At 36.4% G+C, this 57,671-nt stretch carries 54 protein-coding genes and 1 tRNA gene (2 of these 55 cut by a window edge); 17 read left to right on the plus strand and 38 right to left on the minus strand.

Annotation, left to right across the window (positions count from 1 at the left end; genetic code table 11):
* A tRNA-Ser gene (locus FB551_RS20125) sits at positions 1 to 45 on the minus strand (it extends 42 nt beyond the left edge of the window).
* A gap of 55 nt (positions 46 to 100) precedes the next feature.
* Positions 101 to 1,117 (minus strand): asparaginase, encoded by a 1,017-nt coding sequence (locus FB551_RS20130; RefSeq protein WP_142018714.1) that lies wholly within the window; start codon positions 1,115 to 1,117, stop codon positions 101 to 103.
* A 160-nt stretch (positions 1,118 to 1,277) separates the two neighbouring features.
* On the opposite strand from FB551_RS20130, the gene FB551_RS20135 reads away from it, so the two are divergent.
* A complete protein-coding gene (locus tag FB551_RS20135) occupies positions 1,278 to 1,958 on the plus strand; it encodes a TrmH family RNA methyltransferase (RefSeq protein ID WP_142018715.1) in 681 nt (226 codons plus the stop codon).
* A 47-nt stretch (positions 1,959 to 2,005) separates the two neighbouring features.
* Here the strand turns inward: FB551_RS20135 and FB551_RS20140 are convergent, their stop codons facing one another.
* The 3 genes from FB551_RS20140 to tsaD are packed head-to-tail and all read right to left on the minus strand — an operon-like array spanning position 2,006 to position 4,106.
* The gene (locus FB551_RS20140; protein ID WP_142018716.1) at positions 2,006 to 2,701 is read right to left on the minus strand and encodes an RsmE family RNA methyltransferase; all 696 of its coding nucleotides are present in this window, start codon (positions 2,699 to 2,701) and stop codon (positions 2,006 to 2,008) included.
* Entirely contained in the window at positions 2,698 to 3,093 is a 396-nt protein-coding gene (locus FB551_RS20145) for a hypothetical protein (RefSeq protein WP_047428021.1), read from the minus strand. Before FB551_RS20145 ends, FB551_RS20140 begins: the two co-directional genes overlap by 4 nt.
* On the minus strand, positions 3,090 to 4,106 hold the full coding sequence (gene tsaD, locus FB551_RS20150; RefSeq protein WP_142018717.1) for a tRNA (adenosine(37)-N6)-threonylcarbamoyltransferase complex transferase subunit TsaD: 1,017 nt from the start codon (positions 4,104 to 4,106) through the stop codon (positions 3,090 to 3,092). Before tsaD ends, FB551_RS20145 begins: the two co-directional genes overlap by 4 nt.
* A 4-nt stretch (positions 4,107 to 4,110) precedes the next feature.
* Between tsaD and FB551_RS20155 the strand changes: the two genes are divergently transcribed.
* The 3 genes from FB551_RS20155 (at position 4,111) to FB551_RS20165 (ending at position 9,953) form a co-directional block, all read left to right on the plus strand.
* Complete coding sequence (locus FB551_RS20155; protein ID WP_142018718.1) at positions 4,111 to 8,901, plus strand: translocation/assembly module TamB domain-containing protein; 4,791 nt, start codon at positions 4,111 to 4,113, stop codon at positions 8,899 to 8,901.
* A 134-nt stretch (positions 8,902 to 9,035) separates the two neighbouring features.
* Entirely contained in the window at positions 9,036 to 9,506 is a 471-nt protein-coding gene (locus tag FB551_RS20160; RefSeq protein ID WP_002984446.1) for an Lrp/AsnC family transcriptional regulator, read from the plus strand.
* Positions 9,507 to 9,575: 69 nt separating this feature from the next.
* The gene (locus FB551_RS20165) at positions 9,576 to 9,953 is read left to right on the plus strand and encodes a hypothetical protein (RefSeq protein WP_047428015.1); all 378 of its coding nucleotides are present in this window, start codon (positions 9,576 to 9,578) and stop codon (positions 9,951 to 9,953) included.
* Positions 9,954 to 10,040: 87 nt separating this feature from the next.
* On the opposite strand, the gene gwsS is transcribed toward FB551_RS20165, so the two are convergent.
* The 6 genes from gwsS to FB551_RS20195 all read right to left on the minus strand — a co-directional run bounded on the left by gwsS (position 10,041) and on the right by FB551_RS20195 (position 16,750).
* Entirely contained in the window at positions 10,041 to 11,111 is a 1,071-nt protein-coding gene (gwsS, locus tag FB551_RS20170) for a grasp-with-spasm system SPASM domain peptide maturase (protein ID WP_142018719.1), read from the minus strand.
* 40 nt (positions 11,112 to 11,151) lie between these two features.
* Positions 11,152 to 11,922 (minus strand): hypothetical protein, encoded by a 771-nt coding sequence (locus FB551_RS20175; RefSeq protein ID WP_142018720.1) that lies wholly within the window; start codon positions 11,920 to 11,922, stop codon positions 11,152 to 11,154.
* A gap of 325 nt (positions 11,923 to 12,247) precedes the next feature.
* A complete protein-coding gene (gwsG, locus tag FB551_RS20180) occupies positions 12,248 to 13,150 on the minus strand; it encodes a grasp-with-spasm system ATP-grasp peptide maturase (RefSeq protein WP_142018721.1) in 903 nt (300 codons plus the stop codon).
* Positions 13,147 to 14,007, minus strand: coding sequence for a hypothetical protein (locus tag FB551_RS20185; protein WP_142018722.1), 861 nt, complete (start codon positions 14,005 to 14,007; stop codon positions 13,147 to 13,149). Before FB551_RS20185 ends, gwsG begins: the two co-directional genes overlap by 4 nt.
* Before the next feature lie 65 nt (positions 14,008 to 14,072).
* On the minus strand, positions 14,073 to 14,282 hold the full coding sequence (locus FB551_RS20190; RefSeq protein WP_142018723.1) for a TIGR04139 family peptide modification target: 210 nt from the start codon (positions 14,280 to 14,282) through the stop codon (positions 14,073 to 14,075).
* Between the two features lie 617 nt (positions 14,283 to 14,899).
* A complete protein-coding gene (locus tag FB551_RS20195) occupies positions 14,900 to 16,750 on the minus strand; it encodes a helix-turn-helix transcriptional regulator (RefSeq protein WP_142018724.1) in 1,851 nt (616 codons plus the stop codon).
* A gap of 238 nt (positions 16,751 to 16,988) precedes the next feature.
* Between FB551_RS20195 and FB551_RS20200 the strand changes: the two genes are divergently transcribed.
* From FB551_RS20200 to FB551_RS20215, 4 genes are all read left to right on the plus strand, one after another.
* Complete coding sequence (locus FB551_RS20200; RefSeq protein ID WP_047427991.1) at positions 16,989 to 17,309, plus strand: import component protein; 321 nt, start codon at positions 16,989 to 16,991, stop codon at positions 17,307 to 17,309.
* 178 nt (positions 17,310 to 17,487) lie between these two features.
* Positions 17,488 to 18,021: a DUF4303 domain-containing protein gene (locus tag FB551_RS20205; protein WP_142018725.1), complete on the plus strand. Its 534-nt coding sequence runs from the start codon at positions 17,488 to 17,490 to the stop codon at positions 18,019 to 18,021.
* 151 nt (positions 18,022 to 18,172) lie between these two features.
* Positions 18,173 to 18,652, plus strand: coding sequence for a hypothetical protein (locus FB551_RS20210; RefSeq protein ID WP_052186829.1), 480 nt, complete (start codon positions 18,173 to 18,175; stop codon positions 18,650 to 18,652).
* Positions 18,630 to 19,148, plus strand: coding sequence for a hypothetical protein (locus tag FB551_RS20215; RefSeq protein ID WP_226798748.1), 519 nt, complete (start codon positions 18,630 to 18,632; stop codon positions 19,146 to 19,148). Before FB551_RS20210 ends, FB551_RS20215 begins: the two co-directional genes overlap by 23 nt.
* Before the next feature lie 163 nt (positions 19,149 to 19,311).
* Here the strand turns inward: FB551_RS20215 and FB551_RS20220 are convergent, their stop codons facing one another.
* The 3 genes from FB551_RS20220 to FB551_RS20230 form a co-directional block, all read right to left on the minus strand.
* The gene (locus FB551_RS20220) at positions 19,312 to 20,256 is read right to left on the minus strand and encodes a transketolase family protein (RefSeq protein WP_142018726.1); all 945 of its coding nucleotides are present in this window, start codon (positions 20,254 to 20,256) and stop codon (positions 19,312 to 19,314) included.
* Between the two features lie 86 nt (positions 20,257 to 20,342).
* Positions 20,343 to 21,227, minus strand: a complete 885-nt coding sequence (locus FB551_RS20225; RefSeq protein WP_226798753.1) for a transketolase — start codon at positions 21,225 to 21,227, stop codon at positions 20,343 to 20,345.
* Between the two features lie 76 nt (positions 21,228 to 21,303).
* Entirely contained in the window at positions 21,304 to 21,822 is a 519-nt protein-coding gene (locus tag FB551_RS20230; RefSeq protein WP_142018727.1) for a hypothetical protein, read from the minus strand.
* 325 nt (positions 21,823 to 22,147) lie between these two features.
* On the opposite strand from FB551_RS20230, the gene FB551_RS20235 reads away from it, so the two are divergent.
* Positions 22,148 to 24,385, plus strand: a complete 2,238-nt coding sequence (locus FB551_RS20235) for a reprolysin-like metallopeptidase (protein WP_167497904.1) — start codon at positions 22,148 to 22,150, stop codon at positions 24,383 to 24,385.
* A 69-nt stretch (positions 24,386 to 24,454) separates the two neighbouring features.
* Here FB551_RS20235 and FB551_RS20240 read toward each other — a convergent pair whose 3' ends face one another.
* The 14 genes from FB551_RS20240 to FB551_RS20305 all read right to left on the minus strand — a co-directional run bounded on the left by FB551_RS20240 (position 24,455) and on the right by FB551_RS20305 (position 38,549).
* Positions 24,455 to 26,014: a sodium:solute symporter gene (locus FB551_RS20240; RefSeq protein ID WP_047427976.1), complete on the minus strand. Its 1,560-nt coding sequence runs from the start codon at positions 26,012 to 26,014 to the stop codon at positions 24,455 to 24,457.
* Positions 26,015 to 26,199: 185 nt separating this feature from the next.
* Entirely contained in the window at positions 26,200 to 26,487 is a 288-nt protein-coding gene (locus tag FB551_RS20245; protein ID WP_171006298.1) for a GNAT family N-acetyltransferase, read from the minus strand.
* A gap of 1 nt (position 26,488) precedes the next feature.
* Positions 26,489 to 26,884, minus strand: coding sequence for an OsmC family protein (locus tag FB551_RS20250; RefSeq protein WP_142018729.1), 396 nt, complete (start codon positions 26,882 to 26,884; stop codon positions 26,489 to 26,491).
* Entirely contained in the window at positions 26,884 to 27,102 is a 219-nt protein-coding gene (locus tag FB551_RS20255; RefSeq protein WP_047427970.1) for a (4Fe-4S)-binding protein, read from the minus strand. The genes FB551_RS20250 and FB551_RS20255 overlap by 1 nt, the downstream gene beginning before the upstream one ends.
* Before the next feature lies 1 nt (position 27,103).
* Entirely contained in the window at positions 27,104 to 27,682 is a 579-nt protein-coding gene (locus FB551_RS20260) for a TMEM175 family protein (RefSeq protein ID WP_142018730.1), read from the minus strand.
* Complete coding sequence (locus tag FB551_RS20265) at positions 27,683 to 28,213, minus strand: NADPH-dependent FMN reductase (RefSeq protein ID WP_047427966.1); 531 nt, start codon at positions 28,211 to 28,213, stop codon at positions 27,683 to 27,685.
* 22 nt (positions 28,214 to 28,235) lie between these two features.
* Positions 28,236 to 29,135, minus strand: a complete 900-nt coding sequence (locus FB551_RS20270; RefSeq protein WP_047427962.1) for a pirin family protein — start codon at positions 29,133 to 29,135, stop codon at positions 28,236 to 28,238.
* 58 nt (positions 29,136 to 29,193) lie between these two features.
* Positions 29,194 to 29,505 (minus strand): GNAT family N-acetyltransferase, encoded by a 312-nt coding sequence (locus FB551_RS20275; RefSeq protein WP_047427959.1) that lies wholly within the window; start codon positions 29,503 to 29,505, stop codon positions 29,194 to 29,196.
* Positions 29,506 to 29,655: 150 nt separating this feature from the next.
* The gene (locus tag FB551_RS20280) at positions 29,656 to 30,531 is read right to left on the minus strand and encodes a pirin family protein (RefSeq protein ID WP_142018731.1); all 876 of its coding nucleotides are present in this window, start codon (positions 30,529 to 30,531) and stop codon (positions 29,656 to 29,658) included.
* Between the two features lie 157 nt (positions 30,532 to 30,688).
* Positions 30,689 to 32,092, minus strand: coding sequence for an MFS transporter (locus tag FB551_RS20285; protein ID WP_047427956.1), 1,404 nt, complete (start codon positions 32,090 to 32,092; stop codon positions 30,689 to 30,691).
* Between the two features lie 138 nt (positions 32,093 to 32,230).
* A complete protein-coding gene (locus FB551_RS20290; protein ID WP_047427954.1) occupies positions 32,231 to 33,073 on the minus strand; it encodes a hypothetical protein in 843 nt (280 codons plus the stop codon).
* Between the two features lie 428 nt (positions 33,074 to 33,501).
* A complete protein-coding gene (gene asnB / locus FB551_RS20295) occupies positions 33,502 to 35,169 on the minus strand; it encodes an asparagine synthase B (protein WP_142018732.1) in 1,668 nt (555 codons plus the stop codon).
* A gap of 321 nt (positions 35,170 to 35,490) precedes the next feature.
* Entirely contained in the window at positions 35,491 to 37,158 is a 1,668-nt protein-coding gene (locus FB551_RS20300; protein ID WP_142018733.1) for a GLPGLI family protein, read from the minus strand.
* A gap of 185 nt (positions 37,159 to 37,343) precedes the next feature.
* A complete protein-coding gene (locus FB551_RS20305; protein ID WP_047429294.1) occupies positions 37,344 to 38,549 on the minus strand; it encodes an RsmB/NOP family class I SAM-dependent RNA methyltransferase in 1,206 nt (401 codons plus the stop codon).
* A gap of 457 nt (positions 38,550 to 39,006) precedes the next feature.
* Between FB551_RS20305 and FB551_RS20310 the strand changes: the two genes are divergently transcribed.
* On the plus strand, positions 39,007 to 39,351 hold the full coding sequence (locus FB551_RS20310; RefSeq protein ID WP_047429295.1) for a zinc ribbon domain-containing protein YjdM: 345 nt from the start codon (positions 39,007 to 39,009) through the stop codon (positions 39,349 to 39,351).
* 333 nt (positions 39,352 to 39,684) lie between these two features.
* On the opposite strand, the gene FB551_RS20315 is transcribed toward FB551_RS20310, so the two are convergent.
* On the minus strand, positions 39,685 to 40,620 hold the full coding sequence (locus FB551_RS20315) for a sulfate/molybdate ABC transporter ATP-binding protein (RefSeq protein ID WP_047429296.1): 936 nt from the start codon (positions 40,618 to 40,620) through the stop codon (positions 39,685 to 39,687).
* Positions 40,621 to 40,695: 75 nt separating this feature from the next.
* Here FB551_RS20315 and FB551_RS20320 point away from each other — a divergent pair, with 75 nt between their 5' ends.
* Positions 40,696 to 41,355, plus strand: coding sequence for a YceI family protein (locus FB551_RS20320; RefSeq protein WP_047429299.1), 660 nt, complete (start codon positions 40,696 to 40,698; stop codon positions 41,353 to 41,355).
* Between the two features lie 126 nt (positions 41,356 to 41,481).
* Complete coding sequence (gene pheS, locus FB551_RS20325) at positions 41,482 to 42,492, plus strand: phenylalanine--tRNA ligase subunit alpha (RefSeq protein WP_142018734.1); 1,011 nt, start codon at positions 41,482 to 41,484, stop codon at positions 42,490 to 42,492.
* Positions 42,493 to 42,770: 278 nt separating this feature from the next.
* On the opposite strand, the gene FB551_RS20330 is transcribed toward pheS, so the two are convergent.
* On the minus strand, positions 42,771 to 43,541 hold the full coding sequence (locus FB551_RS20330) for a DUF3108 domain-containing protein (RefSeq protein WP_047429305.1): 771 nt from the start codon (positions 43,539 to 43,541) through the stop codon (positions 42,771 to 42,773).
* A 153-nt stretch (positions 43,542 to 43,694) separates the two neighbouring features.
* Here FB551_RS20330 and FB551_RS20335 point away from each other — a divergent pair, with 153 nt between their 5' ends.
* Both FB551_RS20335 and FB551_RS20340 read left to right on the plus strand, forming a co-directional pair.
* A complete protein-coding gene (locus tag FB551_RS20335) occupies positions 43,695 to 44,750 on the plus strand; it encodes an NAD(P)/FAD-dependent oxidoreductase (protein WP_047429307.1) in 1,056 nt (351 codons plus the stop codon).
* Positions 44,751 to 44,762: 12 nt separating this feature from the next.
* The gene (locus tag FB551_RS20340) at positions 44,763 to 45,092 is read left to right on the plus strand and encodes a 2Fe-2S iron-sulfur cluster-binding family protein (RefSeq protein WP_034697026.1); all 330 of its coding nucleotides are present in this window, start codon (positions 44,763 to 44,765) and stop codon (positions 45,090 to 45,092) included.
* A gap of 76 nt (positions 45,093 to 45,168) precedes the next feature.
* On the opposite strand, the gene FB551_RS20345 is transcribed toward FB551_RS20340, so the two are convergent.
* From FB551_RS20345 to FB551_RS20365, 5 genes are all read right to left on the minus strand, one after another.
* The gene (locus FB551_RS20345) at positions 45,169 to 45,750 is read right to left on the minus strand and encodes an LOG family protein (RefSeq protein WP_142018735.1); all 582 of its coding nucleotides are present in this window, start codon (positions 45,748 to 45,750) and stop codon (positions 45,169 to 45,171) included.
* A 1-nt stretch (position 45,751) separates the two neighbouring features.
* Entirely contained in the window at positions 45,752 to 46,720 is a 969-nt protein-coding gene (locus FB551_RS20350) for a tetratricopeptide repeat protein (RefSeq protein ID WP_142018736.1), read from the minus strand.
* Positions 46,721 to 46,786: 66 nt separating this feature from the next.
* Entirely contained in the window at positions 46,787 to 48,229 is a 1,443-nt protein-coding gene (locus FB551_RS20355; protein ID WP_142018737.1) for an aminoacyl-histidine dipeptidase, read from the minus strand.
* Between the two features lie 81 nt (positions 48,230 to 48,310).
* Positions 48,311 to 48,802 carry a hypothetical protein gene (locus FB551_RS20360; protein WP_142018738.1) on the minus strand — a complete coding sequence of 164 codons (492 nt, stop codon included), beginning with the start codon at positions 48,800 to 48,802 and terminating at the stop codon, positions 48,311 to 48,313.
* Between the two features lie 22 nt (positions 48,803 to 48,824).
* On the minus strand, positions 48,825 to 49,430 hold the full coding sequence (locus FB551_RS20365; RefSeq protein WP_142018739.1) for an LURP-one-related/scramblase family protein: 606 nt from the start codon (positions 49,428 to 49,430) through the stop codon (positions 48,825 to 48,827).
* 541 nt (positions 49,431 to 49,971) lie between these two features.
* Between FB551_RS20365 and recR the strand changes: the two genes are divergently transcribed.
* A complete protein-coding gene (recR, locus tag FB551_RS20370; RefSeq protein WP_047429316.1) occupies positions 49,972 to 50,583 on the plus strand; it encodes a recombination mediator RecR in 612 nt (203 codons plus the stop codon).
* Positions 50,579 to 51,418 carry a glycosyltransferase family 2 protein gene (locus FB551_RS20375; RefSeq protein ID WP_142018801.1) on the plus strand — a complete coding sequence of 280 codons (840 nt, stop codon included), beginning with the start codon at positions 50,579 to 50,581 and terminating at the stop codon, positions 51,416 to 51,418. Before recR ends, FB551_RS20375 begins: the two co-directional genes overlap by 5 nt.
* Before the next feature lie 51 nt (positions 51,419 to 51,469).
* Here FB551_RS20375 and secG read toward each other — a convergent pair whose 3' ends face one another.
* The 3 genes from secG to FB551_RS20390 all read right to left on the minus strand — a co-directional run bounded on the left by secG (position 51,470) and on the right by FB551_RS20390 (position 55,359).
* Positions 51,470 to 51,814 (minus strand): preprotein translocase subunit SecG, encoded by a 345-nt coding sequence (gene secG / locus FB551_RS20380; RefSeq protein ID WP_047429320.1) that lies wholly within the window; start codon positions 51,812 to 51,814, stop codon positions 51,470 to 51,472.
* 133 nt (positions 51,815 to 51,947) lie between these two features.
* Complete coding sequence (locus tag FB551_RS20385; protein WP_142018740.1) at positions 51,948 to 53,993, minus strand: M16 family metallopeptidase; 2,046 nt, start codon at positions 53,991 to 53,993, stop codon at positions 51,948 to 51,950.
* 52 nt (positions 53,994 to 54,045) lie between these two features.
* Positions 54,046 to 55,359, minus strand: coding sequence for a M16 family metallopeptidase (locus FB551_RS20390; RefSeq protein ID WP_142018741.1), 1,314 nt, complete (start codon positions 55,357 to 55,359; stop codon positions 54,046 to 54,048).
* Positions 55,360 to 55,799: 440 nt separating this feature from the next.
* Here FB551_RS20390 and FB551_RS20395 point away from each other — a divergent pair, with 440 nt between their 5' ends.
* Positions 55,800 to 57,671 carry the 5' portion of an ATP-dependent helicase gene (locus tag FB551_RS20395; protein ID WP_114820785.1) on the plus strand. It continues 459 nt past the right edge of the window, so the window shows 1,872 of its 2,331 coding nt (coding positions 1-1,872); the start codon lies at positions 55,800 to 55,802; its stop codon lies off the right edge, out of view.

Consider the following 57,671-nt stretch of genomic DNA (forward strand, 5'->3'; position numbering starts at 1 on the left):
ACTACCTTTCCAGGGTAGCTCCTTCAACCACTCGGACACCTCTCTTTTTGAGATTGCAAAAATAGTGTATTTTCTGGAATATCCAAATTATTCTTACAAATTAATCTGTAATTTCTCCACAAAGACTTCTGGTGAAGTTATCGGCAAAGCTTCCGGAGTAACTTGGATTATCAATTAAGTGCATGGCTTTGGTAATCGCAGTTTCTGCAGTCATGTCTCTTCCGCTGATCGCTCCGATTCTGGAGAAAATATTACTGTTTTCATACTTTCCAAATGAGATACCTCCTGAAATACACTGGCTTACCACCACAATTTCGGTCCCGTTATCTCTGATTTCCTGAAGCGTTTCCTGAGTTTTTGCACTGCTGAAAATGGTCCCGGAACCAAAAACCTGAAGAATAAGAACCTTCATTTTAGGGATTTCCCTGAAGTGGCTCAGATGCATTCCCGGAAAAATTCTCCAGAATAAAATATCTTCGGAAATATGTTCATCCACGTGAAACTCTACTGTCGGATCACAACGGAACAGGTTATCTTTAATAATATTCAAATGAACTCCGGACTGTCCGAGAATAGGGTAATTCGGACTTGAATAGGCATCAAAATACTCAGCAGAATATTTCAACGTTCTGTTTCCTCTTAATAATTTATATTCAAAGTAAATGGCCACCTCCTGAATGACTGCTTCATCATTTTCATAAAGGCTGGCGTAATAAAGGCTGGTCAGAAGATTTTCCTTGGCATCCGTTCTCAGATCACCAATCGGAAGCTGAGAGCCCGTCATAATGACAGGTTTTCTTAATCCTTTTAGCATGAAACTTAATGCTGATGCGGTATAAGACATCGTATCCGTTCCGTGAAGGATCAGGAAACCATCGTAGTCATCGTAATTTTTGTGAATATAATTAGCGATAACCCTCCATTCCTCAGGTCCCATATCCGAAGAATCCAGTGGTTTGGCAAAAGGATGAACAAAGACTTCGCATTCCATAAGCCTCATTTCAGGCATCTTTTCGAATATATTTCCAAAATCAAAGGCACGGAGACTTCCGGTTTCGTAATCTTTTTCCATTCCGATGGTTCCACCGGTATAGATGAGCAGGACTTTTCGCTTCATGTACTAATTTTAATTAAGAATTGGAGCCCGATTAGGGTTCATAGGTCAAAATTACGTTAATTTGCAAAGATTTGAAAATGAATGAAACGCTTATCGTAAAATTTTATGAAAATATGATGAGAAGAGCGGCGTTTTATAGGGCTATTGAAAAAATAACTAAATGCGGATGAAAGACTTAACGCAAACTTTTGAATATTTAAAACAGTTTTTAACCGAAGAAAGACTCCAGAAAATTGAACATTTTTCCCGGGAAAGTTCAGATTTTGTACTTCCGGTAGTAGAAGATATCTACCAGTTTAGAAATGCTGCTGCCATTGTACGTTCTGTGGAAGCCTGTGGTTTCCATAAAGTAGTGGCTTTGCAGGAAGAATACAGTTTTGAACCTAATCTTCGTGTAACAAAAGGAGCAGATACCTGGGTTGAGGTAGAAAAACTTCCCCGAAATATGGAATCTTTCCGGAATATTAAAGACCGGGGATATAAAATAGTGGTTGTTTCACTGGAAAAGAACGCTAAAATGTTACCTGAGTATGAAATAACAGAGCCCATTGCTTTGGTTTTCGGAACTGAAATGGAGGGCGTTTCCCAGGAGATTTTAGATTTTGCCGATGAGACACTGGCTATTCCCATGTATGGTTTTACCAGAAGTTTCAACGTTTCTGTAGCCGCATCCATTTGTATGTATGAACTGAAACAAAAGCTGATAAAGTCTGGGATTGATTATAAACTGAATGAAGAAAAACTTTTAAGGATGCAAATCCTTTGGGCAGTAAATTCAATAAGAAGCGGGCAGCAGATTTTTGAAAAATACCTGAAAGAAAATAATATTGACTGGAAATAAGATTCAGAAATAAAAAGAGAAGATTCAATGTCTTCTCTTTTTGGTTTTTATATCATATTATAATAATTCCAGGCTGCTACAAAAACACCAGCTGTTTCTGTTCTGAGCCTTTGATTTCCCAGTGATACTGCTCTCACTTTATTTTCTGCCAGAAAAGCAATCTCCTTTTCAGAAAAATCACCTTCAGGGCCTATTAAAAAGGTAAGTTGCTGCAGTTGTGGAATGTTTTTAAGATCAATTCTTTCCAGATTCTCATGACAATGCGCTACAAAAGTATGTTCCGGATCAATATTTTTCAGAAAATCACTTAGTTTTACAGCATCGTTGATCACCGGAAAATGAAATCTCAGGCTTTGTTTAGATGCTGCAACAGCTTGTTTCCTGATTTTATCGATGTTGATGTTTTTGCGCTCTGTTTTCTCAGTAACAATAATGCTTATTTCCGAGATCCCCATTTCCACTGCTTTTTCCACAAAAAACTCGATTCTGTCAATATTCTTGGTAGGAGCAATCGCGATATGAAGCTTAGGGTTGAATTCCGGCAGATTTTCTTTGATCTCAGAAACTTCAATTCCGGCTTTCTTGCCTTCTATAACAAGTTTTCCGGATGCCAGTTTTCCACTTCCATCCGTCACATGAATATTTTCTCCATCTCTCATGCGAAGAACTTTCACGATATGCTGCTGTTCCTCGTCATTGATGATAACTTTCCGATCTGTTATTTCTCCGTAAAATAGTTTCATATATCCTGGCTTATAAATGCAACTCCTGTTTTGATGGTGGTGTAGATGTCCGTATCGCACTCCCTGTAAGAACACATGTATATTTCTTCTATCCAGATATTATTAATGAAAATCAGATTTAAATATTCCTGTTTTCTCAAATTATTTTTAATAGATAAATAATCCCCTTCCTTTGGCGTGTAGGGAAAACTAAAAAGATGTTCAGAATTAATTAGTTTTAAAACTTCATCTTTGATATCCTGAATATATCCTGTCTCAGAACTTGATGGAAAATAATCTAAAGAAACCTCTGAATTATCATTTTTTCCTGTAATAGTCTCCAGTATCCAGTAATATTTCGAATTCTTTTTAGAATGAGTTCCCAGTACTTTTTCTTCTAAGAGTATTTTCATAAATCGTATTTTGCCGTTGCGGAAGTTCTTAAATCGGTAAATTCTCCACGCTCAAACTTCAGTTTTGCTACCATGGCAATCATGGCTGCATTGTCTGTCGTATATTCAAATTTGGGAATATAAATACTCCAGCCCAGTCTTTCTTTGTTGTCTTCCATTGCTTTTCGCAGCGCAGAATTGGCAGATACACCTCCAGCAATCGCCACCTGATTTACATGGAGATCTTTGGCAGCTTTTTCAAGCTTATTCATCAGGATTTCAATAATTGATTTCTGTACGGAAGCACAAAGGTCATTAAGATTTTCCTTAATAAAATCCGGGTTTTTTCTGACTTCTTTCTGAATGAAATACAATACGGAAGTTTTAATGCCGCTGAAAGAATAATCGTAGTTTTCCAGCTTCGGTTTGTTGAATGTAAAAGTATCAGGATTTCCTTCTTTGGCAAGCCTGTCAATGATTGGTCCGGCCGGGTAATCAAGGTCAAAAATCTTTCCGATTTTATCAAAAGCTTCTCCTGCGGCATCATCAATAGTTTTGCCGATGATTTCCATATCAAAATAGTCTTTCACCAATACAATCATGGTATGTCCACCGCTTACGGTAAGGCATAAAAACGGAAAAGTAGGCGGCACAGGATTTGCATCTTCGATGAAATGGGCCAGAATGTGGGCTTGAAGGTGATTTACTTCTATTAAAGGTACATTCAGGCTCATAGCCAAAGACTTAGCAAATGATGTTCCTACAAGAAGAGATCCTAAAAGTCCCGGTCCGCGAGTAAATCCTATAGCAGAGATAGCATTTTGTTGTATATTTGCTTTAGAAAAAGATTTTTCAACAACGGGGATAATATTTTGCTGATGGGCTCGTGAAGCCAATTCAGGGACAACGCCGCCATATTCTTTGTGGATGGCCTGGTTCGCGGCAATGTTTGAAAGAATAGAATTTCCCTTGATGATAGCTGCTGAGGTGTCGTCACAGGACGATTCAATACCTAAAATTATAGAGTCGCTCATAATAATGGCAAAGTTAGAGAATAATAACGAGAATGAGAATAAAAAATCAGTAGCTGAAAACCTAGGGGATCAGGTACAGAAAACTGTTGAAAATGTAGAGGGAAAAGTACGGGAAACAGTGAAAGAAGCGTCTGAGCTTGCTTCGGATGCCATACACCATCCTGTGGAAACCGCTGAAGAGTTTGGGAAACAGGCTGTAAAGGACGTTACCAGCTACACATGGTGGGCAAAACTTCTCTTGATTCTCTTTTGGCTGGGAATTTTCCTGGTGGGTGGAGTGCTTGTTGCCATCAATCTTCCAGTAACCAAAAGATGGGCAGCTGATCAGGCTCTAAAACTTGTTAATAATGATTTTAAATCTGATTTTTCTACAGAAAGTGTAGATGTCAATTACTTCGGTGATGTGACAATAAAAGGTTTAAAAGTAAAAGACTATAAAGGATTTAATTTTATTACAGCCCGCGAGTTTCGTGCCGATTCAGACTGGATTTCTCTGGCAGTAAATGCCATCTCGGGAAGCAGCAATTCTCTAAGCTTTAATTCACTGGCTCTTGTGAATGCCGATGTAAAGGTGATTACTTATAAAGGGGACAGTATATCCAATTTTGTCAGATTTGTAGACCTCTTTGACAATGGGAAGAAAAGAGACCCTAAGAAACCTCCTTTTCAACTAAATTCCAGAATTCAGATCATTGATTCTAAAGTTTCCATTGTTAATGAAAACTCTCCCGGAGAACAGGGAAAATGGCTTACCGCAACAAAATTCAACTTAAAAGCACCTAACGTAAAAGTCAACGGACCAAATGTTTCGGCGTTGATCAATAATATGTCATTTGTAACTTCAAGGTGGGGGAAATCTCACTTTGTGGATACGTTTTCAACAGAACTGTCTCTAACGAAGCAGTTTTTGTCATTAAAAGACCTTACCCTGAATACAGACCATACTTTACTTCAGGGAGATATCAAATTTAATCTTCATGACGGATCCTGGGCAGATTTTGCAGACAAAGTACGTTGGGACATGAATATTCAGCAGGGAAGTCAGCTAAGCGGATATGATATCAGTTATTTTGTAACCAACTGGGATAATATCAAACCTTTCAATCTCTCTGGGGTTATGACTGGTCCGTTGAACAAATTTCATCTTGAAAATTTTCTGATCAGAAACCCTGATGTGAATATTGCCACCAAAACAATGAAGGTTAATAATTTACTGAAAGGGAATTTTGCTATTGAAACGAAAGATCTTTCCGCAGATTTTACCTACAAAGATTTAAAAGCGATGATGCCTTCTTTCATCTCTAAAAAGATGAAGAACTTTGCAGATGATTTTGGAAAACTGAAGTACAATGGAACGGCAAAAGTGAATCCGGATCAGATCTATGTGGATAATGGTAACTTAATGACAGGAATCGGCCAAGCGAAAATTTCCAAACTTACCCTCACAGGCTACAGTACTGCAATGCCAAAATATTCCGGTTATCTGGATGTGAAAGACCTTAATACCTCTGTCATTACAAAGAATAAAGCAGTAGGTTTAATTTCCGGTAAATTTGACCTTAACGGACAAAGCTTTGATGTTAATACCATGCGTCTGACTACAAAATCACAGATTACAAGCGTTGAGATTATGGATAAAACAATCAATAATCTTTATCTGGACGGTTTATTGGATCATAAAAAATATAACGGACTCATCACTGTTAATGATGAACAGGCAAAAGCTACAGTCAAAGGATTGATCGATTTCAGTACTTCAAGAATCGCTATGGATGTGAATGCTGATGTCACTTATCTGAACATGAATTATTTCACCAATAAACCCGGTACTCAGGTAGTAAGTGGGCAGGTTGAGGGTAAAATGGCCATGTCTTCTATTAATGATCTTACTTTGGATGTGAATGCCAATAACCTTCACTTTGCTACAGCTACCCAAAAATACAATATTCCGAATGCCAGGTTAAAAACATTTGTTGAAGCGGGCGGCCGTGTGATTGATGTAGATGCTCCGGGAGCTGCTACCGGTAAAATTTCAGGAAAATACAATCTTGCAGATCTTGCCGGGATGGTTGAAAATGGAGTAGGGAAAATATTGGTAGGTCCACCTCCGAGAAAATTGTACCGCGGACAGAACTTTGCGTTGAAGTTCGATGTTCAGCAAGGATTAGTCAATTATTTCTTACCCGAATTGAGATTGCCACAAGGAGCTCTTGTAGAAGGTGAATATGATGGGAACTCAAACAATCTGATTCTGAATCTCGATGCGGCATCTTTAAAATATATTATGACCAAGGAGGAAGAAATTACAGACGCTGATCAGGCGCTGGCATCCTCCAATCCTGATTATAAAATTAATGACCGTAAGAATCTCAGCAGAGACAGTGCGATGGTGGATAGTGTTAAAATTAGAATTAACACTGGTGACCTTAACCAGCAGTTGTATGCGAAGATTAACAGAGTCATTTATAATAAAAATGTGATCAAAGATTTTGAGCTTAAAGGGAATAATGAAAATGGAAATACACTTCATTTGGCCACTGTATTTAAGCATGGAAGTCCTGATGATGAGATCAATGAAAAGCTTAAAGAATATGCCATCAATGTAGATCAGTCTACGGATGCTGCGGGTGATTATGTATTCAGGTTTGAACCTACCGAGGTAAAATTCAATGAAGTTACCTGGGCGATCGATACAAGTCCTGAACTGAATCACTCTATTACCTACAGAAAGAAAACCGGAGATTTTGATATCAGGAATCTGAGGGTGTATTCTGATAAAAGTGCTCTGTTTATTAAAGAAGCACAGTTTAAATCAGCAAAAGACTTTTATGTAGACGCGGATATCAATGATTTTGCCGTAGAAAAACTTCTGGAAATGCAGTCCGGAGGAAATACCATGGATATTAAGGGTCTTGCGAACGGAAGTGTGAAGATCAAAATGGATAAAAGTACACTTCAGCCGCTGGTAGATCTTAACATTGATGATATTAAGATGAATGGCAATGATATGGGAGATATCTCTATTTCTGCCACCAACGGTTTCTCACTGAATGTGTATGATATTGATGTAAAAGTTCACTCTGCCGGAGTACTTGGAAACAACAGCCTTAATCTGACTGGAACCGTTAATAATAATACCTCTTCGCCGATTATTGATCTTACAGCAGAAATGCGTGATTTTGATCTGGCATTTACGCAGCAGTTTGTGCAGACTATTTTTGGAAATCTTCGTGGAAAAGCTACCGGAGATCTTAAAATCAACGGAAAGCTCAGCAATCTGGATTATAGCGGGGATATCGCTTTAAAAGATTTTGGATTAAAACTTTTATTTACCGGGGTGGATTATGCATTTGATGATACTGTGATTCAGCTCACCAAAGGGCTTGCCATCCTCAATAATATTGAAGTACACGACGGGAGAACCAATTCCAAAGGGAATATCTCCGGGGCGATTCAGTTTGAAACCCTTTCTTCAATGGGGGTATCTCTCGTAATGAGAGCAGACAACCTGTTGATGCTGAATACCACACAGAAAGATTTTGACCTGTTCTGGGGAAGAGTTTATGGACAGGGAGATCTGTACGTAGACGGACCTGTTTCAGGATTAAGCATAACAACGCCTAATATGAAGGCACTTAACGGAAGTACCTTTACCTTTAATTCCAGCTCCACTTCCAATGTGGAAGAATTTAAAATGCTGAGGTTCCTGAAAGAAGGAAAAGACGGGCTGATTACCCTGGAAGAAAAGAAAAAGACAGGAGCCAATATGAACATTGACTTCAATCTGGCTGTAGATAAAGGAACTACTGTAAATGTACTGGTAGGGGATGATGTAGGTAATATTACGGTAAAAGGATCAGCTGATCCGTTGAGATTCCATATGAACAGACAGGGGAATATTGCCATGAGCGGTACCTATAAAGTAGATAACGGAACATTCGTTTCTAAGGCTATTCTTAATAAAACCTTCCAGATTGAAAGAAACAGCAGTATCAGATGGGATGGAGATGCCATGAAGCCTATGCTGGATATTAATGCCAACTACATCAGAATGGTATCCAATGCGGGGGAATACCTTAGTATGGGGAAACTACAGCCTATCAGTATTTTGCTGCAGGCCCATATTACCCAGTCGTTGGTAGACCCGCAGATTGATCTTAATGTGACGGCAATGGATGTATCCAGCCAGGTAAGAGAAACCCTAGCTGCTAAAATGAGCCAGGAAGGAGAGAAAGTGCTCCAGTTCGGATCTGTATTGCTGTTGAGCACCTTCAACGTATCCAATACTGGTGGATTCGATGTAAATGTAGGAAATGTAGCGGAATCATCAGGATATAATATGCTTCTGAAGCAGTTGGGATCCGTTCTTAATACAATGAGCAATGAATTCCAGATTGACCTTAATTATGTGAAAGGAGATCAGAACTCGAATTTTGGAGACAGAGCCAATGCGGGAGTGAGTGTAGCCCTTTCCCCAAGAGTCAATATCAAGACCGGTTTGGGTATTCCGTTATCAAAAACAGATGGTGCACAAAACAATTACCTTTCCACGGAAGGTTCTGTAGAATATGACTTGTCTAAAAAGAATGACGGTTCATTGGTTATACGTGCTTATTCCAAGCCTACAAACATCGGAATGGTGAGTACAAACGGTTCTGCAAATCAAGCCTATGGCGGAGGGGTAGTGTGGAGTAAAAGCTTCAATTCTTTGTTTAAAAAGAAGAAAAAAGACAAAAAAACTTCAGACGCGAAAGGTGAAATAAAAACAGATTCTATAAAATCAAATGGTAAATAATTAGAATATTTTAATGATTTTTATCATCTGTGTTAATTATTGTTAATATTTGATATATATTTTTTAGTTAAATTATTTTTCGTAAATTTGCAAAAAATACATAGATTTTTTAAAGAAATTGTAATTTAACTAATATGAACTATCAACTGGACGAAATAGACAAGAAAATTCTTGATTTCTTAGTAGAAAACACAAGAATGCCTTTTACTGAAATTGCAAAGCAGATGGATGTTTCTGCTGGAACAATTCACGTAAGAGTGAAAAAGATGGAAGATGCAGGTATTATTTTGGGATCATCTCTTAACATCGATTATGGTAAGCTGGATTATCACTTTACAGCTTTCATAGGTATCCTTTTGACAAAATCCAACCGTACTCAGGAAGTATTGAAAGAATTGTCAACAATTCCTAACGTAATCGAGGCTAGCGTTATTTCCGGAAAATATAATATTTTCTGTAAAGTAAGAGCGAAGAATACTGATGATGCTAAAAGAATTATTTACCAGATCGACGACATTCAGGATGTAATGAGAACTGAAAGTATGATCTCTATGGAGGAATTCTTAAGTGACAAAAACAGACTGATCAACGCAATCTCTGTGTAAGTCAAATTTTAAACGAATAATTATAAAAGAACTTATGAAATCTCTCATAAGTTCTTTATTTTTGTAGGTATGGAAGAATACAGCTATTTTGACGAAGACCCAAAGAAAGGATGGGGATTTATACTGGCATTTGCAGCCTTGATGTTGTTTACTGTAATGGGACTTGGTATCGATGTGGATGAATATCTGCAGCATGAATACCTTCAGATTCCAAGGTGGTACTTCTATGTGATTTTTTCTATTGATGTACTGATGATGATAGGGCTGGTGCTGATGTTCTTTTACAGAAAAGCAGGAATTTTTATGTTTCCGGCTTTACTGGTGCTGCATTTCTTTATGCACAACTACTACCTGTCTACATTTTTGTATACAGATGTTACCAATCTTTTCCTGTTTACAGGCTTCGGAATGCTTGCCATTATCCCGAAATGGAAGTTTTTTAAATAAAACGTAATCAAATACAATAAGATAACAAACCGCTTTTAAATTCAATTTAAAAGCGGTTTTCAATTAAAACAAGAACAATGAAAAAAATTATCTCAGTTCCAGGGAATTAAAAATTTCTTGTTTTAAAGGATTTTTTGACCAGTCTTCCCACACTGCTGTGTATGGATTATAACCACATTTTAGCGGTTTTGACCTATTGATACCTTTTATGTCTTTTAGGGCATTTTCAGTGTATGCCCTGCAGTCTGTGCAGACATAACGGAACTCACAGTCTTTGCAAATTTCAATTTGGTCTTTGGTAAGGTTCCAGTATTTTTTGAAATCAGGTTGATTAACTGCATCTTCAAGACTGTGTTTATGGATGTTTCCAAAGCTTTCACTCATAAGCGGACAGTTTTTGATGTCACCGTTTCTGTCAATGCCTATCTTTTTATACAGGCAGGAGTTGTGGTTAACGGCTTCGATCACCTTAGTAATATTGGTGTTGAAATACCTCAGTTCCACTTTTCCACACGCCGATATCTTCAGGTCATCTTTTACAAAGTGTAATGAGAATCGATATTCATCTTTAGCTTTGAACGGAGGTTTGGGACTATTATAAAAAATGAGACTGTATATTCTGACCGTATTTTGTTGAAGAGCCTGTATAAAAGAAAGGTTGACTTCCTGATGAAACGGAGAGAAAATTTCTATTCCTGATATCACAGAGGTTTTAAAAATTTCATCAATTTCTATACAATCTTTTAACGGTAAAGGTTTCAAGCTGTATATCACCAAATGCCTAATCCCAAGATTTTCTATTGACGGATAGATCTTCTTTATAATCCCGATATCTTCCATTTCGATAAAGAGATTAGTGATAGCACTTGGTTCGTGATATTCATAAGAAAGAGGGGGAAAGTTCCTATCCCAATCACTCTCGGTAATAAAACCATATTCCTTTTCCAACAGAAGATTGATGTAGTTCTGAACAATTTCTTTAGATTCTTCATCATAACTTGTCATCATGGCTTCAATAGAATTGGTTTTCAGTTCTACTATAATCTCGTATAGCTCCAGCGGATACAGTTCCGATACATTTCTCTGTAGATCCGAAATGAGAACTCTGCTGGCTCCTTTGGTGATGAGGATTGCTGAGAATAGATTGAAGTATTTCATAACTATGTGAAGTTTGACAAATGAGCTGAAATTATAAATGTCATTTTTTCTTTGAATTATTCTTTAAAAATTCTTTTGTTATTTTTCTCCTAATTTTAAGACTTTGTAGGCCGATAAGTTTTCTATTGTAATTAATATTCACAGTATCTTCTATAATTTCTTCATCAGTACTTTTTACACCATATACAGGCTTTAAATGATTAACCTGAACATGTCTTTCTATCATTTCTACATAATCCCTTGGTGGTAGATCACCGGATTTTACATAGTCTAATAGTTTGGTTTTGAAATACTCATAGTCTTCTATTTGTGCCATATGATTTAAATAAATCAACATTGGCATAAAAACACCATCATCTGTTTCAAGTCCTATTTTTTGCATTGATGGGTAGCCATAGTTTGCTAATGTCCACTTTAGTAATGAAGCATTTTTTCTAAAATTATTTAGTGATTGTTGACCAGTTATTGAATCCTTAACCTGATCTCTGATAAATGCAATTCTAAAAGAATCAATAAGTTGCTTGTTTAACGAATTTTTCCATTCTATTACCTTCTGTTCTACTGCAATACTATCAATACCATATTTTTTATATAGTTTAAAAAAATCTGTATCTTCTCGTTTGAACCTCCAATATGGAGCAACTAAGCGTATAAGTTTATTTAGACTTTTTTTTCCTCCAAAATTTTTATTGTATTTATCTGAAAACTTAATATAGTTTTCGTATTCTTCCATTCTTTCATCATTTCGTGGCTCAAAATTTAGGAATACTCTTTTAAATTTTTTTATAGCAGTAAGAGTATCATTTTTCATTCTGTAGATACTGTCAATTGAATTTATCTTATTATAATATAAAATATAACTTCGATTTTTGCAGGCACAAAGAAATAGAAAAAGAATAGGGAAAACTATATACATTAAATTAATATTCTTATTTTGAGTTTTTATATTAAAATATCTCATAATAATCTTACAAGAGGTTTTGTAGGTTTCATTGTCATCAAATAATCGGTTTGATATTGTATAGCAATAACATAATTAATCTTATGGCTATCTTGAATTTCAGCTGAAGCATCTCTGAAATTTTCTATATACTTTAGAGTTAGAGGTAACTTATTTCGTTCTTTGTATTTCTTTTTCATAAATATTCTGCTATTTCTTTTTCCAGTGTGTAATTACAAATTGCGGATAATCCTAAAAAGTGACCAACCGGGTTGATTTCTAAGAAATAAAAATCATTTTTGGCTTTTATAAAATCGAGTGAACCACAGTTGATATCAAGTTCTTGCATAAGGATATGTATTTTTTCTTCAATCTCTCTTGGAAGATTATATCTAACATTCCGATTCGGAACTTCGTGATTATATTTTCTATGATCAAGTTGAGTCTTCTTATCATTTTGAGAAAAAATAGCAGTAGCCCAGATTTTGCCATGAAGATAAAAGGCCCGCACTTCAAAATCTTTTTCAATCATTTCCTGAAAAAAGGTAATAAAGAAATTTTCCCTTTCCTTTTCTGTAATAAGTGAAGTATACAAAATACCTTCAGAAAAGCCACCTACAGATTTTAGTATTATACTCTCAGCAATAGATTTAGTAATAGTTTTATTCACAATTAGTTGGTCTGTGTTTTCTGCTAAGTAGTATTTCGGGACTTTCAAACCTATGTTTTTGGCCTGTTCAAGTACCAGAAGTTTATTTAAATGGCTGTTGCTTTGTTTATTAATATGTCTTTTTGTTTCAAGCATTTTTATTACATAATCTTCAAGCCAATATTGAGTTTCATTCATGTAAGAATTAATGGAAGGGTTGTCATATTCTTTTCTCATAAATTGTAACCCTACTCTTCGATACCAAACACTGGTAATATCTTCAATGAAAAAACGATTTCTTTGACTTTGTAAAAGGAGTTTGTTTTGATATACTTTTATTTCAAAAATGTCATCTTCATGTACACGAATAAAAGCTTTATCCAATGCTTTGAGCCACTTAATGACTTCATTTGTTGTTGTTTCCTGATTAGCGGAAAGAATAAGAATCATTTTTTCTTAGATTTATCTTTTCTGATTTTAGATGAATGTTTAATACTGGGAAGACCAATACTTTTACGGTTGTGGTTAATCCGGACAGAATCCAGATTATTGTTCCGTAAGCTGTACCGTACAGCAGTATTTCTATAGTAATCATAGGTATCAGACATTAAGGCATATTCTTGAGGAGAACAATGGCCTGATTTTACATACTCGAATATTTTTTTTCTGAATTCAGGATATTTTTTTGAGCCAATCATATGGCTCAACAACGTAGGCATAGCTATGAAAACGTCATTGTTTCCAAACTTACCTATTTTTTGCCCATCAGGAAACCCATAATGTTCAAATGTCCAGAAAAAAAGATCTGCATTTTTTTCAATATTCTTATTTACAAGGGCTATATTTTCAGGTCTTCCTTCCTGATCACGGATCATTGCAATACTAAAGGAGTCTACGAGTCTTTTATTCAGGTTTTTTTTCCAGTCGGCTACTTTTTGGTTGACTTCCAGGCTGTCTATTCCATATTTCCTGCAGAGCGGATAAAGTTTCTTATAGGCATTACGATAAGGAGCAATCAATGTAATAAGTTTGTATAGACTCTTTTTTCCACCAAAGTTTTTATGGTACTGATCTGCAAGTTTAATGTAGGTTTTGTATTCTTCACTAAGCTCCTGGTTTTTAGGTTCATACTTCTGAAACAATTTTTTGAATTTTTTTATGGCTTTTTCAGGTTTATTAGCCATTCGGTAAATACTGTCAATTTCATTTACTTTGTTGTAATAAGTAATGTAATTAACTTTCCGATTTTTACATGATAAGGCAGAAATCAAAATAAATAACAGGATGTAATAAGTGTATTGTTTCATAAGCTTATAAAGTTTTTGAAAGTTAACTTTGAAGAGTAAAAAAGGAGGGCTTTGCCCTCCATAAATTAGTCTGCTGTTAATGTTGGGTTGCATACAGTAATTCTACCTATATATGTACCTCCTGAGCCTGTATAGGTATCATATTCCTCACAGCCTTCTCCAACAGAAATGTTAGATTTAACATTATAGGTGCCTCCTTGAATTGTTTTAAGATTTTTCAGTTTTTTGTTTTCCAAAGAAGAGAAGCCTCTCTTCATTCCATTTAATTTTTTCATGTGTGTAATTTTTAATTGTTTTTATATAAATCATTTGTGTCAAATTAACCCTGACCTGGGTGAATAATTCTACCTATTTATCATGCACTGTACACTTGCATTTTAAATTTGAAGAATATATTTCATCAACGTTGATGGGATAAAACTATAAATATTTAGATCCCTTTGTAGGGATAAAATGTGTAAATGATTTGTATTTTGCTTTGTGTACAAATGCAAATTTTACTCTGAATGGGAGCTGGGCTTTGGTGAAATATCTGGAATACGAAAAAGTATAAATTACATATTAACCAAAAAAAGAAAACCACAGGCTTTAACAGGAGGTTGTACGGTAATATTTTCTATTGTACAATACCGGAAAATAAGTGATTTAAGCCTGGAAATAAGATATTGAATTACTTGTTTTGGACACTATTTGTATGCTTCTTGTGATTTGTTTGTTTTAAAATCCAGTTTTTTAATCCGAAAATAGTGTAAGCATCTTATCAATTTTTGTAGAAAACCTTGGGTTTTTAAAATTTGGAGACGAACAAATGAACCTCCGATAGTAAAAATAAAGCTTTTCAACATGAGGTTAAAAAGCTTTTAATTTGAAATAGAAATAAAATAGGAGTTGTTTACTCAGAAAATACTCCCTGGAAAAAAGATTCTAAGGCGGTATTTTCATCCAGTCCGAATTTCTTTTTCAGGCGGTATTTGGTCATTCTTACACTCTTGGGTTCTACATTGAGGAGATTGGCAATTTGTTTTGTATCCATTCCCAGGTAGATATAAGCGCAGTATTTCAAATCCAGAGGAGTGAGTTTTTGCTGGGCTTTCTCACTGATACTTTTAAAGAAATCAGGATGCAGTTCCTGAATGGTGAATCTGATCTTTTCGAAATCATTATCAACACGGTTTTCTCCCTTTACCACCTGATGGATATTAATATCTGTATCCGAAAGCCGGGTTTGAAGCTGCTCTAGTACTTTATTTTTATGCTGAATATGAAGGTGGCTGGCTAAGACTTCACTTTGGAGTTTTTGCTGCTGAAGGGTAAGAAGTTCCTGCTCTGCCTTTAATCTGGCCTGTTCTTCCTCCTGAAGTTTAATCTGCATTTCTGCTTCATGCTTTTCTGTATCAAGCTTATTTTCTCTTTCTATAGAATACCGCAGCTTAAAATGATAAGAACGGAACATAAAGAATGCTCCAATCAATCCGATAATTCCCAGCCCGATATAAAGGAGTTTTTCTTTTTTTAAACTAGCCGTTTTTTCAGTAAGAGATCTGAGTTCAGATTCTTTTTTTTGAGACTGATACTGAGCTTCCAATCTTTTGGAGGCTTCAGCCTGGCTTTCATCAAAGAGAAGATTGCTGTATTCTGTTACTTTTGTCTCGTACTCATAAGCTTTCTGGTAGTTTTTCTGTTTTGCATACAGCTCTGCAAGATTTTTTACCACATTGATCATCACACGGTAATAAACAGGCTGCTGGGTAAGAAGAATCTGTTCTGCTTTTAAAAGATACTGCTCCGATAAAGCATCATTTCTGTCCCGTGAAGCCAGACTGCTCAAAACACCAAGCGCACCTGCCTGCATACTCTGATTAAGAGTCGTGTGCTGGGTAAGGGTCAGGATTTCGTGTGCGTTATTCTGAATTTCCTCGCGAATTTCCGGAGTCATAACCGGATAGCCCAGATAATAGTTTATAAGATTCAGCAATGCCATTGCGTGTACATGGGCTGAGACATGACCGGGAAATTGATAATACAGGCCAACAGCTTTCTTGCACATCTCTATGACGGGTTTCAGATCTTGTAAGTTTCCACTTTTCTCATATTGAAAGGAGTAGCAGACAGCCAGTGCCGAATAGGTAGAACTGAGTAAATTTTTGTTTCCCGCTTTTTCAGCAAGTTCTATGGATTTTTTGGCATATTTGGTGGCATTCTCAGCATCGTTCCACTCCGTATAAATTCCATAAAGAAGATAATTGAGCTTTGCGTTTAATAAGATTTCAGAAGGTTGTTTTTCAACGATCGGAAGAATTTTCTGAGTAAGCTTGATTGTATTTTCCAGTTCACCAAGAGCATTCCAGTAGGAGATATTCAGATAACTGGCATATAATTCGGCTGTTTTATTATTACTTTTCTGAACAATTTCATTGGCAAGATCGATGATAGGGGGAATTTTATTATAGTCAGACTGGTTAAGCTTAATAATTCCTTTTTGGGTAAGGGCTTTTACTTCTTCTGCATAATTTTGTTCCTTTTTAGCCAGTTCCAGTTGTTGCTGTAAATATTTTTCGGCTGTAGCATATTGATCACTTACTCTGTAATATTCAGTAAGCTCATTGTAAATCCTGAACTTTTCTGCCGTTGAAATATGATCTTTGTTCAACTGGCTTTTAAGGCCATTAACAAGTGTATTCTGTGCGGGGTATAAGGTGCAGATAAAAAGTATACAATATAAAAGTGAGTACTTTAGTTTCATAGGGTGAAAGTACAAAAATTGTAGACACCTGTCAATTCCCTACATAAAAAAGAAAAAATGGTATCAGGTTTTATTGTATTGAAAATCAGTGTTTTATTTGTTTTTGTAGACATTCTGTAGTCATGCGTGATCTGGGTTGAAGATATTTTGTAGTTGCAAAAAATAAGGCCGTGATGTTTTTCTGTTGCAATTTTGGATCAGAGAAAATCAAAGAATATTAATTTAAAATTTTACAGTTATGGACAACAAAACATTATCAATTCTTTCTTACATCACTCTTATTGGATGGTTAATTTCCTTTGTTATGGGAAAAGAAAAGTCAAACGGCCTTTTAAAATACCATCTGAAACAATCATTAGGATTAATCCTTTTCTCTATTGTATTATCTATCATTCTTAATGTTCTGTTATTGATGACGAAAATTGGAATTCTGGGGATATTCGGTTTCATTCCTCTGATACTGATGATTACCGGAATTATTAATGCCGCCAATGATGTTGAAAAACCTTTACCATTGATCGGAAAAATGTTTGAAGATAAATTTTCTTTCATTGGATAGTGTCTGATGAGGAACCGATACAAAAGATCATTTTGAAGATAATTAGATGAAGCCGATGTAAAATTCTTAAGATAAGATAGCTATAATCATGAAACTGGCTGGTCTTATGAAGAATACAATGTGCTGATTTGACAGGATAAAGGTAATTTTACCGCCCATTTTAAAAAAGGAAAGAAGTATGGATTTTGAAATTTTGAAACAACAGATCGAAGACGCGGCCAGGAAAGCTTTTTTAGAAGTATATGAAAAGCATGGAGCAGAAGGAGTATACGGTTTTGCTTTGTACAGCGATGAGGGAGCCATGACGGTTTGTCCTGCTGCCAATACATTGAAAGTAATAGAGAATGCAGATGAAGATGATGCTCTTTATTATAAATATGAACCGGCAGAATGGACCTACGAAATGGAAGGAGCCGATAAAGAATTTGATCTCATCTGTACTCAATTGAGAGCAGAACTTAATAAACACGATGACGATGATCAATGGTTTGAGGGTTTTCAGACTAAGTTATATTCTACCTGTATTGAAGTGCTGGAGAAACTTAAAAATGAGAACTTCTTCACGAAGATCACAGGCGAAGATATTTTCCTGATTTTCACGGTTTCAGATGATGAGTTTGAACCCAATGACATGAAAGATCTTATCGTCAGGCTGAATGATAATGAATACAAAAGTGAATATCTGAATTGGATGGCTACCTGGGGCAATTAAAAATATGAAGAATTAAAAAAACACTTTAAATATATACATATGAAGCCCGATAAAATAATTGTCTCAGAAGCCTCTTATACACTACAATCTCTATAGATATTTTTATAGCAACACAATCTCAAACAAAATATAAAGAACAATTACATTAATTATGAACAACTATCAATTTTATAAACAGGAAGGAAACCAATATATTTTTAAAAATCAGCCGGTATTTGTATCCGTGCTGTGTATTATATTCCTGATCGTAGCAGCATTGCTCTTTAATAGCGTAAGAACTTTCAGTTATGTTATTATCGCTGTAGTAGTACTTATTATGATCAATTTTTTTACCAAGAAATTTATTATTGATATGGACCGGAAAACAATTACGGGGAAACATACCATTTTTGTTCCGGCAAGAACCTATCCCTTGGAGAACTTCAGAAATTTCCATGTGCTGGCAACAAAATATATGGGATTTATTACTACCAATGTAGTGTTGTCTATGTATTTTGAAGTAGATGGGAAAGAAAAGCAGCTTACGATAGGTCAGGCGCTTACCCAGAAAGGAATTCAGAAAATGGTCAACGAGACAGAAGATATTATGAACCTTAATAATCCTGAGAATGGATATCAGAGACCGCTATAAGTTTGAAGAAAACGGAAGCGAAATAAGCTTTATGCCCAATTACAGTTTCCTGCGCACTTTGGTATGGTGGCTGGGATTGGGAATCCTGGCACTTCCTGTTATTTTATATTATTTTAAAGGGAAGGTGTCTGGCGACCAGTTTAAAATCGCCATAGGATTATGGGCTATTTACATGATTTATTTCCTGTTTGACCTCCTTTTCAGAATTCCGGTAAAATATATTTTTGATAAATCGGAAAAATGTATTTACAGAAAACTATTGCTTTCCAAAAGACTTATGAACTTTGATGAAATGACCTATTTTGTGAATGATGAAAGAGGTGGATATTATTATTCCATAGGGAAAAAGAGAAATCAGTTCGTAAAAAACTACAGAATCAGCAATTACTTTTCCGGATCTAAAGCTTCCGACAGAAGGGAAGATGAGTACATCAAAGAAATTTTGTGTCCTGTTCTCATCGCTGTTGGGATACCTTTGAATCAACCGGAACAATAATAATCAGGGTAAAAACTAATACAATGAAAAATGGTGTATAACTATTCCCCTCCGGAGGGGCGGCAAAAATTCAAAGAATTTTTGCCGGGGTGGTCTACACATCACAAAAAACGCGGCGGTTTCGAAGAAACCGCCGCGTTTTGTATCTATAAAATAGCTTATATTAAGCTAAAATTCTCTTTACAGCTTCTTTTACTGCAGCCGCGTCAATTTTATACTTTTTCATCAATTCTGCCGGTGTTGCAGATTCTCCGAAAGTATCATTTACCGCTACAAATTCCTGTTTTGTAGGTCTTCTTCTTGCAAGCATACCTGCAACAGATTCTCCTAAACCACCAAGATAGTTGTGCTCTTCAGCTGTTACAATTTTACCTGTTTTTTCTACAGATTTTAAAATGATCTCTTCATCAAGAGGTTTGATCGTGTGAATGTTGATAACCTCACAAGAAATACCTTCTTTCTCAAGCTCATCAGCCGCTACAAGAGATTCCCACACAAGGTGGCCTGTTGCAACAATCGTTACATCAGTACCTTCCTGAAGCATAATTCCTTTTCCAATTTCGAAAGGCATGTCTTCCGGAATGAATACAGGAACTACCGGTCTTCCGAATCTTAAATATACAGGTCCTTCAAACTCAGCAATCGCCAGCGTAGCAGCTTTTGTCTGGTTGTAGTCACATGTGTTGATCACTGTCATTCCAGGAAGCATTTTCATCATACCAATGTCTTCAAGAACCTGGTGAGTAGCTCCATCTTCTCCTAAAGTAAGACCTGCGTGAGAAGCACAGATTTTTACATTTTTGTCAGAATAAGCGATAGACTGACGGATCTGGTCATATACTCTTGAAGTAGAGAAGTTAGCGAAAGTTCCTGTAAAAGGAATTTTTCCTGTAATGCTAAGACCAGCTGCAATTCCCATCATGTTGGCTTCTGCAATACCGATCTGAAAGAATCTTTCAGGAGCCTTCTCAATGAATTTCTCCATCTTCAAAGAACCGATAAGGTCTGCGCAAAGTGCTACTACATTAGGATTTTTGTCCGCTAATTCTGCTAATCCTGCTCCGAATCCTGAACGAGTGTCCTTTTTTTCTGTATATGTATATTTCATTTTTTATTAAAGTTTTTGATCATTGATAAATGATGAGAGATTGATCATTATAAAATCATTTACCAATAATAATTTATCATTTATAATTAATAATCAGCCGGAGCTTCCAGGTACAATTGCTTGAATGCTGTGTCTAGCTGCTCATCATTAGGAGCTTTGCCATGCCATGCATGAGATCCCATCATATAATCAACTCCGTATCCCATTTCTGTATGAAGAAGGATGGCAACAGGTTTTCCTTTTCCGGTTTCTGTTTTTGCTTTCTCAAGAATTGCAATCACCGCTTCAAGATCATTACCGTTCTTTTCTTCCAAAACAATCCATCCGAATGCTTCAAGTTTAGCATGAAGATCTCCCAGGCTTAATACATCATCCGTATCACCATCAATCTGGCGACCGTTGTAGTCAATAGTAGAAATGATATTATCCACTTTTTTGGCAGCTGCATACATCAATGCTTCCCAGATCTGACCTTCCTGAAGCTCACCATCTCCGTGAAGAGAGTAAACAAGAGACTGATCACCATCCAATTTTTTACCCTGAGCCACTCCAAGTGCTACAGAAAGTCCTTGTCCAAGAGAACCTGAAGCGATTCTGATTCCCGGAAGTCCTTCATGTGTAGTGGGGTGTCCCTGTAATCTCGAATCCAATTTTCTGAAAGTGCTCAGTTCTTCAACAGGGAAGAAACCAAATCTTGCTAAAGTAGAATAGAATACCGGAGAAATGTGTCCGTTTGATAGATAAAAATGATCTTCATTTTTGCCTTCCATTGTGAAAGGAAGTTTATAGTTCATCACTTTACCATAAAGGGCTGTGAAGAATTCTGTACAACCTAAGCTTCCACCAGGGTGTCCTGAATTTACAGCGTGAACCATTCTTAAAATGTCTCTTCTGATCTGCGTAGTAAGAGCCTTTAACTCTTCAATACTTTTACTCATTATATCTGATTTATTTGTATGCGAATTTACAATTTTTTACCGGCTTACGGAAATGCAAAGTCTGGGGATAACCCCCGGATTTTTATATGATTTGAATATTTTTCCGCTTTTAACAGCCTTCGTTAAGATAAACGGAGATCTCAGTCACTATATTGTTAACAAATTTAAAACTTAACAGCGTTCCTGCCTGGCTGTCTTCAATGTTAAAATAACCGGAATCTTTGATAGGTTTGCCATTGCTATCCCAATCCGGACGTACACTGAAGTTGGGGTAATTTCGGTAGGTATTGATCAGGTCATCGCGGGTGCTTCCAACTCCGATTCCGCTTTTGGTCTTAAATTTTTTACTTGTAGTCGTCATATAAGTAATGGAAGGAACACTAAGATTGGCTTCATTAATATAATTGTCAAAAAGATCAATTTGAATGATCTCTCCATTATACTTTACGCTATTTTTTTTCTCTCCATCAGAGTTTGTAAGTTTTGTTCCTGCAATTTTTTCAGCATCAACCTTGGGCATAAAGACTTTAAACGGTCCGATTCTTAATGTTGAGACTTCAAAATTTTCCTGAGCACTCGTGAGTGTAAATGTTAATGAAAAAATGAAGATTGAGATAATTTTTTTCATGGTTTTTTGATTTTTTATTCCGTTTTATTTTGTTTAATTTTTGAATAGATTTATATCATTCGGATCAAAGATAATTAAAATACAAAAGTCTATAAAATTAGTTATTTTAATAAAGAAAATTCGCGTATTGAGCTGAATGCTTTGTGGTAGGTTGATTGTTGATTTTTTACTATCAAATATCAATTTTTTTTGAATTTTAATATGTTATTTTGATAAATTTAACTAATTTTATAATTCAAATAATATTGAATTATAAACCTTTAACTAGTTATTTTTATTTTTTGGTTTAATGATTTAGATGAATAAAAATTACATACCATTATATATGAAAATTAAACAATTATTTTATTTGGGGATATTTATTATATCCGTTTCCTCTGGAAAAGCACAGGATTTTTTTACAGTAATTAATGAAAGATCCATTAAAGCTGAACCTAAAAACAGAACCGTACAACCGGAGAAGTCACTAACCTATACATTGGATGTGGCTGGAATGAAAAGTTATTTTAATTCAGTTCCGGAACTGAAAGACAGTGATCGTAAAGATAATGCCCCGATTATTGTTTTACCAATGCCTGACGGTACAAAAGCTAAATTCAGAATCTGGAAATCTTCCGTGATGGCTCCGGGATTAGCCAGCCAGTTTCCTCAGATTGTCACTTTTACAGGACAGGGAATTGATGACAAATATGCTACGATAAAACTAGATTTTACAGAATTGGGTTTCCATGCGCAGATAAAATCTATAGTGGCTGGCGATTCTTATATAGATCCTTATGCAAAACAGGATATCAACAATTACATCATTTACAAAAAAAGTGATTTGATTGATAAAAATCCAAGAACTTGCGGACTGAAAGATGATCAGGATTCTTCACCTGAAAAAAAAAGCGAACAAAAAACCGTAGCTCCAAGCGTAGGAACTCAAATTAGAGTTTTCAGGTTTGCCGTGGCCTGTACCCACCAGTATGCGATTGCTGCAACGGGTTCAGCAACACCTACGGTTGCGCAAACGCTTTCTGCAATTGTAACTTCTGTAAACAGAGTAAATGGAGTATACGAACAGGAAGTAGCATCAAGATTGGTATTAGTAGGTACTGAAACCAATGTTATCTTTACCAGTGCTGCTACAGATCCTTTTACAGGAAATGATAGTGCCGGAACATTAATTAACGAAAGCCAGACTCAGATTGACCTGCTGATAGGAAATGCCAATTATGATATTGGACATACCTTCAGTACCGGAGGTGGTGGATTGGCCGGATTAGGAGTGATCTGTAACAACTCTAATAAAGGGAGAGGAATCACCGGCTCACCGAATCCTGTTGGTGATCCTTACGATATTGATTATGTTGCCCATGAAGTAGGACATCAGTTTGGAGGTCCTCATACTTTTAATGCAACAACAGGAAGCTGTGGAGGAGGAAACCGAAGTGCAAACAACGCTGTAGAACCAGGCAGTGGAATTACGATTATGGCTTACGCAGGAATTTGTGGAAGTGTAAATAATTTAGCCCCTAACAGTATCCCTACTTTCCATACCAAATCATACCAATCGATTACGACAAAAGTTCAGTCAACAACATGTCAGGTTACACTTTCCAGTAACAATTTCGCTCCTACAGTAAACGCAGGGGGAGATTATACCATTCCGAAAAGTACACCATTCAGATTGGAAGGTTCTGCTACAGATTTAGATAATAATCCACTTACTTACAGCTGGGAGCAAAATGATGTAGGGCCGGCTGGCGACTGGAATGCACCAACATTAAATGCACCTCTGTTCAGGTCATACGTACCGGTAACCGTTCCTTACAGATATTTTCCCAAACTTACAGATGTAATCAATGGTACAGTTTCCAAAGGAGAGGTTAGACCATCTTATGCAAGAACGATGGAATTCAGACTGACGGTAAGAGATAATAACGCAGGTTGTGCAGGAGTAGCCAATGATGATGCTATTATTACCGTTGATGGAAATTCCGGACCTTTTAATGTAACTGCACCTGCTACGGCAGTAAACTGGGCGGGTAATTCTACTCAGACAGTAACATGGGATGTCGCCAATACAACTGCATTTCCTGTGAATGCAGCTACTGTCAATATTTATCTTTCAACAGATGGCGGGCTTACTTATCCTACCTTGATCCTGGCATCCACTCCGAATGATGGTTCTGAAGCTGTTACCATTCCTAACGTAAACACAACCCAGGCAAGAATTATGGTAGCTGCAGAAACAAATGTTTTCTACAACATTAATCCAATCAACTTTACGATTACCCAGACATTGGGAGTAAATGAGATTGCGGCCAATAAAGATGTGTTTGTAGTGTATCCTAATCCAAGCAAAGGACTTTTGAATGTGAAATTCAGCAATTCAAATGAAGTATATGATATTACGGTATATGATGTAAGCGGCAAATTAGTATTCACTCAGGTCAATAACAAATTGAATCATGATAAGACAGGAACTTTTGACTTGTCACACCTTGTCCAGGGAGATTATCTGATTAAAGTTAAATCTAAAAACATAGAAAAAACAATCAAATGGATTAAAGAATAATCTGATTCATTGATTCCAAAAAAAGGGCTGCCTTCCAATCGAAGGCAGCCCTTTTATGTTTTATAAGCGCTAAACGACCCTTAAATGTTGTTTATTTTTTACTAACCACAGACCGATGAAAGTCAGCAATCCGTTAAGAACAATGAGTTCTACTCCGATTTTATAATCTGTATAAGTGGTAACAGCCAGGTTGATTAAATAAGTTAATACAGGAGCTAAAATAGTCACCGCAAGAATAGAGTATTTTCTGGAAATCTGAAACTTGGTAAAAATTCCGAAAGCAAAAAGTCCCAAAAGCGGTCCATAAGTATATCCTGCAATTTCCATAATCAGATAAACGATAGATTTATCATTTAATGCTTTGAAAACCATGATCAGAATAAAGAAAACTACAGTGAAAATCAAGTGTACTTTCATACGAAGGCGTTTCTTCTCTTTTTCAGTTCTGGTTTTATCCTCATTAAGGTTTAGTAAGTCTACACAATATGAACTGGTTACAGCAGTTAGAGCTCCATCTGCCGAAGGAAATAAAGCAGAAATCAATCCAATAATAAAAATAACAGAAATAGCCATAGGGAAGTATCCTTGAAGCGATAAAGCCGGGAAAAGATCATCACCCATTATGTTTTTAATATTTCCGGAAGCATCTTTAAATCCGAAAATATTCGTGACTGTTTCACCATTTATAGTTCCATATTCTGCACCATGTTGCAAAGCAAAAAGGTATAACAATCCTCCCAGGAATAAGAAGGCAAGATTTACGATAAGGAGGGTTCCTGCAAAGGTCAGCATGTTTTTCTTCGAATTCTTAAGATTATCTACAGAGATATTTTTCTGCATCATTTCCTGATCCAGCCCTGTCATAGCAATGGTAATAAAAATTCCGCCCAGAATGGTTTTCAGGAAAAAGGTTTTGGAATTAGGATCAAAATTGATGAAATGGGTGTAGTTTTTCTGTTCCAGAATAGTATATGCTTCTCCAAATGATAAATTAAGATTTGACAAAATATAAACGATACATGCTACAAGACTGATAATCATAAAAGAAGTCTGCAGGGTATCTGTAATAACAATGGTCTTAACACCTCCTTCAAAAGTGTACAGAAGTACCATTAATAACAGCACAAGAGAGGTTACCCAAAACGGAACCCCCAACCCTTGAAGTAAAAATATCTGCAAAACATTTACTACCAGATATAATCTTGCGGTAGCTCCAATGGCTCTTGAAATTATAAAAAAGATCGAACCGATTTTATGCGCCTCCACATTGAATCTTTTCCCCAGATATGTATAAATAGAGGTAAGATTCATCTTATAATAAAGCGGTAGAAGTATCGCTGCTACAATAAAATATCCGATGAAGAACCCGATTACCATCATATAGTACTCAAAACCACCGTAAATATATTCGGAACCGGTCATTTTCCCAACAGTTCCCGGAACGGAAATAAAAGTAACCCCGCTTAAGCTGGTTCCTATCATCCCGAATGCAACGAGCCACCATTTACTCTTCTTGTTACCGATAAAGAAAGACTGGTTATCGGAGTTCCGGCTGGTGAAATAAGAAATCACCAAAAGGCCGATAAAATAAACGAAAACAAATAGCAAAAGGATAGTTCCTGGATTCATGCTTGATTTTTAAATTTTAGCAAATATATAAAAAAGATCAGTCGTGAATCATGAATTTAAATTCCTGTTGATTTCAAAACAAATTGTGAAGGATAATTTACTTTTAAGCGATGGTTTCAATTAAAAAAGAAAACCTTCCAGAGGTTGCTCTGAAAGGTTTGTATGGTAAGGGTGTTATACTGTGATTAATTCACTAAAACATCCTGCAGTTCCTCACTTTTTTGGAAACTTGCTTTAGCGAAAGGACAGAGGGGAATAATCTTCTTATCATTTTTTCTGGCAAAATCTACTGCTGCCAGAAGCATTTCCTTGCCTACACCTTTTCCGTTGTAAGCTTCTTCCACCTCGGTGTGGTCTATAATAAATCTTTCTTCTCCGGCCCAGGTATACGTCATCATTCCTGCGCGTCTTCCATCTATGAAAGCTTCAAAACTTCCGTGTTTTTCGTCGTTGTTTTGTTTTACTTCGATCATGTTATGAGAATTTAGTTAATATTTCTATGTCGTTGGTTAATATTTTATGAACAGGGCATGCATCCGCAATGGTGTGCAGTCTTTTCAGCTGCTCATCATCCAGAATCCCTTCAAAACTGATATCTCTTTTGAAGACTGCTCTTTTTGTTAATGGAAAGTTTTCAAGCTCTACTTCTACATTAATGTTTTCCACATCCCATTCTTTTCTTTCAATATACATTCTCAATGTAGCTGCCGTACAGCTTGCCAGTGATGTAGCCAGAATTTCCAGAGGATTAAGACCTTTGTTCTGTCCGCCTTTATCAATCGGTTCATCCGTAATGATTGTGTTTTCGCCGGCTGTTACTTCTGTATAATATTTTGTTTTTCCTAAACTTGCTTTTACTGTTACCGCCATTATTTTTCTGTATTGAATTTATAACTTAATGCACCTGAAGGGCATAAGTCTATCTGATTTTTTAGTTCTTCGGGACTTGCATTTTCTGCTTTTATCCAGGGTCTTTCTTTAGGATTGTAGACATTTGGAAGTGTTTTTACACATATGGCAGAGTGGATACATTTTTTAGGCTGCCAGATGACAGTAATGTTTCCGTTGGGATATTCGTGTGTTTCCATATCAATTTTCTTTTAATGTTTTTTCGATTCTTCTGTCCGGAATCAGCCATATAAGAGCCACGATATAATAAAAACCTATGGCAATATAAGGATAAAAAAATGAAGTAGCGATTCCCAGGACATAAAATACAATAGAGATATATTCTTTATATTTCGAATGAATAGCTTCTTTCAGCTTTGAATCTTCTCCTTCACAACGAATAATCACATGCTCCAGAATGGTGTAAGCAATGGCCGACATAATGAGGCCGATGCCATAAACTGCAACGGGATTTTTAGCGAAATTCGTAGTCCCGATCCATTCTGTTGCAACAGGCATCAGAGAAAGCCAGAACAGAAGGTGAAGATTGGCCCAGAGAATAGTTCCGTTTACTTTCTTTACCGTCTGGAACAAATGATGATGATTGTTCCAATAGATTCCCACATAAATAAAACTGAAAATATAGGCCAGAAACTTAGGAAGAAGAGGTTTGACACTGGTCCAGCTATTTCCCTCAGGTACTTTCAGTTCAAGTACCATAATGGTAATAATAATAGCAAGTACACCATCACTGAATGCCTCCAGTCTCCCTTTATTCATTTACTTTACCTGGTTTTTAAAGTTTTGTATCTTACTTTTCAGATCATTCAGCATATCCGGATTGATGACTCCGCTTTCCATATCAAAATTTTCATAGAATTTTGGCAATGAAAAAGTTTCCTTGATATCTGCTGCAAACTGTGGGAAAAATGTTTTTGCCGTATTCATCACATTTCCGCCGCCGTAACCTCCGGGAGAGGTGCTCATCAGAAGCATGGGTTTATTCTGAAATACTTTTACATTAATCCTTGAGGACCAGTCGAAGACATTTTTAAAAGCTGAGCTGTAAGAACGGTTGTGTTCTGCAAGAGAGCAAATAATCACATCACATTCTTCAATAGCTTTTAAAAACTGATGGGCTTCATCCGGAAATCCTTTCTTTTCAAGATCTACTGAGAATACCGGCATAGTGAAATCGTTGAGGTCAATCAGATTGATTTCCTCATCCTGAAAATCTTTCAGGACAAATTTTACCAGTTCCCTGTTGATAGAAGTGGAAGACGTACTTCCCGCAAATGCTAATATTTTCATGGTTGATAAAGCTGGGCTGAAATTATTTTCTGTTTAAAATAGCTTTAGGTAGCGGAACATATTCGTTTTCATCGCCCGGAACCAAAGGAAATGCTTCATGATTCTGATCATTCCAGTTTACCTTTGCCTGTTCGATTAATTCCTTGTCAGAGTTAACAAAATTCCAGAATATAAAACGCTCTTCATCGAATGGCTCACCACCAAAAAGATAAACCGTTCCGTTTTCGCTCATTTCAAATTCGCAAAGCTTGGTATCTTTAGCGATCATCAGCTGTTTTGAACCATAAGAATTTCCATCGGTAGTTACTGTTCCATCCAGAACATACATGGCTGCTTCTCCGTAAAGATCCTTTCCGATACTGATTTTCTTAGCTTCTTTGGTTTTGATTTCAATGAAAAATAATTTGCTGTGTACCGGAACTGCAGACGTTCTTCCAAATGCTTCTCCTGCAATTAATTTATACTGAATACCATCTTCTTCCCAAACCGGAATTTCATCTGCTTCAATATGATGAAAAGTAGGTTCAGACTGTTCAAGATGCTTAGGAAGACCTACCCAGATCTGAAATCCGTGAAGTCTTTTATCACTGTGTCTTAAATATTCAGGGGTTCTTTCTGAATGTACCACTCCTTTTCCGGCAGTCATCCAGTTAACAGCACCTGGTTTTATTTCGATAGCGCTTCCGATACTGTCTCTATGAAAGATAGAGCCTTCCAGCAGATAAGTTAATGTAGATAAACCGATATGCGGATGTGGCGGAACATCAAGATTCTGATAATCTTTCAATTCTGAAGGTCCCATGTGGTCAATAAAAACGAAAGGTCCAACGGCTCTTTTTTCACGGAAAGGAAGAAGTCTTCCTACCAAGAAATTTCCGATATCTGCTGCTTTTTCTTCAATAATAAGTCCAATATTTGACATGATAATGTGATACTTTTTAAAATGTTATTTAAATAAATTGATGATTGCTGATAGAGATTTAAAGTTTGTCGTAGCCTTCAAATCTCTCATCTACGATACGTTTCCATTCAGGATGCTTCCTGATAAAAGCGAAAACATAAGGACAGAATGGAAGAAGCTTTTTCCCGCTTTCTTCAATATAATTTAATGTTTTCTCTACTACTGCAGCTGCTGCACCTGTTCCGGCCAGTTCCGGTTCTGTTTCAGTGTGTATTAAAGAAATCTGATGCATGGTTTCGCGGTAATCAATAAATGCAAAATGTCCGTTGAATTCTATTTCAAATCTTTTTTCGGCTTTTACAAGAGGTATATTTTCAAATTCTGGTTTCATAATATTTGTACTAAAAGTGTCACGTTTCCTATAAAGGAGGAAATTGTGTAAAGACAGTTAAACCTTATAGGTTCTAAAACCTATAAGGTTTGCCATTATATAAAGTTAATAAAAAAAGGAATAATCAAAGATTAAGATAAATTTAAATCTTTAATCTTCCAGGTATCCGAATTTTCCGGTATTAAAATCCTCAAAAGCCTGCATGATTTCTTCTCTGGAATTCATCACAAAAGGTCCGTGAGGGTAAATAGGTTCGTTGATAGGCTCGCCGCTGATGATTAAAACCACAGCATCTTCTTTGGCTTCGATAGTAAACGTTTCACCTACATTTTTAAATAATGCAAAATGATCGGGTTTAACTGTTTCTTCTTCATTAATGATAATGCTTCCTTCAATTACCAAAGCTGCAGTATTGAAATGGGCAGGGAAATTAAACTCTGCCTTTCCTCCTGCTTTCAGTTTGGCATTCATCATATGAACGGGAGTGAAAGTACTCGCAGGTCCTTTATGGCCGTCATATTCTCCGGCAATTACTTCTATGTAGCCATTTTCACCCAGATCAACTTTTTCCATTGCAGCGTTGTCAATAGCCTGATATTTTGGGCAGCTCATTTTATCTTTTGCCGGAAGATTCACCCAAAGCTGAACCATCTGAAAAATTCCTCCTTCTTTTGCCCACTCCGTTTCATGGTATTCTTTATGGAGAACTCCTTTGGCGGCAGTCATCCATTGAACATCACCTTCTCCGATAACACCGCCGCCGCCAGCGCTGTCATGGTGTTCTACTTTTCCGCTATACGCTATCGTTACCGTTTCAAAGCCTCTGTGCGGATGTACTCCTACACCTCTTGGTCTGTCTGAACCATTGAAATGAAATTTTGAATTGTAATCCAGCATAATAAACGGGTCCATTCTTTTCATATCCAATCCAGGTACTCCCGGAATGAAATTGTGAACCCTGAATCCATCGCCTACAAAGTGTGCAGGTCTTGGAGATACTACGATTTCTATTTTTTTAGTTGCCATCACATTGTTGATTATGTAAACAAAATTACCATACTTATCTGCGAAAAGCATTGATCTGTGTTAAGTTCGTAGCAAGGGCAGAATACAGAAAATGCAAATTGGCAGAACTGTTTATTGATCTGCCTTATGTTTCGTTATTTTACGACTTTACTTCTGATTATTCCTCCTTAGACTGCATGTTTTTCCCATCCGAAATATGGAGCCTTCTGAACACCAATCCGGATAAAATTGTTAATATTCCTACTGTGAGAAAGGTTAACCGGAATGCGTTGTGAATTTCGCCATTAATCAGATCTGTATTTTCAAACAGCTTTAAAACAATCAGTCCGAAGGCAATTCCGAAACCGATTGCTAATTGCTGGTTAACGGAGATTAATGAGTTTCCGCTGCTGGTCTGGAAATTTCGGAGGTCGGCAATGGAAATAGTGTTCATGGAAGTGAACTGTATTGAGTTGAAAAAGCCCAGTATCGCAATAATGGGAACAAACCAATATAAAGAAGTGTGGATATCAGGAATGGCAAGCAGACAGATCAGCGTACCGATAATGAAGGTATTCACCATTAAGGTCTGACGATAGCCATATTTATCTAAAATTTTTATTACAGAGGATTTTCCAAATATTGCTGTTAAAGCCATGGGCGCAATGATCCAGCCCGAAGTTACCGCAGACTGTTTATAGGCAATCTGAATCATCAATGGAAGTAACAACGGAACGGAACTGATCCCTAATCTGGTGGCCAGGTTTCCTACAATACCCACACGGAAAGTTCGTACCTGAAACAGATTTAATGGGAAAATAGGATTTCCTCCTCTTTTTGCATGTTTATAATAATAGTACAGAAACAGGAATCCCATGATAAATACCAATAAGACAGGGGTAATATTCTGAATGTCTCCGAAAAGTTCCAGTGAAACAGAAAGCAGGAGAGAGGCTGCTGCAAAAATCAGGAAACCTTTCAAATCAAAATCAACATCATCGGATTTGTAATTGGGCATGAATTTTAACCCCAAAACAATTCCCAGCACCCCAATCGGAATATTGATGAGGAATATCCAGTGCCACGAAAGGTAATCTACCATATACCCTCCGACCAGCGGCCCTAATACAGGTCCGATGAGAGCTGGAATAATAGCAAAGTTCATCGCTTTGAGCAGTTCGTTTTTATCAAATGTTTTGATGAGCGCCAGTTTTCCGACAGGAGTCATCAGGCTTCCTCCAACTCCCTGAACTACCCTTGAAATAACAAGATGGGTAAGGTTTTGGGACAAAGAACAAAACAGCGAACCCAGACTGAATAATACCAGAGAAAATATAAATATTTTTTTTGTCCCAAACCGGTCTGCAAGAAATCCACTCGCTGGCATAAAAACAGCAAGGGTTAGAACATAACTGATAATAGCATTTTGCATATTGAGTGGAGACTCATTCAGATCTTTTGCAATAGCGGGTAAAGAAGTATTCAGGATTGTGGAATCCAGCATTTGCATGAAAATAGCAGTAGCCAGAATTAAGGGAAGTATTTTTTTTACGGATGTCTGTTGTGTATTTGCTTCTGTCATTTTGTACCGGCTGGGTTATAAAAAAATCCCAGACTTATTTGATTTGAAGAACCGCTTACTCTAAGCGCTTTGATTCTTAGATAAAGAAATCCATATAAAATTAAAAAAGTCCTGTGAAATTTCACAGGACTTTTTGATTTATTTTCTAGGTTTTTCTACTCCTTTCCATTCATCACCGGCTTTTCTATACTGGCTTAAGGTAAAAGTTTTGAAATCCTTTGTTTTATATTCGATGTTATCAGTATTCTGTTCAAAAGGCATGATATAATAATATTCAATATCTGTTTTATCAGACTTGTTTCCTTTTTTTACAGAAGGAACATATTTTGAAAATTTATAGCTTGGAAGATATTGTTTCAATCTTGCGTAGAAAGCTTTGTCTTCTTTTTCGCTAGGGATGATATCTACAATATTCAGATCATCTTTTTTCTTGTCAATCCAAAGATAGTAGGTTTTTTCTTCTCCTATATTTCTGTTGAATGAGTTAAAAGCAAATAATTCTTTCGGAACAAGTTCCTTGATTTTTTCAGGATCAACCTTCGTGTAATATTGTCCTTTTGAAGGATCTACATATGTTTCAAGGTTGTACATTAAAACAGAATTATTTTCAAATTTTTTATTTTTAAAATATTGATTTAATGATAATTCTGCAGTCGCTCTAAGTTCTTTTCCTCTGGCATCCAGTTTTTTGGTCGGATTCTGAGGGTTTACATATTTTACAAATTCATATAAAACGACAGGTTTTATATCTTTAAGGTGAGGATAAGTTTTCAGTTGCTCTGCTTTAACCAGCCAGTAGAATTGTTGGTAGTAGTCATCCTTATCTTGGTCTTTCACACTCTTATAAGCCAAAGCAAGCTTCTTTGAATTCAGATATTTGCCGTATTTTCCCTGTCCAAAAGCAAAACTTATGGTCAATAAAGCAAATAAAACAGTAAGGTTTCTTCTCATTTTTTTATAATTGATATTTTCGTTTTCCAAATATAATTATTTATTAGATATTATTTTGGATTGTGAGTTAAATTATGCCATATTGTTATTGTTAATTCAAGAAAAAATCCTGTATTGCTACAGGATTGATAAATTATAACTGAGGGAGTTATATGTTTGAATGAAAAAAATATACATTTTAATAATCAACTAATACTATTGAATAGTTGAAATAAACGCTATGGTTGCAATGTTTATATTTGATCTTATCTATTTCGTTCGCAAAGGCACTTCGTTCAGCTAGTGTGTCAGTTTGTTAATTGCTGAGTGAAACGCCATTGCGATCGTTTTTAAATATTAGAAATATCTTAGCGTACTCTGCGTTAAAATATCCCGAAACCCGAAACCCGAAACCTCGAATCACGAAACAGATTCGCCAGCGCAGCGGATTGACGATTGACATTTTATCAAATACCTCTCTAATACGAAGTTTCATGCACTTTCACAGCTCTTCCGCTCGGATCATTCATTTTTTTGAACGCTTCATCCCATTCTAAGGCAATAGGAGTAGAACAAGCTACGGATGGCACTGATGGAACGGTAGCAGCTGCTGTTTCACTTGGGAAATGTTCTTCAAAAATAGTTCGGTATCGGTATTCTTCTTTGTTCTGTGGAGTGTTTAGCGGGAATCTGAATCTTGCATTAGTCATCATTTCATCCGTTACTTCTTTTTCAGCAACCTCTTTTAAAGTATCGATCCAAGAATAACCTACACCGTCCGAGAATTGTTCTTTCTGTCTCCATACAATTGAATCCGGTAGTAAATCTTCAAAAGCCTTTCTCAATACCCACTTTTCAATTTTTCCTTCAGCAGTACTGATCATTTTATCCTGAGGGTTAATGGTCATTGCAATATCCATGAATTCTTTATCAAGGAAAGGCACTCTTCCTTCAATTCCCCAGCTCATCAATGCTTTGTTAGCTCTTAAGCAGTCATAAAGGTGTAGTTTACCCAGTTTTCTTACTGTTTCATCGTGGAATTCTTTTGTGTTAGGAGCTTTATGGAAATATAAATAACCTCCGAACAATTCATCAGAACCTTCTCCTGAAAGCACCATTTTAATTCCCATGGATTTGATGACTCTTGCCAAAAGATACATTGGGGTAGATGCTCTGATGGTGGTTACATCATAAGTTTCAAGGTGATAAATGACGTCACGTACCGCGTCCAGTCCTTCCTGAACGGTAAAGTTAACTTCATGGTGAACAGATCCGATGTGTTCTGCAGCTTTTTGAGCCGCTGCAAGATCCGGAGAACCAACCAGTCCTACTGCGAAACTGTGAAGTCTCGGATACCATGCTTCCTGAGTATCACCACTTTCAATTCTCTGGCGGGCAAATTTTGCAGTGATGGCGGAAATCACAGATGAATCTAAACCTCCTGAAAGAAGTACTCCATAAGGAACGTCACTCATCAGTTGTCTGTGAACGGCATCTTCAAGACCTTTTCTCAGTTTTGAAATGTCGGTTTCATTGTCTTTTACATGATCAAAACTCTCCCATTCTCTTGTATACCATTGTTGAAGTTCGGTTCCGTTCGGGCTGTACATTAAGTGTCCCGGTAAGAAAGTTTCTATTTTTTTACAGATGCCTTCAAGAGCTTTTAATTCAGAAGCTACATAATAGTTCCCGTTTTTATCCCAGCCCTGATAAAGCGGACAGATTCCCATATGATCGCGGGCAATAAGATAAATATCATTTTCAGTATCATATAAAGCGAATGCGAAAATTCCGTTGAGTTTCTCCACGAAATCTTTTCCGTATTTTCTGTACAATGCGAGGATCACCTCACAGTCAGACTGAGTCTGAAACTCATAATCGGGAAATTCTTCTTTTAATTCTCTATGGTTGTAGATTTCGCCGTTTACAGCTAATACTACTTTTCCGTCTTTCGTAAATAAAGGTTGTTTGCCGGAGGTAGGATCTACGATTGCCAGTCTTTCGTGAGAAAAAATTACTTTCTCATCCTGAAAAACTCCACTCCAATCCGGTCCTCTATGACGGATTTTTTTTGACATTTCCAATACCTGAGGTCTTAATACTTCAGTTTTTTGCTTGGCATCAAATAAACATACAATTCCACACATGATTTTTTATTATTTATGGAACAAAAGTAAAAGTGATGTTTATAAATAACAATTAAAAATGTTTAAATGTGAAAATTTTTAATTAATTAGTACTTTAAAGTTAAAAATTTTAACTAATTGTTGAAATTTGCATGTGTTTGATTAATTTTTTTCGTAGCGCTAAAATTCGTTCAATCTCTATACGAAATAAAAATGACATATTTATTAATCTATGGTAATTAATTATATGAATTTTACCCTTTACTTTGTGGCTCGAAATAATTTTTTTTCATCATTTGTGTTTTTACCTTCTTGCACTTCTCATGCAAGAAGGTTTTGTTTTTATTGAACCCCCAGTAATATTCCCGAAACATTCCATGAACTGAAGCTTGTTCCTTCGGTAGGTCCTTGTGGAATTTTTACCTGAATCGTATGCTTTCCCGCTTTCAGATTTCCCAGAGGAATGAAATTAGGATTGGTAACCGTTCCCGGGCACCAGTTTGATCTGCTGAGGTCTGATGATGAAAGACCATCCTGAAAATTTCCTGAAGCCGGATTGTATAAACGGTACGAACCACAGTCTGTTTTCCACGGTACAAATGAAAATACCGGATTTCCATCCACAAAAATAGAATTGGCTTTAGGAACGAATTCATCTCCGTTTTCCCAACCGCCATGTCCCGTTGTGATATATCTTAGTTGTGCATTTTTCAGATCTTTATCCAAAGTGAAATTGACAAGAAGACCTTGATCCTGGCTGAACATCGTAGCGTAGTCCTGTCCGGCCATCTCCATAATATTTAAAGTATTAAACAAAGGAATGACTGTGTTGTTTTTATTCACAGTCTGATCACTTTTATGAATGGTAATATCAAGACTTACTGTATGTCCTCCTTTATCGTAGTTGCCGATAAACGTGCCTACCCAAAGTTCTTTTCCTGATAAAGACGGTTTTAATTCTGTAATGTCCTGTCGGTAAGGGCTGATGGTCTGCCAGTTTTTTCCTTTCAGCTGAATATGATTGAACTTTTGGATTCCAAATGCCGTAAAGAACCGCATCATCTCCGTGGCAGGGCTGTAGTTGCCGGTAGCCGTTACTCCGTAATATTGTTTTCCGTTTCCATTGTCGTAGGCAGGGAGTGTTTTTATCCCCTTTTCCAACCCGTCAAAAAAAGATTTTTCTTTATCCTGCGGAATGAAGAATACGGTTCCGGTTCTGTCGTACGCATCTCCATTGGACTGCTGTTTCAGTTCAACAAAAATATTTTCCCCTTCTGTAATCGCAGGGAATTTTATCTTTTTAAGAATGATGGTTCCGTTGGCATATCTTTTAATCTGGTCGTCAGATTTTGAGGCATCAGAGAAGTTGATCGTTTCATTGTCGAAAACATTCAATGTGGTAAATCTGCTTTTCCAAAGTAAGTCTTTATATCCTAACTGATCTGTTGTCCGGATATTTTCTTTTAAAATATTTTCAATTCCGGTATTCCTGATTTTTTTGATTGAACCGGCCGTAGTTAAAGAATTTTTATTTCTCTCTACTTCCAGAACCAATCCTAAATTCTGTCCTAACACAGAAGGGCCACCTTTCAGCTTCAGATCATTGGTATACCAGACTTCAATGGTATTTGAATTGACTTTTGTAACCGCTTTTTTACAGTTGTAGCCTAAGATTTTTTTCGTTTCATTGGTGAGCTCAAAATCCTGTTTCCCTACAGAGTCAGGGTCTGATGCCGAAATAATTGATCCCGGTTTTAAAAATGCATAAGAAACAATAGTGTTGGAAGGTTTTTCTACTTTAGTGATCTCATAAGGATAATTGCTCTTTTGTTCTTTGATGGTGCTGTTGACAATGAAATTTTCCTGTTCATTGACCCAAACAATGATAGAAGGCTGATCCGTTGATACTTTTCCGTTATATGAACTGGTATACTGAATTTCATACGTCTGTGCAGAAAACAGACAGTACATGAAAACAGCCATAAAATTGAAAACAATTCTTGTATCCATAAATAAATGAGTTTGCTTCAAAGTTATTCTAAACTTTCTACAGTATCAATACGGGTTTAATCTGTACAGTTAGTAGGCAATTTTGTTGAAATGTTACAAAAATTGTTACATTTTTTATAAATGTTTTTAAATAAAAAAACTACTCCAAAAATAGAGTAGTTTAATATATTATTATTGAACTTAAATTAAGAAATTCTCTCAATCAAAGCCATGTAGAATCCGTCATAGCCTTCGCTAGGCATTACTTTTTCATCTTTAATCATCTTGAATCCAGGATTGTTTTTAACAAATTCTTCTACCTGAAGATTGTTTTCAGAAGGAAGGATAGAACAGGTAGCGTATACCATTTTTCCTCCTTTTTTAAGCATTTTAGAATAATCCTGGAGAATTTGTTGCTGCTCCTTTTTAATTCTGTCAATAAAGTCCTGATCAATTTTCCACTTACTGTCCGGGTTTCTTTTTAAAACTCCAAGGCCTGAACATGGTGCATCAATCAGAAGTCTGTCAGCTTTTTCATGAAGACGCTTGATCACCTTGTTGTCAGAGATCATACGGGTTTCAATATTGTGAGCACCGGCTCTTTTGGCACGACGCTTCAGTTCGGCAAGCTTCCACTCGAAGATGTCTAACGCTACAATCTGCCCTTTGTTTTTCATTAATGCAGCTAAGTGCAATGTTTTTCCTCCTGCACCTGCACACGCATCTACCACTCTTTGTCCTTCTTTTACATCAAGGAAATACCCGATTTTCTGAGAAGAAGCATCCTGAACTTCAAATAATCCTTCTTTGAAAGCTGTCGTAAGGAAAACATTTTTCTTTTCTTCCAGCTGAACAGCATCAGGATAATTTTTAATAGGAAAAGAAACAACACCTTCATCAGAAAGGTCTGAGATAAGTTCTTTGGTTGTTGTTCTTAAAGAATTGGCTCTCAATACAGTAGGAGCCTGCTCATTCAAAGCAATCATTTCTCTTTCCCAGTTGGCCCCTATTTCTTTTTCAAGAGTTTCAGCCAGCCATTCAGGAATAGAGTGTTCTATTGCTTTTGTAGGAACAGTGTTCTTTTTAAGTTTAGTAAGAATATCGGCGATTTTGATTCCGTCAAATTCTTCGAATTTTTTATAATTGGTTTTACTCCAAAGTAAATACGCAATAATCAGTTTGTAGATATTATTGGGTTTCACGCCTTCACCCATATAGTATTCAAGGCGTTTTTTCCAACGGATAATATTGTAAAAAATTTCAGAAACAACGGCTCTGTCCTGGCTTCCCCATTTTCTGTTTGCTTTCAAAAGTCTTTCGATAACTTTATCTGCATATTTGTTTTTCTCAAAAAATGTCTCCTGTAAGGCATCGTGAATTCCGATTGCCAAGTTTCTGTGAATAAGTTCCATAAATTTGCTTCGCTGTTTGAATCTGCAAAAATACGACTTTTAATTGAGAGTTGAAGATTGAGTTCTTGAGTTTGAGAATTAGAGGATTTTAGGGTAGGAGAGTAATGTATCCAATAGTATTGATGAAAGGTCAATCTATTTATTAATTTTTTAGTAGCAGAACTCAATTTTTATGCTGAATTTGTAAAGATTTTCCGAATATTTATATTTTTTTATCTGCAGACAATAGCCTTTCACTTTAAGATGAAAAAACCGTTGTTTTTGCTTAATGAAAAATTTTTGCGGACAAAATATACACTGTTCATTATTATACTTTATTTTCTTTGCAGCAAGTTTGTTTCATTTATGTTAATTCACTGTATTGTGTAAAATTAATATGGTCTTATTATCTACTATACTGAACTTTATCTCTTGACTTCAACCTCTAAAAAGCTCTACCTTTGCAAAAAATAAAAATATGAGTGACACAGTAATTTGTCCAAAATGCAGCTCCGAGTTTACGTATCCGAGCGATAATATGATGGTATGTTCCCAGTGTTTCTATGAATGGAATCCTGCAGAAGCAGCTGCAGAAGCTTCCAATGAAGGGAAAATTTTGGACTCCAACGGAAATGAACTTCAGGATGGTGATTCTGTAGTGGTAGTAAAAGATCTTCCTGTAAAAGGAGCACCAAAACCGGTAAAAGCCGGAACTAAAGTGAAAAATATCCGTCTGAGACCGGGAAGTGATCACAATATCGACTGTAAAATTGATGGTTTCGGAGCAATGGCTCTTAAGTCAGAATTTGTAAAGAAAGCGTAAGAAAGCTCACTTTTTACGTCTAAAAATAAGAAAAGGAAAAAATTGGACAGTGTAATCTTTCAACAGACTTAATTGCAAAATTGCTAATGTCCGTCTGGAAGGCAGAAAGAGAATTAACCAAAAATTTCCTTATACTTTAGAGATACAAATGTAAGAAAAAGTTTCATATACAGATTCTTATGTTTGTATTTTTTTTATTGATAAGTGTAAGTAAATGTATAAGTTATGTGCAGAATAGTGAAAAGCTGAAAAGCTGAAACAATGGCATTGTTAATCGGGGAATAATCTGTTTTGCTTTTACAGTTTTACCCTTCTGCCATTTATTTTTTCTGCTTAAATAAACGACACGAATATTGTTCCTGAAATCTTCTCATCCGTATAAACAACAAGTTCTTTTCCCTTTGCCTTTAATTTATTCCAGTAATAATTTCCTGCAAATCTGCTTTCCAGAACTTCGGCCTCGAGACCTGTTTCTGTAATTTTGATTTCCTTGGGATAATAGGAGAATTTGTTAAGGTGGAATTCTTCAGCCTCTGTTTTACTGAAAATATTAACTTCTCCAAATAATTTAGCAACATAAGAATTGTAGGGATTTCTATAGGTTTCTTCCGGACTGTCATTTTGAATCAGTCTTCCTTCCTGCAGAATAACAATCTGATCCAGCCATGGCATAATATCCTGAAGCTCATGAGTGGAAATAATCAGAGAAACGCCATGTTGTTTTACATATCTGAAAAGCCTTTCCCTAAGTTCAATTTTTCTTGGGAAATCCAGATTACTGAATGGTTCATCCAGAATAAGAAGCTTGGGAAGTACAGATAATGCTCTGGCAATAGCCACTCTTTGCTGTTGTCCACCGCTCAGGTATTTTGGAAGTACATTGGCAAATTCCTGAAGCCCTACTACCTCAAGAAGCTCCGTTACGATTTCTTTTTTCTGTTTTAGATTGATATTAGAAATAAATTTCCCTACGTTCTCAGCCACTGTAGCGTAAGGCATAAGATCAAAATTCTGTGCTACGGATTTCATTTCCGGCTCTCCGGGAACGAGATTTCCTTTCGGTCCCAAAAGCTTTGTTCCGTTAAAAATAATCTCTCCGCTTTCCCAATCCAAAAGACCATAAATAAGGTTAAGAAGAGTAGATTTTCCACATCCACTTTCACCGGCAAGAGCTATAATTCTGTTTTCTTCAAACCTTAGATTAAGGTTCTGAAACAGGGGATTTTCTTTGTTGTGAGAGAAAAATAAATTGTTTATTTCTAATAGCATATTACAAATGTAAGGTTTTTATGAAAACATAATTTTTTTTATTATATTAGCGGAACTAATAAAAATAAATCAAAAATGAGAAAAAAACTGTTTTCGTTAGCTATTCCTGCATTATTTATTGCTGCTGTAATGGTTTCTTGTAAAAAAGACAAACCACTTACCAGTGAGAGTAATGAAGTGACGACTACTAAAGAAGGTAGCCAGTTCACTTTGGATACGCTAAACAGTAAGGTTGAATGGAAGGGATATAAAGTATTTAAATCTGAGAATACAAGCCATTTTGGAACAATTAAGTTCGAAAGTGGAGATGTGACGGTGAAAGACGGAAAACTGGAAAGCGGAAAATTCGTTGCTGATATGAACTCTTTAACTTCTGTAGACTTGAAAGACAGCCCGGAAGATTTAGGGAAATTAAACGGCCACCTGAAGAGCGGTGATTTCTTCGAAGTTGAAAAATTCCCGACAGCTTCTTATGAGATTACAAAGGTTACTCCAGCTACAGAAGGTGATTACAATACTCTTTTAGATGGTAATTTAACCATAAAAGGAATTACAAAACCAGTTCAGTTTAAAGCTAATGTTTCTGTGAAAGATGGAGAGGTGAGTGTAGCTACTGAGCCGAAAGATATCAAGAGGGAAGAGTTTGGAGTGAAGTTCCAGGCTCCGGCTGAAAATGGTGTGATTAAAGACGAGGTAACTCTTCAGATCAACGTTAAAGCTTTAGAAAAGAAATAATTTTTTTATTTAAGTGAAATAAGTGATTGAAGTCTGCCTCCCGAAAAAGAGGCAGATTTTTTTTTGACGGACTTATTATTCAACTTAAAATTGTATTTTTGCAAAACATTTTGAAAGGGTAAAATAATGATAGAAAAGATAGAAGAACTACTGGTCGAAGTAAACGGCTTCAATGCTACCTCTAAGGAAGATATCGAAAACTTCCGAATCAAGTACAACGGTAAAAAAGGGGTTCTGAATGATTTTTACGAAACATTAAAAGAAGTTCCTAACGACCAGAAGAAAGATTTCGGACAGAAGATTAACACTTTGAAACAGGCAGTGGCTGTAAAACTGGAGGATTTGAAAAATGCTTCCACATCTTCTGTTGTGGTTGAAAAGGAAGATCTTACAAGACCTGCTTTTCCATTGGAACTGGGTTCCAGACATCCGATCAATCTTGTAAAAAACAGAATTATTGAAATCTTCAAATCTATTGGCTTTGCCGTAGCAGACGGTCCGGAGATTGAAGATGACTGGCATAACTTTACGGCGCTTAACCTTCCGGAATACCACCCGGCAAGGGATATGCAGGATACATTCTTCATTGAGCAGAATCCGGATATTCTTTTAAGAACGCATACCTCTTCGGTACAGACGCGTTATATGGAAGAAAATCAGCCGCCTATCAGAATTTTATCTCCGGGAAGAGTGTTCAGAAACGAAGCAATTTCTTCTCGTTCTCACTGTATCTTCCACCAGATTGAAGGATTATATATTGACGAGAATGTAAGCTTTGCTGATCTAAAGCAGACGATCCAGTTCTTTACCACTGAGCTTTTCGGAAAATCCAAGATCAGAATGAGACCTTCTTTCTTCCCGTTCACAGAGCCAAGCGCTGAGATTGATGTATACTGGGGATTAAATTCTGAAACAGATTACAGAATTACAAAGGGAACAGGATGGCTGGAAATTATGGGATGCGGAATGGTAGACCCTGCCGTACTGAAAAATGTGAATATCGATTCTGAGAAATATTCAGGATATGCATTCGGAATGGGTATTGAAAGAATTACCATGCTTCTTTACCAGATGAGTGACATCAGAATGTTCTTCGAAAATGATATCAGAACACTGGAACAATTTAAAACACTATAAAAAATCAAACCTCCGGAGCTCCGGAGGTTTTTTGTTTTTAATTACTGACCTAAGAAACAAAACGTAATTAAAAACTGATCTTATTGAAAAATTTACACGTGTCTGTTTCTTATGCCCATACTTCGGTTTGAATCCGCTAGGTACTTCAATGAAGTATTGACATGCTGCAGTTCTTTGCCTGCCTCTATTATAAAGACAATCTGTGTTAAGAATATATTACATAATAAATGAAAAAAGCCTGTAAAATTTACAGGCTGTATCTTTAAAAGTGAGGATTGTTATTTTGAGAACTTTAAAGGATATTTTACATTCTTATAATCGTCGATACTTGCTTTCAGTGATCCTACTGCAAGCTCTGCTTTTAAGAGCATTGGAACGTGGTTAGCATCATTGGAAACCCACATCGTTACGCCTTCTTTTTCTTTGAATACTCTTCCGCTTTTTACCGATGGAATAATCTTTAAACAGTTGATCGTCCCAAATTTTGTTTTTAAATTTTCTGTTCCGGTTACTTTCAGCTGGAAAGGAAACATTTCATCATCAATCCATACATTCATATTAATAACAGTGCCCACTTTCAGTTCATCCGGGCTTTTACTTCTCAAATAATAAAAGCAGGAAAGCATATCCTGAACCCCTTTTACGGATTTTAGAACCTTGGAACCATTGGCAGGTGTCTTTTTATCTGTTAAAATTAATGTATTGTTATCGTGATTAAAAACGGTTTCAAAATGCTGACGATAGCTTCCCTCACGTACATTTCTTACATAGAAACTTGGTAATCCTGTCTGTGTATTGATGAAACTTTCATACAAATCTTCCACTTTGAAGAATGCTTTCACAGCACCTGTGGTTTGTCCTGTTCCTTTTACATAAAGATGAGGAACCCCTTTGTAGGTGGTTTGCTTTGTAGTAAGATTGGCAGTTCCTGCATTAAGGAAACCATAGTGAATTCTTAGAGTAATAGATTCGCCGTCTGCGATATTGTCAATCTGCGCCGAGCCTAAAAAGAATATAAATACTGCAAAAAGGTTCAAAATTTTATTCATAACAAGACATTTACAAAAACATTGCCAAATTTAAAATCTTAAATGATAGATATTTGACAAATCTCAGGTTTTTATTTAGAATCAATTAAATATGCTTCGCATTAAAATTAGTAAATTTGCAGTTACATGTCTAATTAAATTATCTTAAAGATTATGATAACCACTGATATATTGATCATAGGTGCGGGACCTACAGGACTTTTTGCAGTTTTTGAAGCTGGTTTATTAAAAATGAAGTGCCATATTATTGATGCACTTCCACAGCCGGGAGGGCAATTGGCGGAACTTTATCCTAAAAAACCTATTTTCGATATCCCTGGTTATCCTTCAGTGAATGCTGGAGAATTGGTGGATAATTTGATGGAGCAGATCAAGCAGTTTCAGCCTGGATTTACCTTAGGCGAAACAGCTGTTTCTTATACTAAAGTAGATGATGAATGGTTTGAAGTGATCACGAATAAAGGAACTGTTCACAGATGTAAAGCGATTGCCATTGCAGGTGGTTTAGGAACTTTTGAGCCAAGAAAACCTACTTTTGAAAATATTGCTGACTATGAAGAAAAAGGTCTTGAATATTTCGTTAAAGAACCTGAGCATTTCAGAAATAAAAAAGTTGTGATTGCTGGTGGAGGAGACTCTGCACTGGACTGGAGTATCTTCCTTTCTAATGTGGCAAGCGAGGTGACTTTGATCCACAGAAGAAATGAGTTCAGAGGAGCTTTGGATTCTGTAGAGAAAGTTCAGGAGCTGAAAAACCAGGGGAAAATCAAATTAATCACTCCTGCTGAAGTTACCGGTATTAAAGGTGACGGAAAAGTAGAAGCAATCACTGTAGAAGTAGAAGGACAGGATGCTTATGATATTGAAACTGATTATTTCATTCCTTTATTTGGATTGACTCCAAAATTGGGTGAGATCGGAAACTGGGGACTGAATATCGAGAAAAATGCAATCGTTGTTAATAATGCGTTGGATTATCAAACCAACATTGAAGGTATTTATGCTATTGGGGATATCAATACTTATCCTGGAAAACTGAAGTTGATCCTTTGTGGTTTCCACGAGGCGACTTTAATGTGTCAGAGTGTATATAACAGACTAAATCCGGGTAAAAAATTCGTCTTAAAATATACAACGGTAAGTGGTGTAGACGGATTTGACGGAAGCCGTAAAGAAGCAGAGAAGGCAGTTGTGAAAAAAATTGACTAATTTTGCAGAATTATGTCAGACGTTAATATTAAAATCACCGACAGAGAAGGTGTAACCCACGATGTCGTAGCTCCTACGGATATGTCCATGAACTTAATGGAAATTATCCGTTCCTATGAATTGGCAGAAGAAGGTACTATTGGGGTATGCGGAGGAATGGCGATGTGCGCTTCATGCCAGGTATATGTAATCAATGATCCCGGTTTGGAACCGATGGGAGATGAAGAAGATGCCATGCTGGCTGAGGCTTTCCACGTGAAAGACAACAGCAGATTGGGATGCCAGTTACATATTGCCGATGCCATGGAAGGGCTCGAAGTGGAAATTGCTCCTTATCCTTAGAAAATATTTTTTAATCTTAATAAGAAACCCGTTCGAATTTTTCGGACGGGTTTTGTTTTATATAAAGTCTTAGAGTTTAAACTTCTTCCTTAGAAATCCACTTTCCAACCATAGGCGCCTCATAATTTCTCATTTTTTCCAGCAGATCATCAATGGTATCACTGATCAACAGCATATCTCTGTTCACCTGTTTTAAAAATCCTTTATTTACCATCGTCTGAACCAGTTTGATCAGGTCATCATAAAATTCATCAATATTCAAAATCCCAATCGGTTTTTTGTGAAGCCCGAGCTGTGCCCACGTGATCATCTCAAAGAATTCTTCTAATGTACCATATCCGCCGGGAAGAACGATAACCCCATCACAAAGGTCATTCATTTTGGTTTTTCTTTCGTGCATGGTTTCCACGATGATAAGCTCTGTCAGATTCTTGTGAGCAATTTCTTTAGACTGTAAAAACTGGGGTAAGACTCCTGTTACTTTACCTTTTTCACTTAAAGCACCGTTAGCAATTGTTCCCATTAAACCAGTTTCCGAACCACCATAAACCAGTTGTATATTTTGTTTTGCTAAGGTTTGCCCCAGCAGAAATGCTTGCTCTTCATATATTTTATCTGTGCCGAAGCTTGAGCCGCAGAATATGGTGATACTTTTCATATTATTTGCAAAAATCAATTAAATAGTTTCTAACTTCAAAATCTGTTAAACCTCCAGCTTTTTTGAAGTTTGTACATGCCTGTTCAATTTTTCCAACTGCAAGATATGATATTCCTAGTTTAATATAGCCCTCACGAAATCTCGAGATGAAGCGATTATCTTTAATTTGTAATTTGTCCAACTTACTGAGGTTTTCAATCGCTTTATCAAATTGATTGTTATTATAGTATTCAAAACCATTCCCAATAATATGATATAAATCTTTCTCTGATTTATCGCTCAAATCCTGATACCATTTTAAAAAATAGTTTTCTTCAGTTACTAACATATTTATTCCATAAGGATTTTTAAAATATTTTTCTGCCTGCATTAATGCTTGCACAAATTGTGTATCATATTGAGGGGTACGCTTGTCAAGTATTTTAATACTAGTAATCTTATTATCTTTTGTTAAAATATATTCAATTTTAAAATATAAGTCATCCATATCTTTTGAGTTTTCTTGTTTCATTAAGGGTATTATGAAGTCATCAAAACTTTTTTCATGATTAAATATTGGACGAATTACCTGATTAGCAATCAATAAGCTATCGTTGTTTCTTACTTCGATTTTGGGTTTAAATTCCGGAAACTTTTTTATAAAATCTCCTTCCTTTAATAATAAAGATATTTCATTTCCTTCTTGTAGCACTAGATAATTATCTTCAAACCAGTATTTGAAAGTACGATTTTCAAGAATAATCTTGTCAGTATAAAATTTCGCTTTGAATTTTTGCTTAGAAATTACAAATTCATCTTGATTAATTTTGTAAAAAAGACTGAAGGAATACTTGGGATTATTTATTTCTAAATTTTTCCCATCAGGTTGTACAATTTTATCTAAAATCCATTCGCCCATTAATCTCTGTGATTGAGAATAAGTTTTAATACAAACGATCAAATAAAGTAATAAGAGTAATTTTATTTTCATCTTAAAAAAAATTAAAATATCCAAAATCATAAGACTTTGGATATTGAATATAGCAATTTTAATGTTTTATTTCTGAGGAATATTCGCTAAAATATCTTTCAGGAAGCTCCAGAATTTCTGTGCTGAAGGAATATTCGCTCTTTCATCAGGAGAGTGAGCTCCTCTGATCGTTGGTCCAAAACTTACCATTTCCATTTCAGGATAGTTGGCACCGATGATTCCACATTCAAGACCTGCGTGGCAAGCTACTACATGAGGTTTTTCAGTGAATTTTTCAATATAAAGCTTCTCCATCAGTTGTACAATCTCTGAACCTGGTTTTGGCTTCCATCCAGGGTAAGAGCCACTGAATTCAACATTCATTCCAGCTAATTCTGCTACAGATTTCAATTGCTCTGCCACTGAATATTTTGAAGAATCTACAGAAGATCTTGTAAGGTTTAAAATCTTAAGTTCTCCGCCTTTCAATTCTACTCTTGCTACGTTGTTAGACGCTTCTACAAGATCAGCTACATCAGGGCTCATTCTGTAAACTCCGTTGTGAAGGGCTTTTAAAGTAAGAATCACTTTTTTAGAATCTGCTTCAGAAATAGCCTTGTCAGAAGACGTAGAATTCTCAATATTGATCTGAATTCCCGGTTCTACAGTTGCAAACTCTTCTAAAATATCCTTTTTAAGAACAGTTACATTTTCTATAAACTCCTGAGCGTTTCTCACAGAAATCAGAGCAACACCTTCTCTTGGAATGGCATTTCTCAAGCCTCCGCTGTCGATAGAAACCAATTCAATATTCTGGTTTTCCAATCCGGTGTAAAGAAGTCTTCCCAGAATAATATTGGCGTTTCCGAAGCCTTTATGAATATCCATTCCGGAGTGGCCTCCCTGAAGACCTTTTACTTCAAGTCTTACAATTTGTCCTTTCGGAGCTGCTGCAGCGTAATTCTGAGTGATCGTTACATCAACACCTCCTGCACAGCCGATATCGATTTCATCATCCTCTTCAGTATCAAGGTTCAATAGAATTTGTCCTGTCAGTTGTCCGGGTTTTAATCCTAAAGCACCTGTCATTCCTGTCTCTTCATCAATGGTGAAAAGAGCCTCCAATGCAGGGTGAGGAATATCTGAACTTTCAAGAATAGACATGATGGTTGCTACTCCTAAACCGTTATCCGCTCCTAAAGTAGTTCCTTTAGCCTTTACCCAGTCACCATCAATTTCCATTTTGATCCCTTCTGTTTCAAAATCGAAATTCACATCATTGTTTTTCTGGCAAACCATATCAAGGTGCGACTGAAGCACGATCGATTTACGGTTTTCCATTCCTGCTGTGGCAGCTTTCTTAATAATAACGTTTCCTACTTCATCTACCGTAGTTTCAAGTCCTAAATCTTCACCAAATCCTTTGATGAAAGCAATTACTTTTTCCTCTTTTTTTGAAGGTCTCGGAACTGCATTTAATTTGGAGAAGTTTTTCCAGATTATCTGCGGTTCTATATTAGATAATTCCATTGAAATTTATTTTTCTCAAATTTACGAAATAAAAAATGCTTCCGTGAGATACAGAAGCATTTTTGTATGATTTCGCTTTTATTAACATCCGCATTCTCCATAGATCGGAGTAGTAAATGTAGTTCCGTCTGGTTTCTCTATAGTCAGAGTTCCTTCAAACAGTAAAGCTTCTTCGCCTTTTATTTTTTTACCTTTTACTGAAATTTTGTAATCGTCATTTTCTATTTCTTTGGTAAGCAATTCATCTACTTCCATATCACTTGATGAAATAAGATTCATAGCCAGCCTTTTGCCATCCAGCATCATATAAGCTGTTTTTCCGGCATCATCAGCATAGATGTATCTCTCATTTTCAAAATCAGCTTTGCTGGCTGCAAAATAGCAGGAACATTCTTTGATTTCTTTTGGAAACGGAATGGTACCCACCAGAATATTTCCTGAAGAAGGACCAATGGAGGCAGTATCTTTAGCAATATGCAAAGAATCGGTAGGGGCAGAACCTGAAACAGTTTCTTTTTCCTTTTTACAGGCTACCAATAGAAATGCGGAAAATAAAATGATTAAATATTTCATGTGTTTGTGGTTTTATTATTTGTTATCCTCTTGCTCTTTCAAGAAGTGTCATCATTAATAAAGAAAGGATTACCAGGCTTTCTTCCTCGTCATCAATGTCAATCAGTCTGTCCAGCTGGAATCTTCTTCCGAAGAATGAAGGCATTTTTTTAAGCTTAAAATAAGCCTTTCCGTCAATCCCTGTTACTGTATAGGATGGATTAAGGAAATACCCTGTAAACATTCCGATAATAGGAAGTTCTCCTACAAAGCTGTCCCAGAATCTTACCCACGCACTGTCTTCCTGAATTTTAAACTTAGGCTGATCATAAGCATCCAGAATATCATAACTCGCTTTCCAGAGAGAACGCATTCCTTTTCTTGCCAGTCTGCCGAAGTTTTTGTTGTCGATAAGGTCATTCAAAGAATAAGAAGCGTTGAAATCAATCCATTGATTGGCTCTGATTCTGAAAAGTTCCTTAGACTTGCTTTCATCATTAAAAACGATAACATCTTCTTTCAACTTGAACATTTTCTGACGAACATACGCTACATAATTTCCGTTTTTGTCAGTAATGTTAAAGTCACTTGCTAAAGTAGTGATTTTGAATTTGAAATCCAGAGGATAATTAAGATTGTTAAGTACCATGTCAGTTTATTTTTTTCATATTTAATTTAAGCCGCAAATATAAAGGTTTTTTAGTGTTCTCAGATAGCCGGAAAATATAAAAATATCATAATGGGACATTATGTTGCATGTGCTTCTGATTAAAAATAAACGCTATGTCCGCAAGGTTGATATGTACTTTTATCTATTTCGATCGCAAAGGTACTTCGTTCAGCCAGGATATCAGTTTTGTCTATTGCTGAGTGAAATGCTTTTACGAACCTTTTTTAGCCATTAGATATTTTAGCGGACTTCGCGTTAGAATCTATTTAACGCAGCGTTTGCAAGGTTTGTTTACTGGATTTGTATGTTTTGTTCACAAAGGCACTTCGTTCAGTCAGGATATCCGCTTCGTGTATTGCTGAGTGAAACGCCCTTGCGATCATTTTTTAAGAACTATAAAAATTCCTTAGCGAACACTGCGCTGAAATTTATTTATGTTGTATGAAAATTCACAAGCAAAGCGAAGGGACCACTCACTATTCACTATCAATTATCAACTTTAATCCTTATTTTTGTACCTATGGATTACCCTAGTAAAGTATTGGCAAAAGCGGTAGATGAGATTTCGGGATTGCCTGGGATTGGAAGAAAAACGGCTTTGAGATTAGCACTCCATTTATTAAAGCAGCCCAACTCCAGAGCGGTAAGTCTTGGAAACTCGCTGATCAATCTTGTCAATGAAATAAAATATTGTAAGGAATGTCATAATTTTTCGGATTTTGACATTTGTGAAATATGCAGCAATGAAAAGAGAAATGGTGAACTGATCTGTATCGTTGAAGATGTACGTGACGTAATTGCTATTGAAAATACAGGAAAGTATACGGGGAAATATCTGATTCTGGGAGGGAAAATTTCTCCAATGGAAGGCGTTGGGCCCGGCCAGCTGAATATTCCAAGTATAGAAAAGAAGCTGAACGAAGGAAAGGTGAAGGAATTTATTTTTGCTTTGAGTGCTACGATGGAAGGTGATACCACAGCTTATTATATTTACAAGAAGTTTAAAAGTTTCAATATAAATTTTTCCAGCATTGCAAGAGGAATTTCTGTAGGAGATGAACTGGAATATGCTGATGAAATTTCTTTGGGAAGATCTATTATCAACAGGTTGCCATACAACGAAAAAGATTAATATGAAGCTGTCTGTTATTATTGTAAATTACAATGTTACCCAATTGCTGAGAAGCTGTCTCCTGTCGCTCCAAAAGTATATACAGGACATAGATTATGAAGTGATTGTCATTGATAATGCTTCTACAGACAGTTCATGGGGAAATCTTATTCCGGAATTTTCTGATGTACATTTTATATCATCTGAAACAAATGGCGGCTTCTCAAAAGCGAATAACCAGGCTGTCCAGACGGCAAAAGGAGAATATATTTTGCTTTTGAATCCTGATACAGAGTTAGAAGGGTTTTATATGAAAGAATTGCTGGATTTTGCAGATGCTCAGTCTTTATTCGGATGTCTGGGAGTGAGAATGCATGATGCAGAAGGGAATTTTCTTCCTGAAAGCAAACGCTCCGTTCCGGATATGTTCAATTCATTTGAAAAGCTGTTTACCAATTTTAAAAAGAACAATTCGAAATCCTATTACAGAAACGATATAGAAGAAAATGCCATTGCAGAGGTAGATGTGATCACCGGAGCATTTTTATTGGCTAAAAAAGACGTTTATGAAAAAATAGGAGGGTTGGATGAAGCTTATTTTATGTATGGAGAAGACATTGATCTTTGTTATACATTTTTAAGAAGCGGATATAAGAATTTCTATTATGGGGAGGTTTCTATCCTTCATCATAAAGGAGAAAGTACAATTAAGGATGAAGTATATCTCAACAGGTTTTATGGAGCGATGCAGATCTTTATTGATAAGTATTATAAAGAATCGAAGCCTGTACAGTATTCTTTTTTGAAAGCAGGATTAAAGCTTCGGCATCAGATTGAAAAGATCAGATTAAAATAAAAAAGCAACTCAATTTGAGTTGCTTTTGTTATATGTAAGATGTTATTCTTCTTATTTTGCCGGAGCTACCGGAGTAGTTGTCGTAGAAGAAGCAGGAGCTGACTGTTTTGCAGGAGCTTCTTTCTTAGCTGGTTGCTGTTGTGCAGGAAGTGACTGAGATGGCTTACCTGTGATAACAACGCTTAAAAGGATAAGAACGATGATAGTTCCGCCTAGAGTCCATGTTGCTTTTTCCATGAAATCATTGGTTCTTTGTACCCCGAACTGTGCAGATGATGCACCTCCGAATGTACTGGAAAGGCCTCCTCCTTTTGGATTTTGTGCCATAACGATAATTACCAATAAAACACTGGCAACCATAACAAGAACCATTAGTAGTGTAAATATAGTATCCATTAATTCTTATATCTTTTTGAATGGGCAAATTTAATCTTTTTTTACTGAATGACAAAGAAAGATGTCGCCAAATGTTGATAAAAATAAAAACGGCAACAATTGTTGCCGTTTTTTGTATAAAAATTGGATGTTGTTATTTAAAATCAGCATCTGTAGCCTTATTGATCTCATAAGACTTTACATTCATGGTCATATCCATTCCCATCTGGCTTACAGAGATGGTGTATGGCATTTTTACCCCTTCTACATCTTTGTAATTAGAGTATGTTGTCGGAATTGTCATTTCCTGACCTTTAGCTTTTATTTTCTTGGTTTCTCCGGTTTTTAATCCTGTTGCAACGCTATAGTAATAAGTGGTATCTCCTCCTTTAATTGCATAAGAATCTTCACCTCCGATTTTTTCAATTCCTCCTAATTTATAATCAGCAGATTTTGCAAAACCTAACTCTTCGAAAAGTTCCGGGTTCTTTTGTTTTTCAGCAATTTCTTCCGGTGTGATGTCAACTTTTTGTCCCATTTGCATAGAATAACCAGTCTTCCCGTCAAATACCTGCTTCTGAACAACCTGTCCCATTGCTGTTACCGTTGTCAGCTCTTTTCCACCTTGTGCCTTAACGATTTTAAAATCGATGTTTTGTCCTTGCATAGACATTGAAGCATTGGTAGTATATGAAGTAATTTTAGCCAGATTAGCTTTTCCTCCGATAGCATTGATGTATTTATCTGCGATAGAAGCAACCGTTACGCTTGCATCTACTTTTTGTACAGTTGGTTTTGCAACAGGGTTGGCGTCCTTATCAAAATATTTTACAGGGTAACCTAATTTTTCCAGTCCTTCAGAAATATCAGATGCTTTACCAGCGATGAAAATTCTGCTTTGGTTTGGTAAAATGGTGGTCTTTACAGCATTTGCAACATCTGCTGCAGTTACTTTATCGATAGATTTCAGGTAATTGGTGTAGAAATCAGCCGGTAAATCCTGCACTTTTTGGTTTAATGCAAATCTTGCAATATTAGCTGGCTGCTCTAAAGACATGATGAAAGCTCCTTTCAGTTTTGCTTTTGCATTTGCCAATTCCTCCGGTTTTACAGTAGAGATCGCGTTAAGTTCATTCATGAATTCTTTAACAGCTTTGTCTGTAACCTCGTTTCTTACGCTTGCACTTGCAGAGAATTGTGGAGAATACTTGCTGGCAATCATTTCTGAATAAGCCCCATAGGTAAATCCGTTTTTCTCACGAAGGTTCATGAAAAGTCTCGCTTCACCGCCACCACCAAGAATATAGTTGGCGATTGTTGCAGGGAAGTAGTTCGCATCTTTCATTTTCAGAGTGTTCAGGTTGTTTAAAGAAACAACAGACTGTACTGCTGAAGGAACATCTACTACGTTAATCTCTGTTTTAGCAACATTGGAAGCTGGTTCTAACTGTGCGATAGGAGTGTTTGCTTTTTTCCAGCCGCTGAAAGCCTTTTCAATCAAAGGTTTTACCTGGTCAAATTTTACGTCTCCCACGATTACTAAGTAAGCATTATCCGGAGCGTAGTATTTTTTGTAAATATTTTGTACGTCAGCTAACTGAATTTTGTTGATAGATTCAACAGTTTCAAATTCTCCTCTTGAAGTATTTTTTCCATACATCAAAGCGTTAGAAACTCTTTCAGCAATAGAAGATGCATTTTTTTCTTCAGACTTTAATCCCTCTACAGCTCTTTCTTTAGAGTTTTGAATTTCTTCAGCAGAGAATTTAGGATTAATGATTGCATCCGCCATCAAACCTAAAACTTCAGGGAAATATTTTGAAAGTGAATTGGCAGAAGCACCTCCTGAAGAGAAATTAAGGTTCGCTCCCAGGTAATCTACTTTTTTGTTGAAATCATCTTTGCTGATGTTGGTTGTACCGTTTTCGAACTGTTCAGCCATAATCTGGCTTACTCCGGTTACTGCCCCTTCGTTGTATGGAGGTCTGTCCATAGAAAGGCTGGCACTTACTCTTGGTAATTTGTTGTTTTCAACAACCATTACTGTAAGACCGTTGCTTAGCTGGAAAGTTTTTGGCTTGGCAATGTTAATGGCAGGAGTAGGTCCTGGTTTCGGCATTGCATTAAGATCTATTTTTTGTGCTGAAACCATTCCTGTAAAGAAAAACGCTGCAGCTATATATGTTAATTGCTTTTTCATTTGTAAAAATTTAATTTTTAATAATCATATGGTATCCTGAGAAGTTGAATGATTACTTTTTCTCAGGTACGTAATTGATGATTATTCTTTGGTTGGAATTAAGATACTTTTTAGCCGCATTTTGAAGATCCTGTCTGGTGATAGATCTGTAAATGTCGATTTCTTTGTTGATCAAATTCGTGTCTCCCATCAATACGTGGTTGGTTGCCAATGACGCAGCAATTCCCTGAATGCTTGAGTTAGCATTTACAAACTGGTTTTCGTATTGGTTTTGAAGTTTTTGGTAATCTTCTTCAGAAATTAAAGTCGTCTGAAGTTTTTTGATTTCAGCATCGATATCAGTCTGTAAAGCCTGCTTTGTAGTCTGTCCCATCGGAATTGCGAAGAATGCGAAAATACTGTAGTCTTCAAGTCCCTGGTTGAAAGCGGCTACCTGAAGCGCTTTTTTATCCTGATCTACTAATTTTTTATATAAAACTGAAGACTTACCGCTGCTTAAATAAGAAGAAAGCATATCCAAAACATAAGCATCCTTTTCTTTGTTAGCAGGGGTTCTGTACGCGAATATATAAGCCGGAAGCTGGATGTTCGGGTCAGTAGCAGTGACTTCTTTTTCCTGTGTGATTGGAGTTTCTTTCGGGAAATCTTTTGGATAAAGTGTTCCTTTTGGAATTCCTCCGTAGTAGGTTTCGATCCATTTTTTTGTCTGCTCAGGTTTGATATCTCCTGCAACCACTAAAGTAGCATTATTAGGAACGTAATACTTTTTGTAGAACGCCTGGAACTCTTCTAATTTTGCAGAATTCAGATCTTCCATAGAACCAATTGTTGGCCAGTTGTATGGGTGATTGGTAAATAAATTTTTCTGAATAGTAGTGAAAAGATTTCCATAAGGCTGGTTATCCATTCTTAATCTTTTCTCTTCTTTTACAACCTCTCTCTGTGTATCCACACCAATCTGGTTGATTACAGCGTGGCGCATTCTTTCAGCCTCCATCCAAAGTCCAAGCTGTTCGTTATTGGAAGGGAACGTTTCGTAATAATAAGTTCTGTCATTGGTGGTGTTGGCGTTGTTCTGCCCTCCGTTTGAAGAAACGATTTTAAACCAGTCTCCTCTTTTGATGTTAGGAGTTCCTTCGAATAAAAGGTGTTCAAAGAAGTGAGCAAAACCTGTTCTGCCTTTTACTTCATCTTTTGCACCTACGTGGTACATTACACCTGTTGTTACAACCGGCGCCGAGTTATCCTGATGAAGAATTACGTGAAGACCATTGGGAAGGTCATACTCTTCGAATTTGATTTGCTGTGCATTCAGCATTAGCCCGAAGAAAGCTACGGCAGCAGCAGAAAGAAGTCGCTTTTTCATAAAATTTAGAAATTGTTTACCAATTAGTATGAAAAGTGAATTAAATGTTACAGAGTTTATAGAAAAATATGATCACTTGGGGAAATTTCCAGAAATTAAAAGTGAAAATATAGGAGATCGATATTGAAAAATTATCAATTCATATTTTAACACAAGGTTCGCTAAGAAATTTTTTTATTTTCAGGTACGATCGCAATGGCGTTTTACTCAGCCATAGTTAAAATTTGATATCCAGGCTGAACGAAGTGCCTTTGCGAACAAAAGATATAGTCTAAAATTAATCATTAGCCTTGCTAACATTCGCGTTTAATTTAGAATTAATAGTTAGTATATATGTGCTTAAGACTCAATACCGGATACTTCAAATCGCTAACTTCTCTATGAAAGTTTGAATTCTGCTCTGAATACCTTAATTTTGTGTTCCCAAAATTTTTTGCTGTATGGACTATCTGAAAGGACTCAATGAATCACAATATGAAGCCGTTACCTCTTTACAGGGACCTTTGATGGTGCTTGCAGGAGCAGGTTCCGGGAAAACGCGTGTATTAACCATGCGTATTGCCCATTTAATACATAACGGAATAGACCCTTTCAATATCCTGGCGCTTACCTTTACCAATAAGGCGGCACGCGAGATGAAAGAACGTATCGCTAAAGTAGTAGGAGACAGCAACGCGAGAAGCCTTTGGATGGGAACATTTCACTCTGTTTTTGCAAGAATTCTGAGAATTGAGGCCCATTATCTCGGATATCCTTCCAATTTTACCATCTATGATCAGCAGGATGCTCTGAACGTGATTAAAAAAGTTCTGAAGGATATGAATATCGATGCTGATCTTTATAAGCCTAAAAAAGTTCAGGCAAGAATTTCAACCTATAAGAATAATCTGATTACGGTAAAAGCTTACTTCAACAATCCGGAACTGATGGAAGCGGATGAGAAAGCGAATATGAAATTCATCGGGCAGATTTATCAGAAATATGTGGATCAGTGTTTCAGAAACGGATCTATGGATTTTGATGACCTGTTGTTAAAAACCAATGAATTGCTGACCCGTTTTCCTGAAGTGCTGGCAAAATACCAGGACAGATTCAGATACATCATGGTAGATGAGTACCAGGATACCAACCACTCTCAGTATCTTATTGTAAAAGCATTAGCTTCGAAATTTGAGAATATCTGTGTGGTAGGGGATGATGCTCAGTCTATCTACTCTTTCCGTGGAGCGAATATCTACAATATCTTAAACTTTAAAAAAGATTATCCGGATGCTATAACAGTATCTCTGGAGCAGAATTACCGTTCTACACAGAATATTGTAAATGCGGCTAATGTAGTGATTGCAAAAAACCTGCAGCAGTTTAAGAAAAATGTATTCAGTGATAATGAAGAAGGGGACAAGATCAAAATATACAGATCTCTTTCCGATGCAGATGAAGCCAATTTCGTGGCAGGAAATATCTGGGAACTTCGTAACCGTGACCAGAGAAAGTACAGCGATTTTGCTATTTTATACAGAACCAACTCTCAGACGCGTGCTTTTGAAGATGCACTGAGACGTAAAAATATTCCGTACAAAGTATATGGAGGTCTTTCTTTCTATCAAAGAAAGGAGGTAAAAGACCTTATTGGATATCTGCGTTTACTGATCAATGAAAATGATTCGGAAGCATTGATGAGGATTATCAACTATCCTGCAAGAGGAATTGGAGAAACAACACAGAATAAGCTGATCGTATTTGCAGATGCCCACAATATTGCGGTTTCAAAAGTATTGGAGAATCTTCCGATGTATGCACCTCAATTAGGTCTGAACAACGGGGTTTTAAACAAGCTGAACGATTTCTGGTCAATGATCAAAGCTTTTCAGGTATTACTGAAAACAGAAACGGCGTACAGCGTGGCTATGGAAGTGGCAAAGCGAAGCGGTTTAATCAAATTTTTGAAGGATGATCAAACGCCTGAAGGAATTTCCAGAGTAGAAAACGTACAGGAATTGATGAACTCTATGCAGGGATTCATTGAAGAGCAGATGCAGCTTGAAGATGGTGATCCGAGTCTTTCCAATTTCCTTGAAAATATTGCACTTTCTGCAGATACTCAGGATAAAGAGCTGGAAGATGATATGGTTTCTTTAATGACCATTCACCTTTCAAAAGGATTGGAATTCCCGGTGGTTCACTTAGTAGGGCTTGAAGAAAACCTGTTCCCAAGCTTTATGAGCTCAGCAACCAGAGAAGATCTTGAAGAGGAAAGAAGATTATTCTACGTAGCATTGACAAGAGCGGAAAAACAAGCCTTCTTCTCCTAT

Origin of the sequence: Chryseobacterium aquifrigidense, from assembly GCF_006716485.1 — a bacterium.
Taxonomy (GTDB): Bacteria; Bacteroidota; Bacteroidia; order Flavobacteriales; family Weeksellaceae; genus Chryseobacterium; species Chryseobacterium vietnamense.

Bases quoted from the DNA above. Each gene is read 5' to 3' on its own strand.
- FB551_RS20285 (WP_047427956.1), bottom strand. From the start codon at position 32,092: ATGACAGAAGCAAATACACAACAGACATCCGTAAAAAAAATACTTCCC.
- FB551_RS20145 (WP_047428021.1), bottom strand. From the start codon at position 3,093: ATGAAAATACTCTTAGAAGAAAAAGTACTGGGAACTCATTCTAAAAAG.
- FB551_RS20310 (WP_047429295.1), top strand. From the start codon at position 39,007: ATGAGTGACACAGTAATTTGTCCAAAATGCAGCTCCGAGTTTACGTAT.
- FB551_RS20160 (WP_002984446.1), top strand. From the start codon at position 9,036: ATGAACTATCAACTGGACGAAATAGACAAGAAAATTCTTGATTTCTTA.
- FB551_RS20195 (WP_142018724.1), bottom strand. From the start codon at position 16,750: ATGAAACTAAAGTACTCACTTTTATATTGTATACTTTTTATCTGCACC.
- FB551_RS20260 (WP_142018730.1), bottom strand. From the start codon at position 27,682: ATGAATAAAGGGAGACTGGAGGCATTCAGTGATGGTGTACTTGCTATT.
- FB551_RS20135 (WP_142018715.1), top strand. From the start codon at position 1,278: ATGCGGATGAAAGACTTAACGCAAACTTTTGAATATTTAAAACAGTTT.
- pheS (WP_142018734.1), top strand. From the start codon at position 41,482: ATGATAGAAAAGATAGAAGAACTACTGGTCGAAGTAAACGGCTTCAAT.
- FB551_RS20190 (WP_142018723.1), bottom strand. From the start codon at position 14,282: ATGAAAAAATTAAATGGAATGAAGAGAGGCTTCTCTTCTTTGGAAAAC.
- FB551_RS20255 (WP_047427970.1), bottom strand. From the start codon at position 27,102: ATGGAAACACACGAATATCCCAACGGAAACATTACTGTCATCTGGCAG.
- FB551_RS20130 (WP_142018714.1), bottom strand. From the start codon at position 1,117: ATGAAGCGAAAAGTCCTGCTCATCTATACCGGTGGAACCATCGGAATG.
- recR (WP_047429316.1), top strand. From the start codon at position 49,972: ATGGATTACCCTAGTAAAGTATTGGCAAAAGCGGTAGATGAGATTTCG.
- FB551_RS20215 (WP_226798748.1), top strand. From the start codon at position 18,630: ATGGATATCAGAGACCGCTATAAGTTTGAAGAAAACGGAAGCGAAATA.
- secG (WP_047429320.1), bottom strand. From the start codon at position 51,814: ATGGATACTATATTTACACTACTAATGGTTCTTGTTATGGTTGCCAGT.
- FB551_RS20265 (WP_047427966.1), bottom strand. From the start codon at position 28,213: ATGAAAATATTAGCATTTGCGGGAAGTACGTCTTCCACTTCTATCAAC.
- gwsG (WP_142018721.1), bottom strand. From the start codon at position 13,150: ATGATTCTTATTCTTTCCGCTAATCAGGAAACAACAACAAATGAAGTC.
- FB551_RS20355 (WP_142018737.1), bottom strand. From the start codon at position 48,229: ATGGAATTATCTAATATAGAACCGCAGATAATCTGGAAAAACTTCTCC.
- FB551_RS20350 (WP_142018736.1), bottom strand. From the start codon at position 46,720: ATGAAAATAAAATTACTCTTATTACTTTATTTGATCGTTTGTATTAAA.
- FB551_RS20360 (WP_142018738.1), bottom strand. From the start codon at position 48,802: ATGAAATATTTAATCATTTTATTTTCCGCATTTCTATTGGTAGCCTGT.
- FB551_RS20280 (WP_142018731.1), bottom strand. From the start codon at position 30,531: ATGGCAACTAAAAAAATAGAAATCGTAGTATCTCCAAGACCTGCACAC.
- FB551_RS20155 (WP_142018718.1), top strand. From the start codon at position 4,111: ATGGCAAAGTTAGAGAATAATAACGAGAATGAGAATAAAAAATCAGTA.
- FB551_RS20210 (WP_052186829.1), top strand. From the start codon at position 18,173: ATGAACAACTATCAATTTTATAAACAGGAAGGAAACCAATATATTTTT.
- FB551_RS20300 (WP_142018733.1), bottom strand. From the start codon at position 37,158: ATGGATACAAGAATTGTTTTCAATTTTATGGCTGTTTTCATGTACTGT.
- FB551_RS20330 (WP_047429305.1), bottom strand. From the start codon at position 43,541: ATGAATAAAATTTTGAACCTTTTTGCAGTATTTATATTCTTTTTAGGC.
- FB551_RS20390 (WP_142018741.1), bottom strand. From the start codon at position 55,359: ATGAAAAAGCGACTTCTTTCTGCTGCTGCCGTAGCTTTCTTCGGGCTA.
- FB551_RS20200 (WP_047427991.1), top strand. From the start codon at position 16,989: ATGGACAACAAAACATTATCAATTCTTTCTTACATCACTCTTATTGGA.
- FB551_RS20245 (WP_171006298.1), bottom strand. From the start codon at position 26,487: ATGATCGAAGTAAAACAAAACAACGACGAAAAACACGGAAGTTTTGAA.
- FB551_RS20335 (WP_047429307.1), top strand. From the start codon at position 43,695: ATGATAACCACTGATATATTGATCATAGGTGCGGGACCTACAGGACTT.
- FB551_RS20320 (WP_047429299.1), top strand. From the start codon at position 40,696: ATGAGAAAAAAACTGTTTTCGTTAGCTATTCCTGCATTATTTATTGCT.
- FB551_RS20205 (WP_142018725.1), top strand. From the start codon at position 17,488: ATGGATTTTGAAATTTTGAAACAACAGATCGAAGACGCGGCCAGGAAA.
- tsaD (WP_142018717.1), bottom strand. From the start codon at position 4,106: ATGAGCGACTCTATAATTTTAGGTATTGAATCGTCCTGTGACGACACC.
- FB551_RS20270 (WP_047427962.1), bottom strand. From the start codon at position 29,135: ATGTCAAATATTGGACTTATTATTGAAGAAAAAGCAGCAGATATCGGA.
- FB551_RS20230 (WP_142018727.1), bottom strand. From the start codon at position 21,822: ATGAAAAAAATTATCTCAATCTTCATTTTTTCATTAACATTTACACTC.
- FB551_RS20305 (WP_047429294.1), bottom strand. From the start codon at position 38,549: ATGGAACTTATTCACAGAAACTTGGCAATCGGAATTCACGATGCCTTA.
- FB551_RS20165 (WP_047428015.1), top strand. From the start codon at position 9,576: ATGGAAGAATACAGCTATTTTGACGAAGACCCAAAGAAAGGATGGGGA.
- FB551_RS20240 (WP_047427976.1), bottom strand. From the start codon at position 26,014: ATGAATCCAGGAACTATCCTTTTGCTATTTGTTTTCGTTTATTTTATC.
- FB551_RS20140 (WP_142018716.1), bottom strand. From the start codon at position 2,701: ATGAAACTATTTTACGGAGAAATAACAGATCGGAAAGTTATCATCAAT.
- FB551_RS20235 (WP_167497904.1), top strand. From the start codon at position 22,148: ATGAAAATTAAACAATTATTTTATTTGGGGATATTTATTATATCCGTT.
- asnB (WP_142018732.1), bottom strand. From the start codon at position 35,169: ATGTGTGGAATTGTATGTTTATTTGATGCCAAGCAAAAAACTGAAGTA.
- FB551_RS20185 (WP_142018722.1), bottom strand. From the start codon at position 14,007: ATGAAACAATACACTTATTACATCCTGTTATTTATTTTGATTTCTGCC.
- FB551_RS20250 (WP_142018729.1), bottom strand. From the start codon at position 26,884: ATGGCGGTAACAGTAAAAGCAAGTTTAGGAAAAACAAAATATTATACA.
- FB551_RS20275 (WP_047427959.1), bottom strand. From the start codon at position 29,505: ATGAAACCAGAATTTGAAAATATACCTCTTGTAAAAGCCGAAAAAAGA.
- FB551_RS20220 (WP_142018726.1), bottom strand. From the start codon at position 20,256: ATGAAATATACATATACAGAAAAAAAGGACACTCGTTCAGGATTCGGA.
- FB551_RS20315 (WP_047429296.1), bottom strand. From the start codon at position 40,620: ATGCTATTAGAAATAAACAATTTATTTTTCTCTCACAACAAAGAAAAT.
- gwsS (WP_142018719.1), bottom strand. From the start codon at position 11,111: ATGAAATACTTCAATCTATTCTCAGCAATCCTCATCACCAAAGGAGCC.
- FB551_RS20365 (WP_142018739.1), bottom strand. From the start codon at position 49,430: ATGGTACTTAACAATCTTAATTATCCTCTGGATTTCAAATTCAAAATC.
- FB551_RS20175 (WP_142018720.1), bottom strand. From the start codon at position 11,922: ATGAAAAATGATACTCTTACTGCTATAAAAAAATTTAAAAGAGTATTC.
- FB551_RS20345 (WP_142018735.1), bottom strand. From the start codon at position 45,750: ATGAAAAGTATCACCATATTCTGCGGCTCAAGCTTCGGCACAGATAAA.
- FB551_RS20340 (WP_034697026.1), top strand. From the start codon at position 44,763: ATGTCAGACGTTAATATTAAAATCACCGACAGAGAAGGTGTAACCCAC.
- FB551_RS20385 (WP_142018740.1), bottom strand. From the start codon at position 53,993: ATGAAAAAGCAATTAACATATATAGCTGCAGCGTTTTTCTTTACAGGA.